The 56,577-nt window shown below is 59.3% G+C and carries 58 protein-coding genes (1 of these 58 only partly in view); 28 read left to right on the top strand and 30 right to left on the bottom strand.

What is annotated here, in order from left to right:
- A protein-coding gene (tyrS, locus tag NZ453_RS05470) for a tyrosine--tRNA ligase (RefSeq protein ID WP_263769419.1) crosses the window boundary here: on the top strand, positions 1 to 660 show its 3' portion. It extends 615 nt beyond the left edge of the window; 660 of the gene's 1,275 nt are visible here — the last part of the coding sequence; its start codon lies off the left edge, out of view; its stop codon occupies positions 658 to 660.
- Between the two features lie 268 nt (positions 661 to 928).
- Here tyrS and NZ453_RS05465 read toward each other — a convergent pair whose 3' ends face one another.
- The 3 genes from NZ453_RS05465 to NZ453_RS05455 form a co-directional block, all read right to left on the bottom strand.
- Entirely contained in the window at positions 929 to 2,644 is a 1,716-nt protein-coding gene (locus NZ453_RS05465; protein ID WP_263769417.1) for a GGDEF domain-containing protein, read from the bottom strand.
- Positions 2,645 to 2,898: 254 nt separating this feature from the next.
- The gene (locus tag NZ453_RS05460) at positions 2,899 to 3,165 is read right to left on the bottom strand and encodes a hypothetical protein (RefSeq protein WP_263769416.1); all 267 of its coding nucleotides are present in this window, start codon (positions 3,163 to 3,165) and stop codon (positions 2,899 to 2,901) included.
- Positions 3,166 to 3,555: 390 nt separating this feature from the next.
- Positions 3,556 to 4,170 (bottom strand): LysE family translocator, encoded by a 615-nt coding sequence (locus tag NZ453_RS05455; RefSeq protein ID WP_263769415.1) that lies wholly within the window; start codon positions 4,168 to 4,170, stop codon positions 3,556 to 3,558.
- A gap of 272 nt (positions 4,171 to 4,442) precedes the next feature.
- Here NZ453_RS05455 and asnS point away from each other — a divergent pair, with 272 nt between their 5' ends.
- From asnS to NZ453_RS05395, 12 genes are all read left to right on the top strand, one after another.
- Positions 4,443 to 5,843 carry an asparagine--tRNA ligase gene (asnS, locus tag NZ453_RS05450; RefSeq protein WP_263769414.1) on the top strand — a complete coding sequence of 467 codons (1,401 nt, stop codon included), beginning with the start codon at positions 4,443 to 4,445 and terminating at the stop codon, positions 5,841 to 5,843.
- Positions 5,844 to 5,892: 49 nt separating this feature from the next.
- Positions 5,893 to 6,414, top strand: a complete 522-nt coding sequence (locus tag NZ453_RS05445; RefSeq protein WP_263769413.1) for an asparaginase — start codon at positions 5,893 to 5,895, stop codon at positions 6,412 to 6,414.
- A 148-nt stretch (positions 6,415 to 6,562) separates the two neighbouring features.
- The gene (locus tag NZ453_RS05440) at positions 6,563 to 7,714 is read left to right on the top strand and encodes an ABC transporter substrate-binding protein (protein WP_263769412.1); all 1,152 of its coding nucleotides are present in this window, start codon (positions 6,563 to 6,565) and stop codon (positions 7,712 to 7,714) included.
- A gap of 201 nt (positions 7,715 to 7,915) precedes the next feature.
- On the top strand, positions 7,916 to 8,809 hold the full coding sequence (locus NZ453_RS05435) for a branched-chain amino acid ABC transporter permease (protein WP_263769411.1): 894 nt from the start codon (positions 7,916 to 7,918) through the stop codon (positions 8,807 to 8,809).
- A complete protein-coding gene (locus NZ453_RS05430) occupies positions 8,809 to 9,891 on the top strand; it encodes a branched-chain amino acid ABC transporter permease (RefSeq protein WP_263769410.1) in 1,083 nt (360 codons plus the stop codon). The genes NZ453_RS05435 and NZ453_RS05430 overlap by 1 nt, the downstream gene beginning before the upstream one ends.
- Positions 9,891 to 10,655 (top strand): ABC transporter ATP-binding protein, encoded by a 765-nt coding sequence (locus tag NZ453_RS05425; protein ID WP_263769408.1) that lies wholly within the window; start codon positions 9,891 to 9,893, stop codon positions 10,653 to 10,655. Before NZ453_RS05430 ends, NZ453_RS05425 begins: the two co-directional genes overlap by 1 nt.
- A 2-nt stretch (positions 10,656 to 10,657) precedes the next feature.
- Positions 10,658 to 11,365: an ABC transporter ATP-binding protein gene (locus NZ453_RS05420; protein WP_263769406.1), complete on the top strand. Its 708-nt coding sequence runs from the start codon at positions 10,658 to 10,660 to the stop codon at positions 11,363 to 11,365.
- Positions 11,366 to 11,646: 281 nt separating this feature from the next.
- The gene (locus NZ453_RS05415) at positions 11,647 to 12,096 is read left to right on the top strand and encodes a hypothetical protein (RefSeq protein WP_263769405.1); all 450 of its coding nucleotides are present in this window, start codon (positions 11,647 to 11,649) and stop codon (positions 12,094 to 12,096) included.
- Between the two features lie 5 nt (positions 12,097 to 12,101).
- Positions 12,102 to 12,602: a GNAT family N-acetyltransferase gene (locus NZ453_RS05410; RefSeq protein WP_263769404.1), complete on the top strand. Its 501-nt coding sequence runs from the start codon at positions 12,102 to 12,104 to the stop codon at positions 12,600 to 12,602.
- A gap of 58 nt (positions 12,603 to 12,660) precedes the next feature.
- On the top strand, positions 12,661 to 13,239 hold the full coding sequence (locus tag NZ453_RS05405; RefSeq protein WP_263769403.1) for a GNAT family N-acetyltransferase: 579 nt from the start codon (positions 12,661 to 12,663) through the stop codon (positions 13,237 to 13,239).
- Positions 13,240 to 13,296: 57 nt separating this feature from the next.
- The gene (gene rsgA / locus NZ453_RS05400) at positions 13,297 to 14,364 is read left to right on the top strand and encodes a ribosome small subunit-dependent GTPase A (protein WP_263769402.1); all 1,068 of its coding nucleotides are present in this window, start codon (positions 13,297 to 13,299) and stop codon (positions 14,362 to 14,364) included.
- Between the two features lie 93 nt (positions 14,365 to 14,457).
- Positions 14,458 to 14,868, top strand: coding sequence for a VOC family protein (locus NZ453_RS05395; RefSeq protein WP_263769400.1), 411 nt, complete (start codon positions 14,458 to 14,460; stop codon positions 14,866 to 14,868).
- Between the two features lie 60 nt (positions 14,869 to 14,928).
- On the opposite strand, the gene NZ453_RS05390 is transcribed toward NZ453_RS05395, so the two are convergent.
- The 3 genes from NZ453_RS05390 to NZ453_RS05380 are packed head-to-tail and all read right to left on the bottom strand — an operon-like array spanning position 14,929 to position 16,253.
- Positions 14,929 to 15,318 (bottom strand): ArsR/SmtB family transcription factor, encoded by a 390-nt coding sequence (locus NZ453_RS05390; protein WP_263769399.1) that lies wholly within the window; start codon positions 15,316 to 15,318, stop codon positions 14,929 to 14,931.
- Positions 15,305 to 15,769, bottom strand: coding sequence for an SRPBCC family protein (locus tag NZ453_RS05385; RefSeq protein ID WP_263769398.1), 465 nt, complete (start codon positions 15,767 to 15,769; stop codon positions 15,305 to 15,307). Before NZ453_RS05385 ends, NZ453_RS05390 begins: the two co-directional genes overlap by 14 nt.
- A 19-nt stretch (positions 15,770 to 15,788) precedes the next feature.
- Positions 15,789 to 16,253: an SRPBCC family protein gene (locus tag NZ453_RS05380; protein WP_263769397.1), complete on the bottom strand. Its 465-nt coding sequence runs from the start codon at positions 16,251 to 16,253 to the stop codon at positions 15,789 to 15,791.
- A 166-nt stretch (positions 16,254 to 16,419) separates the two neighbouring features.
- Between NZ453_RS05380 and NZ453_RS05375 the strand changes: the two genes are divergently transcribed.
- From NZ453_RS05375 to NZ453_RS05365, 3 genes are all read left to right on the top strand, one after another.
- Positions 16,420 to 17,541: a DJ-1/PfpI family protein gene (locus NZ453_RS05375; RefSeq protein WP_263769396.1), complete on the top strand. Its 1,122-nt coding sequence runs from the start codon at positions 16,420 to 16,422 to the stop codon at positions 17,539 to 17,541.
- A 66-nt stretch (positions 17,542 to 17,607) separates the two neighbouring features.
- Positions 17,608 to 17,997, top strand: coding sequence for a DUF488 domain-containing protein (locus NZ453_RS05370; RefSeq protein ID WP_263769395.1), 390 nt, complete (start codon positions 17,608 to 17,610; stop codon positions 17,995 to 17,997).
- Positions 17,998 to 18,220: 223 nt separating this feature from the next.
- Positions 18,221 to 18,667 (top strand): SRPBCC family protein, encoded by a 447-nt coding sequence (locus NZ453_RS05365; protein ID WP_263769394.1) that lies wholly within the window; start codon positions 18,221 to 18,223, stop codon positions 18,665 to 18,667.
- A 352-nt stretch (positions 18,668 to 19,019) separates the two neighbouring features.
- Here the strand turns inward: NZ453_RS05365 and NZ453_RS05360 are convergent, their stop codons facing one another.
- From NZ453_RS05360 to NZ453_RS05335, 6 genes are all read right to left on the bottom strand, one after another.
- Complete coding sequence (locus tag NZ453_RS05360) at positions 19,020 to 19,754, bottom strand: HEPN domain-containing protein (protein WP_263769393.1); 735 nt, start codon at positions 19,752 to 19,754, stop codon at positions 19,020 to 19,022.
- A gap of 3 nt (positions 19,755 to 19,757) precedes the next feature.
- On the bottom strand, positions 19,758 to 20,945 hold the full coding sequence (locus NZ453_RS05355) for a DUF262 domain-containing protein (RefSeq protein WP_263769392.1): 1,188 nt from the start codon (positions 20,943 to 20,945) through the stop codon (positions 19,758 to 19,760).
- A gap of 207 nt (positions 20,946 to 21,152) precedes the next feature.
- On the bottom strand, positions 21,153 to 21,761 hold the full coding sequence (locus NZ453_RS05350; protein WP_263769391.1) for a class I SAM-dependent methyltransferase: 609 nt from the start codon (positions 21,759 to 21,761) through the stop codon (positions 21,153 to 21,155).
- Positions 21,762 to 21,858: 97 nt separating this feature from the next.
- Positions 21,859 to 22,605 (bottom strand): SDR family NAD(P)-dependent oxidoreductase, encoded by a 747-nt coding sequence (locus NZ453_RS05345; RefSeq protein ID WP_263769390.1) that lies wholly within the window; start codon positions 22,603 to 22,605, stop codon positions 21,859 to 21,861.
- A 462-nt stretch (positions 22,606 to 23,067) separates the two neighbouring features.
- Positions 23,068 to 23,997 carry a response regulator transcription factor gene (locus tag NZ453_RS05340; protein ID WP_263769389.1) on the bottom strand — a complete coding sequence of 310 codons (930 nt, stop codon included), beginning with the start codon at positions 23,995 to 23,997 and terminating at the stop codon, positions 23,068 to 23,070.
- Positions 23,990 to 27,430, bottom strand: coding sequence for a hybrid sensor histidine kinase/response regulator (locus NZ453_RS05335; protein ID WP_263769388.1), 3,441 nt, complete (start codon positions 27,428 to 27,430; stop codon positions 23,990 to 23,992). Before NZ453_RS05335 ends, NZ453_RS05340 begins: the two co-directional genes overlap by 8 nt.
- Positions 27,431 to 27,777: 347 nt before the next feature.
- On the opposite strand from NZ453_RS05335, the gene NZ453_RS05330 reads away from it, so the two are divergent.
- The gene (locus NZ453_RS05330; RefSeq protein WP_263769387.1) at positions 27,778 to 28,458 is read left to right on the top strand and encodes a PEP-CTERM sorting domain-containing protein; all 681 of its coding nucleotides are present in this window, start codon (positions 27,778 to 27,780) and stop codon (positions 28,456 to 28,458) included.
- Between the two features lie 125 nt (positions 28,459 to 28,583).
- On the opposite strand, the gene NZ453_RS05325 is transcribed toward NZ453_RS05330, so the two are convergent.
- The 10 genes from NZ453_RS05325 to NZ453_RS05280 form a co-directional block, all read right to left on the bottom strand.
- Positions 28,584 to 29,051, bottom strand: coding sequence for a hypothetical protein (locus NZ453_RS05325; protein ID WP_263769386.1), 468 nt, complete (start codon positions 29,049 to 29,051; stop codon positions 28,584 to 28,586).
- A 174-nt stretch (positions 29,052 to 29,225) separates the two neighbouring features.
- Positions 29,226 to 30,704 (bottom strand): efflux transporter outer membrane subunit, encoded by a 1,479-nt coding sequence (locus NZ453_RS05320; RefSeq protein ID WP_263769384.1) that lies wholly within the window; start codon positions 30,702 to 30,704, stop codon positions 29,226 to 29,228.
- An 8-nt stretch (positions 30,705 to 30,712) separates the two neighbouring features.
- Positions 30,713 to 31,831, bottom strand: a complete 1,119-nt coding sequence (locus NZ453_RS05315; protein ID WP_263769383.1) for an ABC transporter permease — start codon at positions 31,829 to 31,831, stop codon at positions 30,713 to 30,715.
- A 1-nt stretch (position 31,832) separates the two neighbouring features.
- A complete protein-coding gene (locus tag NZ453_RS05310; protein WP_263769382.1) occupies positions 31,833 to 32,969 on the bottom strand; it encodes an ABC transporter permease in 1,137 nt (378 codons plus the stop codon).
- Positions 32,966 to 34,702: an ATP-binding cassette domain-containing protein gene (locus tag NZ453_RS05305; protein ID WP_263769380.1), complete on the bottom strand. Its 1,737-nt coding sequence runs from the start codon at positions 34,700 to 34,702 to the stop codon at positions 32,966 to 32,968. Before NZ453_RS05305 ends, NZ453_RS05310 begins: the two co-directional genes overlap by 4 nt.
- Positions 34,703 to 34,741: 39 nt before the next feature.
- On the bottom strand, positions 34,742 to 35,737 hold the full coding sequence (gene hlyD, locus NZ453_RS05300; RefSeq protein WP_263769379.1) for a secretion protein HlyD: 996 nt from the start codon (positions 35,735 to 35,737) through the stop codon (positions 34,742 to 34,744).
- Positions 35,738 to 35,740: 3 nt separating this feature from the next.
- Positions 35,741 to 36,424, bottom strand: a complete 684-nt coding sequence (locus tag NZ453_RS05295; RefSeq protein ID WP_263769377.1) for a CerR family C-terminal domain-containing protein — start codon at positions 36,422 to 36,424, stop codon at positions 35,741 to 35,743.
- Between the two features lie 112 nt (positions 36,425 to 36,536).
- Positions 36,537 to 37,448, bottom strand: a complete 912-nt coding sequence (locus NZ453_RS05290; protein WP_263769376.1) for a DMT family transporter — start codon at positions 37,446 to 37,448, stop codon at positions 36,537 to 36,539.
- 188 nt (positions 37,449 to 37,636) lie between these two features.
- Positions 37,637 to 38,188 (bottom strand): P-loop nucleotide/nucleoside kinase family protein, encoded by a 552-nt coding sequence (locus NZ453_RS05285; RefSeq protein ID WP_263769374.1) that lies wholly within the window; start codon positions 38,186 to 38,188, stop codon positions 37,637 to 37,639.
- Between the two features lie 112 nt (positions 38,189 to 38,300).
- The gene (locus tag NZ453_RS05280; protein ID WP_263769373.1) at positions 38,301 to 38,885 is read right to left on the bottom strand and encodes a histidine phosphatase family protein; all 585 of its coding nucleotides are present in this window, start codon (positions 38,883 to 38,885) and stop codon (positions 38,301 to 38,303) included.
- Positions 38,886 to 39,862: 977 nt separating this feature from the next.
- Between NZ453_RS05280 and NZ453_RS05275 the strand changes: the two genes are divergently transcribed.
- The 4 genes from NZ453_RS05275 to NZ453_RS05260 all read left to right on the top strand — a co-directional run bounded on the left by NZ453_RS05275 (position 39,863) and on the right by NZ453_RS05260 (position 42,943).
- Entirely contained in the window at positions 39,863 to 40,378 is a 516-nt protein-coding gene (locus NZ453_RS05275; protein WP_263769372.1) for a hypothetical protein, read from the top strand.
- Positions 40,379 to 40,405: 27 nt separating this feature from the next.
- A complete protein-coding gene (locus tag NZ453_RS05270) occupies positions 40,406 to 41,083 on the top strand; it encodes an HD domain-containing protein (protein WP_263769371.1) in 678 nt (225 codons plus the stop codon).
- 108 nt (positions 41,084 to 41,191) lie between these two features.
- Positions 41,192 to 42,376: a sensor domain-containing phosphodiesterase gene (locus NZ453_RS05265; RefSeq protein WP_263769369.1), complete on the top strand. Its 1,185-nt coding sequence runs from the start codon at positions 41,192 to 41,194 to the stop codon at positions 42,374 to 42,376.
- Positions 42,377 to 42,565: 189 nt separating this feature from the next.
- On the top strand, positions 42,566 to 42,943 hold the full coding sequence (locus NZ453_RS05260; RefSeq protein WP_263769368.1) for a hypothetical protein: 378 nt from the start codon (positions 42,566 to 42,568) through the stop codon (positions 42,941 to 42,943).
- Positions 42,944 to 43,030: 87 nt separating this feature from the next.
- Here NZ453_RS05260 and NZ453_RS05255 read toward each other — a convergent pair whose 3' ends face one another.
- The 6 genes from NZ453_RS05255 to NZ453_RS05230 all read right to left on the bottom strand — a co-directional run bounded on the left by NZ453_RS05255 (position 43,031) and on the right by NZ453_RS05230 (position 47,852).
- On the bottom strand, positions 43,031 to 43,495 hold the full coding sequence (locus tag NZ453_RS05255; RefSeq protein ID WP_263769367.1) for a hypothetical protein: 465 nt from the start codon (positions 43,493 to 43,495) through the stop codon (positions 43,031 to 43,033).
- 420 nt (positions 43,496 to 43,915) lie between these two features.
- Positions 43,916 to 44,083 (bottom strand): hypothetical protein, encoded by a 168-nt coding sequence (locus tag NZ453_RS05250; RefSeq protein WP_263769366.1) that lies wholly within the window; start codon positions 44,081 to 44,083, stop codon positions 43,916 to 43,918.
- 204 nt (positions 44,084 to 44,287) lie between these two features.
- Entirely contained in the window at positions 44,288 to 44,803 is a 516-nt protein-coding gene (locus tag NZ453_RS05245; RefSeq protein ID WP_263769365.1) for a hypothetical protein, read from the bottom strand.
- Between the two features lie 278 nt (positions 44,804 to 45,081).
- On the bottom strand, positions 45,082 to 45,666 hold the full coding sequence (locus tag NZ453_RS05240) for a nitroreductase family protein (protein ID WP_263769364.1): 585 nt from the start codon (positions 45,664 to 45,666) through the stop codon (positions 45,082 to 45,084).
- 106 nt (positions 45,667 to 45,772) lie between these two features.
- Positions 45,773 to 46,729, bottom strand: coding sequence for a DMT family transporter (locus tag NZ453_RS05235; RefSeq protein ID WP_263769363.1), 957 nt, complete (start codon positions 46,727 to 46,729; stop codon positions 45,773 to 45,775).
- Positions 46,730 to 47,234: 505 nt separating this feature from the next.
- Positions 47,235 to 47,852: a GNAT family N-acetyltransferase gene (locus tag NZ453_RS05230; protein ID WP_263769362.1), complete on the bottom strand. Its 618-nt coding sequence runs from the start codon at positions 47,850 to 47,852 to the stop codon at positions 47,235 to 47,237.
- A 715-nt stretch (positions 47,853 to 48,567) separates the two neighbouring features.
- Here NZ453_RS05230 and NZ453_RS05225 point away from each other — a divergent pair.
- Positions 48,568 to 48,711 (top strand): hypothetical protein, encoded by a 144-nt coding sequence (locus tag NZ453_RS05225; protein WP_263769361.1) that lies wholly within the window; start codon positions 48,568 to 48,570, stop codon positions 48,709 to 48,711.
- Between the two features lie 41 nt (positions 48,712 to 48,752).
- A protein-coding gene (locus tag NZ453_RS05220; RefSeq protein ID WP_263769360.1) for an IS3 family transposase occupies positions 48,753 to 49,903 on the top strand; the annotation gives its coding sequence in 2 pieces (ribosomal slippage) (positions 48,753 to 48,990 and positions 48,990 to 49,903; 1,152 coding nt in all).
- A gap of 189 nt (positions 49,904 to 50,092) precedes the next feature.
- Here the strand turns inward: NZ453_RS05220 and NZ453_RS05215 are convergent.
- Entirely contained in the window at positions 50,093 to 50,983 is an 891-nt protein-coding gene (locus NZ453_RS05215) for a LysR substrate-binding domain-containing protein (RefSeq protein WP_263769359.1), read from the bottom strand.
- A gap of 184 nt (positions 50,984 to 51,167) precedes the next feature.
- On the opposite strand from NZ453_RS05215, the gene NZ453_RS05210 reads away from it, so the two are divergent.
- Genes NZ453_RS05210 through NZ453_RS05190 form a run of 5 tightly spaced genes read left to right on the top strand, consistent with a single transcriptional unit; the run spans position 51,168 to position 55,404 of the window.
- Positions 51,168 to 51,932, top strand: coding sequence for an ABC transporter permease (locus NZ453_RS05210; protein WP_263769358.1), 765 nt, complete (start codon positions 51,168 to 51,170; stop codon positions 51,930 to 51,932).
- Entirely contained in the window at positions 51,929 to 52,957 is a 1,029-nt protein-coding gene (locus NZ453_RS05205) for an ABC transporter ATP-binding protein (protein WP_263769357.1), read from the top strand. Before NZ453_RS05210 ends, NZ453_RS05205 begins: the two co-directional genes overlap by 4 nt.
- A 22-nt stretch (positions 52,958 to 52,979) precedes the next feature.
- Entirely contained in the window at positions 52,980 to 54,065 is a 1,086-nt protein-coding gene (locus NZ453_RS05200) for an extracellular solute-binding protein (protein WP_263769356.1), read from the top strand.
- 12 nt (positions 54,066 to 54,077) lie between these two features.
- Positions 54,078 to 54,887, top strand: coding sequence for an ABC transporter permease (locus NZ453_RS05195; protein ID WP_263769354.1), 810 nt, complete (start codon positions 54,078 to 54,080; stop codon positions 54,885 to 54,887).
- A complete protein-coding gene (locus NZ453_RS05190; protein ID WP_263769352.1) occupies positions 54,850 to 55,404 on the top strand; it encodes a TIGR00725 family protein in 555 nt (184 codons plus the stop codon). The genes NZ453_RS05195 and NZ453_RS05190 overlap by 38 nt, the downstream gene beginning before the upstream one ends.
- A 262-nt stretch (positions 55,405 to 55,666) precedes the next feature.
- Here NZ453_RS05190 and NZ453_RS05185 read toward each other — a convergent pair.
- Positions 55,667 to 56,577 (bottom strand): methyl-accepting chemotaxis protein (locus NZ453_RS05185; RefSeq protein ID WP_263769351.1); only part of this gene is annotated, 911 nt, incomplete at its 5' end.

Raw genomic sequence — 56,577 nt, 5'->3', positions numbered from 1 at the left:
GCCGGTGCCGACCTCACGCGCCGTCTGCATCAGAAGCATGTATTTGGCATGACGCTGCCGCTGGTGACGAAATCCGACGGCACCAAGTTCGGCAAGACCGAATCGGGCGCCGTGTGGCTCGATGCGACGAAGACCTCTCCGTACGCCTTCTATCAGTTCTGGCTCAACACGGCCGACGCCGATGTCTACAAGTTCTTGCGCTACTTCACCTTCCTGCCAATGGCGCAGATCGAGGAGATCGAAGCCGCCGACAAGGCCAGCGGGCAAAAACCGGAAGCGCAGCGCATTCTCGCCGAGCAGGCCACCGAGCTGGTGCATGGCAAGGCGGCCCTCGAAGCCGCACAACGCATCAGTCAGAGTTTGTTCTCGGGCAATCTCGACGCGCTCAACCAATGGGAATTCGAGCAATTGGCGCAGGATGGCGTGCCGGGCGTGGCGTTGGAGAGAACGCAGACGAGCCTGATCGACGTGTTGGTGGCTGCAAGCCTCGCCAAGTCCAAGAGCGAAGCGCGCACCTTCCTGCAAAGTGGCAGCGTTACCGTCAATGGGATGAAGGTGGATGCGCTTGACTTCCAACTCACCGACAACGAACGCCGCTTCGGCCGCTTTACGCTGCTGCGCCGCGGCAAGAAGAATTACGCGATGGTGAGCTGGCGCTAAGGCGTCATCGGGTTCGTCGAAAGCGCGCGGCTTCCTGCGATCTGTCCTGCGGGATTATGTCCCGGTTCCCGGAGTAGCCTCCGGCGATCGGAGCTGCCGCACTTTCCGCTTCACGCTCGGCGGTTGCGCTTCAGACGCATCGGCTTCCGCGGCGCTCGGTGCCTCTTGCCGATTCAGGCGTAGCAGCAGGCCTTTTCCTTGCTCTCGGCCCCTTCATGCGTCGCGCCTCGCGGGATGCGAATCGCCTCGCGTGTTCCTCCGTTCGGCGTTACTCAGCGGTGAGAGGAACCGGCGTCGTTCGATAGCAATTGCGCCCAGCCGCCTTGGCGGCATAGAGCGCGCCGTCGGCCTGCTGCAACACGGTGTTGAACTCTTCGTCTTTGCCGGCCAGATGGCCGCCGATGCTGGCGCTCAACTCGATCGGCTGCCCGTCTTTTCCGACGACCGACCGGCAACCCGCAACCGCCTGTCGCAGCCGTTCTCCCAGCGCGAGCAGCACGGCTTCGTCGGTCGGGTAGAGCATGATCAGGAACTCGTCACCGCCCCAACGCGCCGCGACGTCATAGGGCCGGATCGTCGCGTCGATGATGCGGGCAATCGCTTCCAGCGCGCGGTCCCCTGCGGCGTGCCCCTGCCAGTCGTTGATCTCCTTGAAGTTGTCGAGATCGAGCCAGAGGATACCGAGTCGGTTGTTTTCGCGCCGTGCTCGCTTGAGCTCGGACTCGACGCGCTCAGTCATCCCGCGTCGGTTGAGAAGCTCGGTCAAAGGGTCAATTTTTGTTAACCGTTCAAGCGCGATCGTACGTTCCTGCACCTTGAACTCGAGGTCGCGCCGCGAGATCGTCACTGACTTCGCCATATGCACGAAGCGCTTCATCAGCCGCCCGATTTCACCCGTACCGAGGTTTTCGAGCTTGGCTGGTACCTCACTGCCGGCTTCGACGGCGGCCATACCGGCATCCAGCTGTTTGAGCGGCTTGAGGATGAAGCGCGTCAACGCGAGGTTGAAGAGCAGCAGGATGCCGAGCAGCGTCAGCGTATAGACGGCCAGGATGCCGGCGAACTGGCTGAAGGGCAGCAGCACGTCGAGGTCGAGCAGGGTGATCTCGTGCCAGTCGATTTCCGGCAGATACGCGATGCCCGCAATGTGGCGCCTTCCGTTCGATTGTACGAACAGCGTGGCCACGTTCTTCTTCCGCACTTCGAGTTCCTTCATGGCGGCGAGAACGGCCTTGCGGTCTTCGGGACGTTCGAACAACAGATCGATCGTGTTTTGCTGCGATTTGTTCTTGCTGATCGAAGCGAAGTCGATCAGCGCCTGATTGCGGTGGATCTGGATTGCGCCGTCATGATCGACGAACAGGCTGGTGACGCCCGGTGAGCCTTCCTCGACCACGTTCTTGATGAATGAAGTGAGGTCGAGTCCCGTCCCAGCGATGCCGAGGATGTCGTTGCCATCGCGAATCAATACGTCAATCCAAAGCTTGGTGATACCGAGGTTAGGGTCAGGATTGACGTTGATATGGATGTCGCGCTTTTGCCGGATCAGGTCGTAGAACCAGGCGTCCTTCTTGTTGCGCTCGTCCATGACGTAACGGAATTCCTGGCCTCCGAACTCGTTCTGAGCGTTGTTGTGGTAATAGTGACCATTCCCGAGCAAAGCAACGAAGTAGCTGTGGTCCTGGAAGTTCTGCCGGAAGTTTTCCATTTCCTTGACCGCACGCTGGGTCAGCGCCTTATCTTCTGGGCGGCGAGCCCACTCGCGTAGCGGTTGTGAAGACGCCATTTGGCGTGACAGCGCCACCTCGCGCAGAATCGGCTGCAGCGTTCGCCCCTTGTCGTAGAGCACCTGCTTTTCCGCGTAGCGTACCGCCCACTGCTCCATGATGCTCTCAGCCAAAGCGCGCACAGCGATCCAAGAGGGAATCGCAAAGACAACAAAGAAGATGATGGTGAGCAGGTGAAAACGCGGCTGCAGATTCATGGTGTTGGTTCTTTTCGGCGGTGAGGCGCTCGAAAACCGTACGCCAGCTCCCCAGCTGCCGACGGCGCGCTTACCGAATATACATCAGCAAGCTCCGAAGGATAGGCAACTGCGTGCAAGGGCTAAGCGAATGAGGCGCGGCCGAGTTGGTGAAGTCTGCGCGCCTAGGCCACGCCCGAGGAAAGGATGCTGCAGAGTCTGATCAGAGAATGGTGGGGAGAGGTAGGATAAAGCCCCACGGTGCCGACCAAGCTTTACTGGGGCTGGCAGCGGTTTTCGTCGGAGTGCTTGCCGGCGCTCTTGATCTTGTAGATGTGGTGCCCAACGTACCCACCGAGGATCGCTACGAAGGGCCAGACGGCGAGAAAAACCATCATCGAGAAGTTGATGTCGGCATCGTTCTGCGCAAAGCAAAGGCAGTAGAGATGCGTGAGCAGCGAGCCTACGAGGAAAGTGACCAGAGCAAAGACGGCGGTACCGATGGTTACGAAAGACAGATGCTTCATTGGGAAGTTTGGCATCGCGTCGTCGAGGACTGAATATTGATTTGAATGCGTTGAATATTGCGACACAACTAACCTTTGTTGTTGTTTGGTTGCTGCAGTGTATGCGATTGAACTGCCTGTGTGAAGCCCTGAATTGTCGAAACGGGTTAAATCGTAGGGGCTTTGCCGCGTTTGTCGCCACTCAGAGATTTGTTTTCTGGTTAGGGCGAGAGGTGGCCAATCATCGGAAGCGAGTTCCAGTTCGGCCCACAGAGAGGCTCGGCATTAGTGAGTTATGCCGGGCAGTAGGGCTCAACAGAGACCATGGTTTGATAGCCAGTCGCACAGCGAACATCGCTAGGACCGTCAAAACGAAGAGCCGCGGGTTTCCGGTGTCGGCGCCCTGCAGTCAATTGACCTTACGACTCAGCGATCCGAGAAGGCGAGGTTGATGCCGAGCGTGGCAAAGACCGCCGCAAATCCTTTCTGCAACCACGTGAGCACGCGCGGCGAGCCGAGGATCGCACGCTGTGCCGCGTGCGCCAGCAGACCGTAGACAAGGAATACGGCGAACGTCATCCCCATGAATACGGCGCTCAGCCACAGCATTTGCGCCAACGGCGCGCCCGCCTCGGGGACGATGAACTGCGGCAGGTAGGCAAGGAAGAAGATCGTGAGCTTCGGATTGAGAATGTTCATCAGCACGGCGCGGATCATGATTCGGCCGGCGTTGCCCGATTCCTTCGGTTTGTCGAGCGAGAAACTGCCGCGCTCGCGCCAAGTGGCCCAAGCGAGGTAGAGCATGTACGCCGCGCCGGCAAGCTTGAGCGTGTGGAAGGCGACGGCGCTTACATGAAGGAGGGCGGCCAAACCGAGAATACACGCCAACAGGTGCGGCACGATCCCCAACGTACAGCCGATCGCCGCATACAAACTCGCGCGCTTGCCGAGGAACAGACCGGTGGAAATCGTAAACAGAACGCCGGTACCGGGGATCAGCACGACGATCAGGGACGTGATCAAAAACTCGACGCTTATCATGGGTCCTCCGTGGCGAAGCTTCAAAGGCTACCCCGATGGGATTGAATTGCAAGCGGGTAAACGATCGTAAGCGTCGACGGACTTGGTCGGGGTGTTGGCCGCGGGCTGGGAAAATGGCATTAGCGCGGCGTCTGTACGGCCACAGTGCCTCATGGAGCGTGAAATGATTGCGGGGTTTGTTGTTGTTTCCGCGAGCACAAGGAGTTGATCATCGCCGGGCACTCCGGGATACTGCCGGTTTTGTCGAACCGCCAATTCTTCTCGAGGACGTCATGACGAAGCTGAGCGTCAAACAAATACTTGGAGCACAAGCGCCCGCGGATACGCCCGTTACCGTCAAAGGCTGGGTGCGTACCCGGCGCGATTCGAAGGCCGGCATGTCCTTCGTTAGCATTTCGGATGGCTCGTGCTTTCAGCCGGTTCAGGTCGTCGCGACCGACGCCCTGAACAATTACGCCGATGAAGTGCGCCACCTTACGGCAGGGTGTTCGGTTGAAGCGACCGGCATCATCGTACCGTCGCCGGCCAAAGGACAACCGTTCGAGATGCAGGCAACGGATATCAAAGTCGTGGGCTGGGTTGACGACCCCGATACTTATCCGATTCAGCCTAAGCCGCACACAATGGAGTACCTGCGCGAAGTTGCGCACCTCCGTGCGCGGACCAACGTGATGGGTGCCGCGACGCGCGTGCGCCATACGATCGCCCAGGCAATCCACCGCTTCTTTCATGAGCAGGGCTTTTTCTGGGTCAATACGCCGATCATCACCGCCTCCGACTGCGAGGGCGCCGGTGAGCTGTTCCGGGTGTCAACACTCGACATGGCTAATCTGCCCCGCACGGAGCAGGGCAAGATCGACTACTCGCAGGACTTTTTCGGACGCGAAGCCTTCCTCACCGTCTCCGGCCAGCTCAACGTCGAGACTTACTGCATGGCCATGTCGAAGGTCTACACCTTCGGCCCGACGTTCCGCGCTGAGAACTCGAACACCAGCCGACACCTTGCCGAATTCTGGATGGTCGAACCGGAGATCGCGTTTGCCGACCTCGCCGACGATGCCACGTTGGCCGAGGCGATGCTCAAGTACGTCTTTCAGGCTGTACTCGACGAGCGCGCCGACGACATGGAATTCTTCGAAGAACGGATCGAGAGGGGCGTGATCGCCAAACTGCGCGGCATGATCGACAGTACCTTCGTGCGCATGGATTACACAGAGGCAATCAAGATCCTTGAGTCGGCCAAGGAAAAATTCGACTACCCCGTCAAGTGGGGCACGGACCTGCAGAGCGAGCACGAGCGCTATCTCGCCGAGAAACACGTCAAGGGTCCGTTGGTATTGATGAACTACCCGAAGGAGATCAAGGCCTTCTACATGCGCCTCAACGACGACGGCAAGACAGTCGCCGCGATGGACGTACTTGCGCCTGGGATCGGCGAAATCATTGGCGGTTCGCAGCGCGAGGAGCGGCTCGACGTACTCGACAAACGCATGCTGGAAGTCGGGCTCGATCCGGCGCACTACGGTTGGTACCGCGACCTACGTCGTTACGGTACCGTTCCGCATGCTGGTTTCGGGCTGGGATTTGAACGAACCATTTCCTATATTACCGGCCTTGCCAACGTGCGCGACGTGATCCCGTTCCCGCGCACACCAGGTAACGCCCGTTATTAGAAAACGCCTCTCGCCCGTAGTGGGTAACCGAAAGGGATTTCTGCAACTCATGACTCTGCGAATCATCATCACCGGTGGCACCTTTGATAAGCGTTACGACGCCATTCGAGGCCAGCTGGACTTCAAGGACACCCATCTTCCAGACATCATTGAGCAGGTGCGTGTTGGCGTCCCGGTGGAACTTGAGCTGAACCAGATGGTGGATAGTCTGGATATGCGCGACGCCGATCGGCAGCGCATCCTGGACGCCTGTCGCAACGCCGACGAGGAACGGATCGTCATTACCCACGGTACGGATACCATGACGGAGACGGCGGGAGTCATCGGTCGAGCGTTCGAGGCCGGAGATCCGGCGCTGACCGGGAAGCGGATCGTCTTGACAGGTGCCATGGTGCCGTACGCTGTGTCGCGGAGCGACGCGCTTTTCAACCTCGGCAGCGCTATTACCGCCTCGCAACTCGTGGCCGCGGGCGTCTATATCGTCATGAACGGTTGTTGTTTTCCCTGGAACAAAGTGCGAAAGAATCGTACGCTGGGCGTTTTTGAAGGCGAAGCGTTGTCGTCCCAGTAGATGCTGTTTAAGGTCGCGCCGAGTTTTCGTCGGTGCTCGCGTTCGCAGTGTTGCTGTTTCACCGTTTTCTCGCGGATCGAGGCGTGTTTTATGTTGACTGCGGAAAACCTGGTCTGTAGCATTTTCCGGTTATCTTAAAGGGGGGTCTATGAACAAAATCGTGTCGTGCCTGACGGTCGCCGCTGCGATGGCAGTCGGTCTTTCCATGGTGTCGTGCTCGAAGCCCGCCACCGACAGCGATGTCATCAAGATCGGCGTGTTCGAGCCGCTGACCGGTGCCAACGGTGCCGGCGGTGCGGATGAATACGACGGTATCAAGCTGGCCAACAAACTCTTCCCGGAAATTCTCGGCAAGAAGGTCCAACTGGTCGCCGTTGATAACAAGTCGGATAAGGTGGAAGCCGCCAACGCCGCTACCGTGCTGGCGCAGAAGGAGAAGGTCAACGCCGTCATCGGCTCCTGGGGTAGCTCGCTGTCGATGTCAGGCGGCCCGATCTTCGCCGAAGCCAAGATCCCCGCCGTTGCCGTTTCTGCTACCAACCCGGCCGTAACCAAGGGTAACGAATACTACTTCCGCGTCTGCTTCCTCGACCCGTTCCAAGGCGTCGTCGGCGCGACCTACGCATTCAACACTCTGAAGGCCAAGAAGGTTGCCATCATCCGCGAGGTCTCCAATGACTACTCGGTCGGTCTGGCCAAGTTCTTCGCCGACGAGTTCGTCAAGTTGACGGGCGATCAAGGCGCGATCGTTGCCACCTCCGACTACAACACGGGTGACCAGGACTTCTCCGCGCAGCTGACCAACATCAAGAAGTTCGAGCCCGATGCCATCTTCGCCCCCGGCAACTACACCGAGTCGGCGTTGATCATCAAGCAGGCCCGCGCCCTCGGCATCAACGCGCAGTTCATCGGCGGCGATACATGGGATATGGCGGCCTTCCTCGAAGTCGGTGGTCCCGCGGTTGAAGGCGCTGTCTTCTCGACCTTCTTTGCCAACGACGTACCGATCAACAAGACCTCCGAATCGTTCCTGAAGTCGTTCCGCGACGAGTACAAGAAGGAACCGTCGGCCGTCTCCGCTCTCGGCTACGACGCCTACCTGGTCATCCTGGACGCCATCAAGCGCGCGAACTCTGCCGAGCCGCAGAAGATCCGCGATGCGCTCACGCAGACCAAGGACTTTGAAGGCTCCGCCGGCGCCATCACGATCAATGCCGAACGCAATGCCGACAAGGCCGCCGTGTTCAAGACGGTGAAGGACGGCAAGTTTGCGTTCTTGACGACGGTCAAGCCGCAATAAGTAAAAAAGAATAAGGGATCGCGGGTACTACGCCCGCACCTGACATTCCGGTGGTAACCGAAAATCCGGATGTGCCGTAGCGAAAGCTGCCGACACATTCGGATTTTCATATGATCGAAAGCTGAGGCGGAGGTTACGTCCGGCTTCCCGGCTTTGCTCCGGCCCGCACCGGCCTTGCCGGCGCGGGCCAGAAGGAACTTCATGGATCTTCAGACTTTTCTTCAACAATTCGTCAACGCACTGTCTCTTGGCAGCCTGTATGCGTTGATCGCCATCGGTTACACGATGGTGTATGGCATCCTGCGCCTGATCAACTTCGCCCATGGCGACGTTTTCATGATTGGCGGGTATCTCGCCTTCTACGGCGTCAGCACGTTCCTGATGCCATGGTGGCTCGCAGTGTGCCTGGCCATTGTCGTTACGACGGTATTCGGCGTCGGCCTCGAACGCGTGGCCTATCGTCCGTTGCGAGACTCGCCGCGCATCTCAATCATGATCAGCGCCATCGGCGCCTCCTTCCTGATCGAAAACCTGGCCATCGTGCTGTTCGACGCACGGCCAAAAGCTTTCCCTGTTTCCAACCTGTTCGCTGGCAACCACGTGATCGGCGGCGTACATATCGCTGCTGTCAGCCTGATCATTCCCGTAGTCACCGCCGTTTTGCTGGCGGTTCTGCTGTGGATCGTGCACCGCACCAAGACCGGCATGGCCATGCGCGCCGTATCCACCGATATCGATGCGGCGCGCCTGATGGCCATCGACGTCAACCGCATCGTGTCCATCACCTTCGCCATCGGTAGCGCGTTGGCGGCGATCGGCGGCATCCTGTGGGCGCTGAAGTATCCGCGCCTTGAACCGCTGATGGGGATCATGCCCGGTCTTAAGTGCTTCATCGCCGCCGTCGTCGGCGGTATCGGCAGCATTGCCGGCGCGGTCCTCGGCGGGCTGCTGCTCGGCCTCATCGAACTGATGACGATCGCGGTCTTGCCCGAGCTCACCGGCTACAAAGATGCCTTTGCCTTCGTCCTGTTGATCATGGTCCTGCTGGTAAAACCGACTGGTTTGCTGGGCAAGAACCAGGGGGAAAAAGTCTGATGAATACGCTCCAGAAAAAGCCCATGAGCCGGGACGCGATGCTGACGCTGGGAGCGGCGGTGATCGGCCTTGTCCTCCTTTTCGTCTTCGATTCGACGTTCGATCGCTTCACCATGCAGATCTTCAAGCTCTGCGCGATCAACATCATCCTCGCGTTATCGCTCAACCTGATCAACGGCTTTACCGGCCTGTTCAGCTTGGGACATGCGGGCTTCATGGCGGTCGGCGCCTATACCTGCGCACTGCTGGCCATGACGCCGGATCAGAAGGCGACCAACTTTGTGCTGCAGCCGATCGCGCCCTGGCTGCTCGATCTGCATCTGCCTTTTCTACCTGCGCTGCTGGTCAGCGGGCTGATTGCGGGATTCATCGGCTGGTTCCTTGGCGTCGTCGCGTTGCGGCTGCGGGACGACTATCTGGCGATCGCCACGCTTGGGTTCTCGGAAATCATCCGCGTCGTTTTGACAAACACGCAATCGATCACTAACGGCTCGCTCGGCCTCAAAGGCATCCCGCGCTATACGACAATGTGGTGGGCGTGGGGCTCGGCTGTCGTCATCACCCTGTTTCTGGTACTGCTCATCAAATCGAGCTACGGTCGCGCATTCAAGTCGATCCGAGATAACGAAATCGCCGCCGAGTCCATGGGCGTCGACGTCTTCGGCATGAAGGTGCTGTCGTTCACCATCTCCAGTTTCCTCGCGGGGATCGCCGGTGGATTGTTGGCTCATTACCTCACCACCATCGACCCGAAACAGTTCATCTTCCTGAAAACCTTCGACATCCTGCTGATTGTCGTGCTTGGCGGAGTCGGGTCGATTACTGGTTCGATCGTCGCGGCCATTGTCGTGACCATCTCGATGGAGGCGCTGCGCTTCCTCGATGGCCCCCTGAATCTCGGGTTCATGGTGACCAACGGCGTTCCCGGCCTGCGCATGGTCTTCTTCTCGGCGCTCCTCATGGTCGTCGTCATCTTCCGTCAGCAGGGTTTGATGGGCACGTCCGAGTTCAGTTGGGATTCGCTCTCCCGAATAGGTCTTCTGCCAAAACGTGGACCGAAGTCCGGGAAGGGGGGTGAGTAATGAGTTCCCTGCTGCAAACCATCGAAGTCAACAAGCAGTTCGGCGGTCTGTCTGCCGTCACGGCACTGAACATGGACGTCCAACCCGGCGAGATCGTCGGCCTGATCGGCCCGAACGGCGCCGGCAAGACCACCTCATTCAATCTCATCACCGGAGTGTACAAGCCGACCAGCGGCAAGGTCATGTTCGACGGCAAGGACATCACCGGCATGAAGCCGCACGCCATCACCCACCTCGGTGTGGCCCGTACGTTCCAGAATATTCGCTTGTTCAAGGAAATGAGCGTGCTCGAGAACGTTCTCGTGGCGCAGCACATGCGCATGGGAACCAACCTGCTCGAAGCCACCCTGCGCTTGCCGTCGTACATGAAGAAGGAACGGCATGTTCACGAACGCGCCCGTGCGCTGCTGGATGAGGTAGGTCTGAGTGCGCACGAAGGAAACAAGGCAACCAGTCTGCCCTACGGCAAACAGCGTCGGCTGGAGATCGCGCGCGCGCTCGCCACGGAGCCAAAGCTGCTATTCCTGGACGAACCGGCCGCGGGCATGAACCCGCAGGAGTCGGTCGAACTGATGGACTTCATCCTGAAGATTCGCGACCAGTTCAAACTCACTATCGTGCTCATCGAACACCACATGCAAGTGGTCATGGGCGTATGCAAACGTATGTATGTGCTGGACTACGGCGTGACCATCGCGCATGGCACGCCCGAGGAAATCCAAAAAAATCCCAAGGTCATTGAGGCCTATCTGGGGGTGGAATAACCATGCTGTCGATCAAGAATCTATCTGTCCACTACGGTGGTATTCACGCCCTGCGCGGCATCAGCCTCGACGTCCCGGCGGGCAAGATCGTCACGCTGGTCGGCGCCAACGGCGCGGGAAAAAGCACCACGCTCAACTCGATCATGGGTCTCGTCAAAGCAGGCGGCGGCTCGGTCTGTTGGAACGGGGAGGAAATTCTCGGCTCGCCGACCAAGGCCATCGTCGAATCGGGCATCGTGCTTGTTCCGGAAGGCCGCCGCATTTTTCCCAATCTCACCGTCGACGAAAACCTCAGCCTCGGTGCCTACGCGCGCACGAATAAGGATGAAGTCGAAGCCGACCGCGAACGCGTGTTCGGCCTCTTCCCGCGCCTGAAGGAACGGCATAAGCAGAAGGCCGGCACGTTTTCCGGCGGCGAGCAGCAGATGTTGGCCGTTGGCCGCGCCCTGATGTCGAAGCCGAAGGTCCTTATGATGGACGAGCCCTCGCTCGGCCTCGCGCCGCTCTTCGTCGGCATGATCTTTGACATCATTCGGCAGATCAATGCCGCCGGCGTGACCGTTCTGCTCGTCGAGCAGAACGCCAAAGCCGCGCTTGAAGTTGCCGACACCGGCTATGTTATGGAGACCGGAACCATAATCTTCTCCGGTAACGGCAAGGACTTGCTGGTCGACGACCGGGTGCGCAAGGCTTACCTCGGGGAAGCCTGAACGTACGGAGCAGGGTGGCCGAATCGGGTGCTAGCTCAGCTGGCCGACCGGTTGCATGCGAGAGTAATTGGGACTAATTGGCGAACGGCCAATGTTTCCGGCTACTTGACGCGATTGAGGGCTTTGATAGAGAGGCGCGGCATGAAAACCGGCCTCTCTTGCCCCTCGGGCAGGACCGTAGGGTATCGGTCACCTCGCTGTCATTAGGCGTGGTAGCCCGCGGAGTGCCCTCCCAAGTAATGCTAGGCTTCAAGGGGTGTCGTCACAGAAGAGGACCGCCAATGACTCCGAAGCGTTTCTGCCTTGCCGCGACATCGATCTTCCTTTTCGCCTTGCTGTGGAATGCCCTGGTTCATCTGGTCATCTTGCGCGAGGCGAATTCGGTGCTGGCGGCGTTCGCTAGACCCGCCGCGGAACGAAGCCTAGTGCTCTCGCTAGTGCAAACCATAGCGCTTTCGGTAGTTTTCCTGTTTACGTATCTGCAGTCCCGATACGCGGGGAGCTTGAGAGGCGGCCTGGTTCACGGCGTGCTCTTCGCCGCGATCGCTGGCTTGCTCGTTGATCTCAATCAGTACATTCTCTATCCCATTCCCGCGTGGCTCGTCGTCGCATGGTTCGCTTTTGGTTTGGTCGAATTCTGCGTATATGGATTGCTTGCTGCGCTACTGTGTCGGGTCGAAACGACGGGCGGTACGACGGGAGCGAATAATGACGATGGGACACCGGGCTGACACCAATGCTGCTGCGCAACCTTGAACCTGCTGACTTCGAAGCAATTACGTCTGTCGTCGACGAATGGTGGGGCGGCCGGCCGGTTCGCGGCTTGTTGCCGCGACTATTTTTTGAGCATTTCTCGGAGACGAGTTTCGTGGTGGTCGACGAGGAAGACGTCTCGGCCTTTTTCATTGGCTTTCGTTCGCAGACTTTTCCGGCAGTGGCCTATGCGCACTTCATTGGTGTTTCGCCGGCCAGCCGTGGCAAGGGTTATGGCCGCCTGCTGTATCAGCGCTTCTTCGAGACGGTGTCTCGTCTTGGCTGCACCGAGGTCCGGTCGATCACGTCGCCAGTCAACGAGAACTCAATCGCTTTTCATCGGCATTTGGGTTTCCAAGTGCTGCCGGGCGACGGCGAGGTCAATGGGTGCACCGTACGCGTCGACTACGCGGGACCGGGCCAGCCTCGGGTCCTTTTCTCCAAACTGCTTGGCGAGAAAACCGAGAACGGCTCTGTTAGCTGAAATGATTCTTTGTTGTCCCGCGGAGTTTCTTCAGCCTCATTAGGTTTACCCGTTAATCATGTTGCCCTTCCCTGAGCTTCAAACAAAACGTTTACGCTTGCGTGAGCTTGATGCCTCTGATGCTCCGGCGATCTTCAAAATCTACAGTAACTCCAGCGCTATGCCATTTTTCGGCACGGACCCGATCAACAGCCTTGCTGAAGCAGAGAAGACCATCGCCAAGTTCTCGGGCTGGCGTTCGTTGCCCAATCCTGGCATACGCTGGGGGCTTGAAGAGAAATCGACGGGCCGACTGATCGGCAGCTGTGGGCTCTTCGCTTGGAACCGCGCTTGGCATCGATGTACGACAGGCTATGAACTGGAGTTCAGCGCGAGAGGCCAAGGGTTCATGAACGAGGCTTTGCGGGTAGCCCTTTGCTGGGGCTTCACTGAGATGCAGTTGAACCGGATTGACGCGCAGATTCATCCCGGGAATCACGCCTCTCTTCGATTGGCAGAGAAATTGGGCTTTCGGCGTGAAGGTTGCCTTCGCCAAGCGGGTTACTGGGGCGGCGAGTTCCGCGACCTTCTGCAGTTCGGCTTACTGCGTACAGACTGGTCAGCGGTCGAGAATGGGACGGGCATTGCAGCAGGCTGATTAAAGAAGGCGCGTATCCCTTCGGCAGAGAAGACGCTTGATTGAGAAAGCACATCAATGCTCCAAATAAGTGATTTGACCCCTCTTGGCTGGACCGACTGGTTCGAAGAGCGCGCCATCTACGGCGCCGACGAAACTGTCGCGCGGGTCGCGGCGGTTGACCGCGATCTATTATGGCTGATGGATCCCACCGGCACCTTCCGCGCGAAATTGGCTGGGCGGTATTTGTATCGGCATCAGGTGTCGGAGGAGAGGCCTTGCGTTGGCGACTGGGTGTGCGTCGAACGACCCGCTGCGGAAGGCGTCGGGCTGGTGCGGGCGCTGTTGGAACGGCGGACGGTGTTGCGACGGAATTCAGCGGGCGCGGCGGGGGAATACCAGATGATCGCCGCCAACGTCGATTACGTGGTGGTCGTGCAGTCGTGTCACTACGACTTCAACCTCAACCGTCTTGAGCGCTATCTGGTGATGGTGCGGGATGGCGGCGCGGAGCCGCTCGTGCTGCTCACCAAGACCGATCTGGTGGCTCCGGAAGTGCTCGCGCGGCAGTTGGCGGAGATCGAGGCGGCGGGCGTTTCGGCCTCGGTGCTGACCGTGAGCAACGTGACACGTGAAGGCGTTGATGATCTCGAACGCAGGCTCCAACCCGGCAAAACCTATTGCTTCGTCGGTTCGTCCGGCGTGGGCAAGAGCACGCTGATCAATGGGTTGATCGGCCGGGATGCGCTGCAGACGGGCGGCGTCAGTGGTACGGGAGAAGGCCGGCATACGACGGTGCGCCGCGAACTCATCGTTCTCAAGAGCGGTGCGCTGGTCATCGACAGCCCGGGGATGCGCGAGTTTGGCGTCATCGGCGCGGAAAGCGGGATCAGCGACAGCTTTGCCAACATCGTCGGACTCGGCTCGTCCTGCCGTTATCGCGACTGCAGCCACTCGGGTGAACCAGGCTGCGCGGTGCTTGAAGCCGTGGAGTCGGGAGCCGTGACCCAGGAGCACTACGAGAACTACCTGAAGCTCCGGGACGAATCGGCGTTCCATGAGATGTCGAGCATCGAAAAGCGCAAAAAGGATCGCGACTTCGGCAAGTTCATCAAGTCGGTGAAGAAGGATCTCAAGAAGCGGTAGTGCCCTCCGAGACGGACGGCCCAGGGGTTGTCCGCCGTCGGCCTCATTCTTGCCGGGCGATCTCCGTGATCGCTACGTGAGACGGAGGACGCCATGCAGTTTCTGATCAATATCGACGTCGACGATTTGCCGAGAGCGATCGACTTTTACACGCGGGCGTTCGGCCTTACGGAGGGCCGCCGATTGTGGGTAGACGGAACGGAGCTGTTGGGCGGACCGGCGCCGATCTATCTGCTGGCCAATGCACCAGGAACCCAGCCGGCCGCAAGTTCGTCCCAGCTTCGTAACTACGCGCGGCACTGGACCCCCGTACATCTGGACATTGTCGTCGACAACATCGACGTCGCCGTGGAACGCGCCGTCGAGGCGGGCGCCAAGCTGGAGCAACCGGTGCAATCGAATACGTGGGGCAAGCTGGCGGTACTCGCCGACCCATTCGGCCACGGCTTCTGCCTGCTGCAGTTTGTTGGCAAGGGGTACGGCGAAATCACCGCGCCCGAGTGAGCGGTATCGGTCGCGAGGTAGCGTGCTCAGAACGTTGAAAGCTCTGACTATCGATTCCAGTCAGAGGGTCGCTTCGGCAAACGCCTTGAGCTTGCTCAACGCCACGTCCCATTCGCGCCCAATGATTTCGAGGGTCCGCTTGGCTTCCTCGATCTGTCCCGGCTCGAGTTGCCACAAACGTTCGCGGCCGCGCTTGACGTCACTTACGAGGCCGGCCTGCGCGAGCACCTGAAGATGCTTCGTCACACCCTGCCGGCTGATATCGGTAGTGGCCGTCAGCTGCGCGATTGAAAACGCGCCGCCGGCACAGAGCACGGCGACAAGTTTCAAGCGCATCGGGTCGCCGAGCGCGGCGAACACGCTGGCGAGTACATCGCTGGAGCGGACGATCGCCGGCAGGCCCGCATTGCGCGGGCCAGTATCGGGCGCCGTTGTGTCACACGCTGGCATGGCGGGCGATGTTGTTCAACTGGACTTCCCAGCCTTGATTATTCATGCGGAAGGCTTCCAGGCGGCGGTGCGGCGGCACCTTGTCAAAACCGGACTCTACCACCGTGAGCAGCGTGCCGTTGCCGGGCGCGTCTTTCAGCGTGAAGGTCACGAGCGTCGGCGGTTCCTGCTCGTAGTCGACCGACGCATCGACGGGGTAGGGGTGCCAGTGGAATGCCAGCACCTCCTGCGGTTCGACGCGCTGGACGACCACATCGAACCAGATGTGTTCGTACTGGCAGATCGTGATCTGGCCGCGCGTACGTTGCCCCGGGACGAACGATTGCCCGTTGAGCTTGGCCCCAAACCAGGTGCCGAACTCCTCGGCGTTGGAGAGCGCCCGCCAGACTCGGGCACGTGGGGCATTGATGACGATGCGGCGTTCGATGCGATCCGTTTCCGATGTGCTCATAATCTGTTCGCTCCTTCTCTCAATTGGCACAGGCGGCTGTGACGCATTGCTCATAGGGCGCACCGCGGCCGGTTTCCACGTATTGCTGCAAGCTGCCCAGGAAATGCCTCCAGCCATTACAGCACAGGTCATAACACTCAAACGCGGGCACCAGCCCTTTGTGCTCGAAATCGAGTCGCGTGCGGCCGCCGTCGAGTGGCGTCAGATGGAAGGCGATCCGCGTGCCCACCCATTCGTCCTTTCGCGCTACCGGGTCGATGTGCGCCTCGGTACACAGCCAGTGCACTTCGCGGTCGGACTCAAGGCATTCGACTCGCATGGCCTTGTGGCTGCTCCCGAATCGGAATCGAACTGTGCCGCCAACGGTGGGGTTCCCGTCGGTTTCTTCGGTCCACCAGGCCCGCAGGCCGTCGATCGTGGTGAGTGCCGCATAGATGGTAGAAGGGAGCGCTTGAAGCTCAAGACTTTGCTGGAAGTGGCTCATGGTCTATCTCCTCAAAAGGCAACCATAAGGTTGCTTGTGGCCACTATAAGACACGCCTTTACTAAATGCAACCGTAAAGTTGCACATTGTCCATAATCGAATACCGCCTGGTCGCGGGAACATTCGCCGTCGGTGCAAATCGCAGTACCAACGATGGAGGAGGCGAATGCGCTCGATGTTCCGGATATTGACCGCGGTTGCCGCACTCGCCCTGGCTGCATGCGGGCCGGGAGTGACGGTTCCTCCGTTTGTCGGCGACCCCGTAGCGCTCGAACGCGACAAGCAGGTGTTCGTCGAGGCAATGAAGCCTCGCAATGCCGGCCGCCCAGTGATCGCTGTGCTGGCGTTGAACGAGGGAACCGAGACGACCGACTTCCTGCTCACGCACGCGGTGCTCAAGCGCGCCGATGTTGCTGATGTGCGGCCGGTTGCCCTGCACCGAGGGCGCGTGCGCCTCTACCCCGCGCTAGAGGTCGAGGTGGCGGAGGACCTGGCCGAGTTCGATCGCAAGAACCCGGCCGGGGCCGACTACGTCATCGTCCCGGCGATGGTGCGTGAAAACGCCCCGGAGATTCTGGCGTGGCTCAGGCAGCAGGCCGATCGTGGAGCCCGGATCATCGGCGTGTGCGTCGGCGGAGTCGTTGTCGGAGAAGCCGGGTTGCTCGACGGACGACGGTTCACCGGTCATTGGTTCTCCCGTAAAGATATGCTCAAGAACCCGGGTGCCACGTACGTTCCTCATCGGCGGTATGTCGCCGACCGCGGCGTTGCCACGACGACCGGCATCACCGCTTCGATACCCACGATGCTTGCCGTGGTCGAAGCGATCGGTGGTCCAGACAAAGCGGCCTCCGTCGCGGCGGAAATGGGCGTGGCATCCTGGGCTCCGGCGCACGACAGCACGCCGTTCGCGTTGACTGCCGGGCGCATGTGGAACTACGTCCTCAACAAGGCGGATTTCTGGAACAAGGAACGTTGGGATATCGAGGTGCCGCCCGGCGGCGACGACACCGTGCTTGCGCTCACCGCCGACGCGTGGGAGCGCACCGGGCGAACGCGGGTCGAAGCGGTCTCGGAATCGAGCCCGGTCAAGCTGCGCAGCGGCCTTGCGCTCGTGACCCAACCGGCGACCGAGGGGAAACGGCGGGTAGCGCTAACGGCGAGTCTCACGCCGATGAAGCAGCTTAACCGCACGCTGTGCGAAATCGGCGAGCGTTACGGGGCATCGCGGCGCGAATGGGTGATGTTGGAGATGGAATACGCGCAGCCCGCTGTGTGTTCGGAATAGCGGCTCTTCGAATCTTCGAAAGCCGGCCGACACCACACCAGAACCATTACTTTTGAGGAGCGCATCATGGCGATCCGCATCATCCAATTAGGCAGTGCGCGCGCAGAGGGCGAGGGATTGCGCATTGGCACCGTCCGCCGTCCCCCGCGCGGCGTGCCGAAATCCGAGTTCAGCAGGCAGAACTGGTACGACGTTTGGTTCCCGAATCTCGCGCCGAGCGTCGAGACGATGAAGCTCGCGCAACAGGCCGAAACGCCGGCCCAGTGGGCGGCATTCACCCGCAAGTTCAAGGCGGAAATGGCCGCACCGGAAAGCGCCCATTCCGTCGCGCTGCTAGCCGCGCTCTCGCAACAGACGAATTTCTCCGTCGGCTGCTACTGCGACGATGAGTCGCATTGTCATCGCTCGATCCTGCGCGAACTCCTCGCCGCCGCCGGGGCAAAAATCGAAGGCTAGATGTCGATGTGCGCCGCGCTCGGGCGTCGACCCTGGAGCGTCGAAAAAGATTGAACACTGAATCTTTCTCGGGCGAACGCAGCCTAATCGGGGCGACGAGAAACGCGGATTTACGAGGTCGAGATAGGCTTCGCCGATTTGCTTACCCGACAGGAAGTGTTCGCCGAGGGCGCCTCATGCGGCGCCCGCGCGTCGCCTTCATTACCAGAAAGGAGAACTCATCATGGCTACCGGCACTGTCAAACTTCATCGCGTCCTACGTACTAAACCCGAAAAGGTCTATCGAGCCTTCGTCGAAGCCGATGCAATGTGCAAATGGATTCCGCCGTACGGCTTTATCTGCTCGGTACAAGAAATGGATGCCCGGGTCGGTGGCAAATTCCGCATGGCCTTCCGCAACTTTTCCACGGGCAACAGCCACTCGTTCGGCGGCGAATACCGCGAACTCATCCCCGGCGAACTGGTTCGTTATACCGACAAGTTCGACGACCCGAACCTGCCGGGCGAAATGCAGGTGACCGTCACGCTGAAAGCCGTGGCTTGCGGAACCGAAATGAGCATCGTGCAAGAAGGCATCCCGGAAGCCATCCCGCCCGAGATGTGCTACCTCGGCTGGCAGGAATCCCTCATCCAACTCGCCAACCTCGTCGAACCGGATATTCCGGGGTGATGCAAAGGAGGCGGTCTCGCCTGGCCGAGATGTGTCTGCGTCAGGCGAGGCCGGTTCGTTCACGAATAATGCGGTTTGCACGCTCGTCGTCGCGTCGACGTGACGGGCAGTTATCGACCCAGAAGAGCCGGTCGATATTGTCGCCGTAATAGCAACATGTAGTAATACCGGCCAGTTGCTTTTGGCCGACGATACTTCTGCACCGCATTATGAACAAACGTGACATCTCTCCATGCAATGGCCAGGTCGAACGGCAAGTAACGTATCGGCCACTAATCTGCTACTCAATCATGGAGGGCCGTCGGCCCCAATCAATGGGTGTCTTTGTTCGGTCACTTGACCTCTAGAAGTGTTATTGCCGTTCGGGAGTTGTCTGCGTCAGTATGTCGAGAGTCTCGCAAAGAGCTCTCCCGAAACTCTCAAGCAAGTTGATGTCGTTCACGATCTGGTCTGGACCACTGGACTGGCCCGGATTCAGGGAATGAGCGATAGCGTTACGACGCTCGAAAAAATCCTCCAACATGTTTATGAGTTTTCCGTGGGCCTTGGCGCCCTCTGTTTCGCCTAAGACGTCTAGTATTGATTGCCGATGTGATAGCTTTCGACAGACGTCACTTAGACCACTCACCTTAAACATGCTGTTCAATTCATTAGGGCGCATGTTGTTCTCGTTGTGGATTAGATCACGGTAAATATCCTGGGTGAGGTCGCCGCTGCAAAAATCATGGATTACAGAGAACCGAACTTGAGCGGCACTGAATGGATTCTCCGTTCCCATCCCAGCCTCATCCTCGTGAAACCTAATCTTCGCAAGTCCTTCCATCGTTCGCTTCCAAGCCGTGGAGGCCAGTTTCGAGGGGAGTTTCGCAAACGACTCAGTGCGGTTGACGACAAATCGAGCGTATTCTCGCGCCATCTCTCGCACAAACTCCTCAAAGGTTGCTGCGACCAAGAGTGTTGATGAATTCGCAGCCGCAATTCGTACCTTGAGATTATTTTGAGGCTCATCAAACGTAACAACTAGGGAGCGAATGGCCTCCATGTCCTCGACGAACTCTTCAGCAATGACTTCAAAGACGGTGGCCACAATCTACTCCGGACGCAATATCTCCCGCAGAAGGGCAATCCGCTCTTTAACTGCTTTTGCAGTATTGCCCTGACCCGTCAGCACGATAATTCTTGCTGGGTCGGCTACAGCTTCTGACATTCGTATTCTGACTTGAGCCGCATCATTGGATATTTCGTCGCGTATGGCCCAAAGGTCGTTTATTGCGACCATCGCGGCATCGTATATTGCTGCCGAAACACGGACGTGCCCTTTATCATCTGGCGGAAGCAGGAAGGGCCTTCCTTCGAAAAGGTCGTGCAGAAACGTGAAACGGTCGATGAAATCCTGCTTAAGTGCTTCACCTTCATTTCCCGTAATCTTGAGTTCCATCGCGCGATCCAGCATCGATTTCATCGAGCCGCGGATGTTGTTCTCGTCCCTCAGAGCAAAATATCGAAGAACGAGTTGGCAATCGCCCATAGTTGAATAGAGGATGTTTTTCTGCCTCTGCGGGTTTTCGTAATACTCGTTTGGGTCGCTTTCGATGTAAGGAGGGATGTCGAAGACCTTCGTGAAGAGCCTGAAGCGAGTTAGGTCGATGATGACCTTGTTGAAGTCTCCGGTATTGAGCGCGTTACGGATTTCCTGCGGATTCAGCTTTATGCCACCGGTGTTCAAGCGGTCGAATATGAACCTACGAATGTCCGTGAGCGTAATTTGCTCTTGTGTTTTTTTGGTCTCACTCTCAAGAAGTAATACTATGGCCGATATGCTTGCACGGTCGAGCGCTCTCTTGATGCGCGGCGGGCATTTAGAGTAGCGGAGCCCATTGAGTGGCTTAAGCACTGGCAATGCCGTTAGAGCAAAGTCACCCGCAATAAACTCACGCACAGCATTTAGCCGCTGCTGACCGTCCATGACCTCATACCGAGCCGCGTCGCTCTCGTAAAGGAATACTGGCGGGACCGGAATGTTCAAGAGAAAAGATTCAATCAACTTGGACTTCTGACTAGTTGTCCAACGTAAGCGTCGCTGGTATTCCGGCCGCAGATTCAGTATTTCACCCTTTTCGATGAGATCTCGAAGTTGGGGTAGGAAAAAGTTGTTCGTCTGGTAGACGATACGAAACGCGTTTTTCGAAAAAAACTCGTCGGGATCCTGCTCTTTGACTCCAGCGGGCGGTACTTCCTGTTCATCTTCTACTTCACCCATTTCGATTTCAATACTCATTCCCTACTCCTGGAATTCAAGATCTAGGCAGACGATCCAAAGCGGTAGTCTGCAGCAAAAGGTACAAGCAGCCAACTAAGACAGAGACAGGAATCGAAGCACTCAAGAACTTGTAAATATCCTAAAGCACTGTGAATGGCGGCTTTAATAGGCAACCTGCCATTCGAGGTTTGATGCCGAAAGGCAGGTCGTGCCGCTGATCGCTACTCATCCAAGTTCAACACTATCCCCTACCTGCCAAACCAGACAGCGGTTATTTGACGGCATCGGCCGGTCCTCAAGCAGCTCCATCCCGGCTCCTTGCGCGAGGGCATGCACCTTTTCGAAATCCCGTATTCCTTGATGTGGCGCATTTTCCTTGAGCCAGCGATCAAAACTAGCGTTGCTGTCGCTGGTGAATCGGCCGCCGTAGTTAAATGGACCGTAGATGGCCAGTTTGGCGTTGCGAGCCATGATGCTGGTCAGACCGGCGAACAGAGACTCGACGGCGGTCCAGGGCATGATGTGCAGGGTGTTGGCCGAGAAAACCGCATCGTAGGATAGGACCGGCCAGGTTTCCTGCACATCGAGTAACAGAGGGGGCGGGGTGTTAGGCAGGGCGGCGTCGTCCAGCCATGCTGTGATACCGGGCAGATTTTCTGCGCGATCCGACGTCTGCCAGGTCAGGTGCGGCAAGTGTTTGGCAAAGAAGATGGCGTGCTGGCCGGTGCCGCTGCCTATTTCCAGCACATGATGACGATCGGCGAAGTGCTGGCGTAGCACGTCAAGAATCGGTTCCCGGTTCTTTTCGCAGGAAGGAGCGTTGGGCTTGTCCATGTAGACCTCGAATCAATCGGCTGCCATGATGGGTCAAGCCGGCGCCGCCTGCAAATCTAGGAGCAGCCGCTGCGGGCCGCTCCGGGCTTTGCGCCGCCTACGACCGCTTGATCGTGAATCCGCCGTAACCCTGACAGGTCGGCATCATTTCAATGTGCGTGATGTTGACGTGCGCCGGTAGCGTGGCGATCCAGTAGGCGGCGTCGGCGATATCGCTTGCGGTCAGCGGCATGGTGCCTTCGTAGACCTTCGCTGCCGCCGCGTCATTGCCGCGGTAGCGTACGTTGGAGAACTCGGTGCCACCGCACAGACCCGGTGCGATGTTGGTGGCGCGGACGCCTGTTCCTGCGAGGTCGGCGCGCAGGTTGCGCGTGAATTGTTCGACGAAGGCTTTGGTCGATCCGTAGACATTGCCGCCGGGGTAGGCCGTATTACCTGCGATCGAGCCGATGTTGATGATCAAGCCTGTATTGCGCTCAATCATCGCCGGCAGCAACTTGTGCGTGATCGTCACCAGCCCCTTGACGTTGGTATCGATCATCGTCGTCCACTCGTCGAGCGAACACTGGTAGGCAGGCTCGGTACCGAGCGCGAGGCCGGCGTTGTTGATGAGCACGTCGATCGGCTTCCACGTGTCGGTCAGTTGCGCGAGGCCGCGATCGATGGACGCAGCGTCGGTGACATCGATGGCGACGGGGAGCAGGGCGTCGCCAAGCTCGCGCTGCAGTTCGGCGAGCCGCTCGGCGCGGCGCGCGGTGGCGATCACCTTGTGGCCTTGGCGAACGAATCGGCGGGCCATTTCTTCGCCGAATCCTGAACTTGCGCCGGTGATGAGAACGATCATTGCTTTTTCCTTTCGTGTTATCCGACCAGAACCTTCGGATTGTATGCCAACCCGGTTTTCAGGACGAAGGCGTACGGATCAGCGTGGCGTCGGACACGCATTGATAGGGCGATTTCGTCAAATAGCCAGGCGATTCTCCGCTCCGTCATCGGCCAGGGGATTAAGAAGCCATAGAGTCGAATCAAGCGATGCAAATCCCGCCCGGCCTCACCTTGTCAGGGGAGGAGTGTTGCGAACTCGACCGCCCCGGCATTCTTTCGATGCCCCACGGGGAGGAAAGTGGGAACCCGCACAGGCACTCAACCCGGGGGTTTGGCGGCTAGATGATATTGACACAGAACATTAATTTAATTTCTTATTATTTTGAATAATAAGGACTCTCTATGAAAAGACCCGCCAAGAAGAGGGCCGCTTCCGGCCTGCGAAAGCGTTGAGTCCGTGGGCGAAAAACCGCCTGCGGCCTCACGCTCCCCGCATCTTGCTCATGGCGAGGTTGGCGGCCGCTGTGCGCGTTTCGACGCCCAACTTCTCGAAAACGTGTTCGAGGTGCTTGTTCACGGTGCGCGGGCTGCTGCCGAGGATGTCGCCGATGTCCTTGTTCGTCTTGCCGAGCGATACCCAGTAGAGGACTTCCGCTTCGCGCTGCGTGAGGCGGAAGGCGGCGATCAGCGATTCGATCGCCGAGGCGTCGTTTTCCTCGCGCAGGACGACGAGCCATTCTTCGTCGCCCGTTTGATCGTGGAAGGTCGCGAGCAGGCGGCGGCTGCCCTCGGCAACGAGCAGCGCATTCGGCTCACGGTTTTCCCTTCGGCAGGCGATGGCTTGCGCAATCCATTCGAGCAGGCGCGGCGGTGTCTCTTTCTCGCCCGTTCCAAAGTAGTCGTGCAGCAGCTTGCGTGCGAGCGCCGTCTGCCACACCAGTTTGCCATCGGCGGCGCGTACCGCGATTGTGGCTTGGCCGAAAGCATCGAGCGCCGTACGCGCCTGGCGCATCTGGCGGGCGTTTTGCACGTGTGCGGAAATCCGTGCCAGCACTTCGGCCGGGCGGATGGGCTTGGTCACGTAATCCGCACCGCCAGCGGCGAAGGCGGCGACCACGTGCTCGGTCTCGGTCAGCCCCGTCATGAACACGATGGGGATGTGGTGAGTGGCGAAATCGGCCTTCAGGCGCCGCGCGACCTCGAAGCCGTCCATGCCCGGCATCACGGCGTCGAGCAGGATCACGTCGGGCAGGCTCTGCCGCGCACGTTGCAAAGCGGATTCGCCGTTGGTGGCCACGAGGACGGTGTACCCGGACTCGTCCAGTGCATCGTGCAGCAGCGATAGGTTCTCGGGAATGTCGTCGACGATCAGAACGATGTCGGAAATGTCGCGTTCGGGCAGATCAGGCATCGCGCGCCTTTCTTAGGATTTCTTTCATGGCGTCGAACTGGAACTGGCGGGCGAGCCCGCGCAGGATGGTTACGAATTCTCCGCTTGCCGGCTCAGTCCGTTCGACTTCGCCGAGCTTGTTGAGGATGCCGCGCACGTAGCCGAGATCGACGAGTTCATCGAGCGCCGCCAAGTAGTGGCGGCTCGGCGGAATGGCCGTGGCCGCGGTGTGGTGCGGCTGCTCCGCGGGGCGGTCGGGCGGCGTGACCTCGGAAGAATCGGCATAGACCCACTGCAGCCCGAGCTTGCGCCCGATCCAGTCGAGAAGTTCGTCGACACGCAACGGCTTGACGATGAAATCCTCGGCGGCGATCCCGACGTCGTTCTCTTGGCCTTTCTCGAAGGCGTTCGCGGAGAGGATGGCGATATGGGCGCCGGTGAGCCCCGCGGTCCGGATGCGGCGGATCGTCTCCCAGCCATCCATGCCGGGCATCGCGAGGTCCATGAAAATCAGATGCGGGGCGAAGGCCGGGATCGCCTGTAGACATTCCTCGCCGCCGCCCGCTTGCTCGACCTGAAAGCCCAGCGGATCAAGGACGTTCTGCAACATCTCGCGATCGACTTTTTCATTATCGACAACGAGGATGCGGCGCCGGATGCCGACGTAACCGATGCGGTTGGAGCGGGGGAGCTCACGCGCGGCTTGCACGGCATGGACGCGCGGCAGGAACAGCCGCACGCGGAACGTGCTGCCTTGCCCAGGAACACTGGTCAACGTCATCTCGCCGCCCATCAGGGTCGTAAGCATGCGCGCGATCGTGAGGCCGACGCCGCTGCCGCCGGCATGCGCACTCCGGCCGCGAACGAAAGGTTCGAAGATACGCTCGATCTCGTCCTCCGGAATGCCTGGTCCGGTATCGCGGATCTCGAACACGGCGAGGTCGTGGCGATACTCGATGCGGAAACCGATCTGCCCGGTCGCCGTAAACTTCACAGCGTTGCCGAGCACGTTGATCAGGATCTGGCGCAAGCGGCGCGGATCGGCTCGGACGACGGCCGGGATCTCGCCGGCCGGTTCGTAGTGGAACGCCAAGCCCTTGTTGCGCGCCTGCAGTTCGAACATGCCGACGATCTGCTGCAGGAAGTCGGGAAAGTCGAAGGGCTTCGCTTCCAACGTCATCTTGCCGCTTTCGATCCGTGCGATATCCAGCGTACCCTCAATGACCGACAGCAGGTGGTCGCCGCTCTTGCGGATCACGTCGACGGCTTGGCGGCGATTAGGCGGAATCGCCTCGTCGTCGCCGAGGATCTGCGCGTAGCCGAGAATGCTGTTGAGCGGCGTGCGCAGCTCGTGGCTGATTGCCGAGATGTAACGGCTTTTCGCGAGATTGGCCTGGTCGGCGGCGAGCTTGGCCTTCTGAAGCTGCTCGTCGGTGCGCTGGTGCGAATCGATTTCCTGCATCAAGAGGCGCGTCTGCCGGTTCGATTCCTCCTGCGCCACCTGCCGGCTCTTGTGCGCCAGCACCATCCACCACGCGCCGATGCCGGTGAACAGCAAAAGCGCGGAGAACGTCTTGACGAACACCTGCTGTAGATGCGGGACGAGCTGCGCCTGCGACGCGCCAAGCGCAAATACCTCGTGTGTATAGAGCAGGCCGAGCAGTCCGGCGAGCACCGGTACGATGCCGGCCATCAGCATCAGGTAGTTCACAAGGCCGGCGTCGAGGTAGGGGATCACCGAGGCCGGCAACAGGCGTTCGAGCAGGCTGCGCCATTGTCCTGCGAGGTTCGAGCCCGGCTTGCAAAGGTCGTCGCAGCGCGCGTCGAGCGAGCAGCATAGCGAGCAGATCGTGCCGTTGTAGGCCGGGCAGTGCGCCGTGTCCTCGGCTTCGTATTCGCGCTCGCAAATGCAGCAGCGATGCCGGCCCCGGACACCGGGGGTGTCGTGGCGCACCAGGTAGTATCGGCCACCCGTCCACCAAGCGAGCAGCGGCGCGGCGACGAAGGCGGCGAGGATGGCGATGAAACTTGCGTAGGGCTGCACGTCCGGTCCGAACGCCCCCGTAAAGGCGGCGACGGAGAGTAGGGAGGCGATACCCATGGCGCCGACGCCGACCGGGTTGATGTCGTAGAGATGGCTGCGCTTGAACTCGATGCCTTTCGGCGACAGGCCAAGGGGCTTGTTGATGACAAGGTCGGCGACCACGGCGGCCATCCACGAAATGGCAATGTTCGAGTAGAGCCCGAGTACCTGGCCGAGGGCCTGGAAGACATCGAGCTCCATCAGTAGCAGGGCGATCAACGTGTTGAAGACGACCCATACCACGCGCCCGGGGTGGCTATGCGTAAGCCGCGCGAAAAAGTTGGACCAGGCGAGTGACCCGGCGTAGGCGTTGGTGACGTTGATCTTGATCTGCGAGATGACGACGAACAACACCGTGGCGCCGATCGCCAACGCCGAATTCGGGAAAACGTGCGAAAAGCCGATCAGGTACATCTGGTTCGGATCGACCGCTTTGTCGACCGGCACGGCATTGCGCAGCGCGAGATAGGCGAGAAGGGCGCCGCCGAGCATCTTGGCAACGCCCGGCACGATCCAACCGGGGCCGCCGAGCATCATCGCTGCCCACCATGTCTTCTTGTTGCGCGATGTGCACTCCGGCATGAAGCGCAAGTAATCGGCCTGTTCCCCCATTTGGGTAACCAGCGCGATGCCGACGGTGAGCGCCGCACCGAAGAGGGGCATGGAGAATGCGCCGCTGTCGCCCTTTGCACCGGAATAGCGCACGAGTTCGCCGAGCACTTCCGGTTCTTCGGTGAGCACGAACAAGAAGGGCAGGACGAGCAGTGCCACCCAGATCGGCTGCGTCCATGCCTGTAATCGGCTGATGGCGGTTACCCCGTGAGTAACGAGCGGGATGATCGCGAGTGCGCAGACGAGGTAGCCCCAGGTGGGCGGGATGTGGAATGCGAGTTCCAAGGCGTACGCCATGATCGCCGCTTCGAGCGCGAAGAAGATGAAGGTGAAGGAGGCGTAGATCAGCGAGGTAATCGTCGAGCCGATGTAGCCGAAGCCCGCCCCGCGGGTGAGCAAATCCATATCGAGGCCGTGCTTGGCGGCGGCGTGGCTGATCGGCAGCCCGATCAGGAAGATGATCAGCCCCGTCGCGAGAATCGCCCAGAAGGCATTCACGAAACCGTTGCCCACGAGCATCGTCGCGCCGACCGCTTCCAGCACCAGAAACGAGGAAGCGCCAAACGCCGTATTCGCCACGCGCATCTCCGACCACTTGCGAAAACTATGTGGCGTGAAACGCAGAGCGTAATCCTCCAGCGTTTCGTTGGCGACCCAGGTGTTGTAGTCGCGTCGGATCTTGATCACCCGCTGCGGAGGCTCGGCCGATGGCTCGACGCTCGATTTGAGGGAGGCGGCCGAGAGTCCCGGAGCGTTCATGAGGTTCTTGGGAAAAGAATGCGACGGGGTGGAACTGTGCGAAAAGTGTGCCCGCTGTTGCCGAGCGGAGGCTTCGATGCACGATGCAAAGACAAAAGGCGCCTCGTGGTGAAGTGGCTTCGGCCGCACTACCCTTTGCCGGGTATTGCGGCCGCGCAAACCGCTTTGTTTATCTCCGCGGTTTCAAAGGAATAAAGCCACAAGTATGTCGTGGTTTTTTACGCAGCTCCTCATCGCGCCATCTTAGTTTTGGAAAAATCTGCGTAAAAACAAATTGTTATGGTTTTTCAATGCCCTCGGCATGAGATATGCGTCCGCGCGCATACCTAGAATAACGGGAGAAAACAATGACAACGAAGCTCGCGAAAGTACTTTCGGCTGCATCGTTCGCTCTGGCTCTCGCGGCTCCGGCTAGCGCCGCGGTGATCGATTTCACGGGAGGCACGCTCTACGGTGGCGGTTCGCCGCTATTTACGACCAACACGGTCATGGGCGGCTACGGCGATTACTACGTCGAAAATGGATTCAAGCTCGGTTTTGTCGGAGGTACCGGATACGTCGGTCCGTACTATGGCGGGGCGAACGACGTCATCCACGCTCACTGGTCCCTAGGGGACTACGGGACGGTGACGGGAATCGAAATCACCAAAGTGGGCGGCGGTACCTTCGATCTCAATTACTTCATCCTCACGTCCAATACGGATAACGGGGGCGGTGCAGCGAGCGGCAACGAGGAAACGTACATCGAAGGATTCTCGGGCGGCATTTCGACTGGCATCGCGCAACTGCTACCGGTTGAAGACTGGGGCTTTCCGGCTACCAAGATCTTCCTGGGAAGCGCCTTCGATAACGTTGACCTGGTTCGATTCTTCATCACCAGCGCGGTCGATTGCTTTGGGATGGATGAGTTCTATATCGACCAGCCGGCACCGCCTCCCGATGGTGTTCCAGAGCCTTCGTCCTTGGCACTCCTTGGCCTTGGTGTGGCGGCTATCGGGGCGTTCAGGCGTAGGAAGAACGCTGCGTAGCGATACCCTGTATAGCCAGAAGCCCTCGATTTATTGAGGGCTTTTTGTTTGGTACGGCTGAACTTCTACAGGAGGTTTTGAACCGGTGACGGTTTGTTCGCGCCACAGATCAGCAAGACGATCGCTCAGGGCGTGTTGCGGACAGCCGCAACGAGCCCAAACCAGCCGGTTAACCACCCGATAAAGGCAGCGACATGGCCAAACTCCCAGCGCGACCGAAGGCGGCTATAGGCGGAAACGAACTCGGAAGAGCTTGAGCCCGCCACTTCTGCCCATGCCGAGTTAACCGGGGAAACGACGAACCCCCAGACGAGCAGCGATGCCAGGAGAGAGGCCGCCGCGACAGCGGCGAGGCGCCCGGCCGGTAAATGTCGGGTTCGATAAGCTAGAAAGACAACCGTGAACAGAGCAGCTACCTGTACGCTCCCCCCGGCGATGCCGTACCACATGTAAAGCGTGCTCGTGACCTGGGCATACATCTCCGGGGGGTAGCCAAGTTTGACCGGCAGTTCCATCACGTGCGCAGCGCCCGGGGCCAAGCCGAGCGCTGTGAGTGTCAATGCCGTGCCATGAAGCGCCTTCTTCGATACCATTCTCGCAATGGGCAATGGTCGTGCCGTGCCGATGTATTCTTGCGAGAGGTTATGAGGCAAAGGCGTAGTTCCTCGGCGGGCGCGAGCCGAAATCTTGTGCTTTCTGGATGAACCTACCCCTGCCTCCGGCACCGGCGGCATGCCGCTTCGAGTGGTCGGCTTCTTTGGATCGCCTCAGTATCTGCTCGCAGAAAGGCCCGGTTTCTCGGACGGTGTCCAGCCGCCGCCAAGCGCCTTGAACAGCGCCACTGCATCGGACGCGGCGTTCGTTTTGAACTGGACGAGCAAGGCCTGCTGATCCGTCAGTTCGCGTTGGGCATCGAGCGTGTCCGTGAGCGTCGTGTCGCCGAGTTCGTAGCGCCGACGCGTGGTTTCAGCCGCGCGGCGCGTGCTGGCAACCGCTGTCTCCTGGGCCGTAATCGATTGCAGGGAGCGATCATATTGATTGAGCGCTCTTTCCGCATCGGAGAGTGCGGTGAGCACGGCCTTTTCATAGCCCACGGCGGCGGCTTCCTGACGAGCCTCGGCCGCACGGATTTCGGCTCGCACGCGGCCACCGTCAAAAACGCGCCAAGTGATCAGCGGTCCGAGCGCACCGCGCCGGCTATCGGAATCGAAGAGGGCGCTACCGCCAAGCGCGCGGAATCCCGCGCTCGCAGACAACGTGAGCTTTGGAAACAACTCGGCGGTTGCAACCCCGGTATCAGCCGTGGCCGCCGCCAGCTTGCGTTCGGCGGACAAGACATCGGGACGTCGGCGCAGGATGTCGGCGCGTTCGCCTACAGGCAAGGGATTGAGAACCAGTTCGGCCCCCGAGGACGTGGTCAGCGAAACAAGCGATTCGGGAAGGCCGCCGGTAAGGAGCCCGAGCGCAATCGCGGCGGCCTGGCGGCGCGCCTCGATGGCGGGGAGAGCGGCGCGGGCTTGATCGAGGCGCGATTGCGCGCGCTCGACTTCCGAGACCGGCAGGTCGCCGGCGCGTTGCCGGTCGCGAACCAGCCCGTGGATGCGCTGCAGCGCGTCGACCGACGCCTTACGAGCGGCGAGTTCGCGTTGCGCGCCACGCAGCGTGAAATACGTACGCGCCGTTTCGGCCGCGATGCTGATACGCAGGCCGGCGGCGTCGGCTTCGCTCATCTGCAGTGACGCCTGCGCAGATTCACGTTGTCTGCGCAGCGATCCGAACAGGTCGATCTCCCAACTTGCATCGAGTCCGGCATCAGAGACGGTTTGGTTCGGCGAGCGTTGCGGGTTGTACTCGGGGCTGTTGACGCTCAGCCGGCGCCGTTGTGCGTTCGCATTTGCGGCAACGACGGGTACCGACAGCGCCTCGGCGCGGACCAGCAGCGCTCGGGCCGCCTCGATGTTGAGATCGGCCTGGCGAAGATCGAGATTGCGCTCCAGCGCGAGGTCAACGACCTTCTCCAGGTCCGGATCGCCAAGCGTGCGCCACCAGGCAGCAAGGGCCGCCAGGTCGACATCTCCGACTGGTTGCGACAACCAGCCCTGACCAGTCGGGACGTCGGGAACGCGATGCTCCGGACCCACCGCGGTGCATCCGGAGAGAAGCGCGAAGAGAGAGATGAGTGCAACCGCCGCCGGGCGTGGCGGAAGAAAGCGGACTGTGCGGAATAGGCTGGCGCTCGATGTCATGGAAAACCTCACTGGAGCTTGCTGCGTACGAACAGAGTGGCCAGCGTCAACGTCACAACGGCGATGACGGCCATCGGCCACGCGTTGGCGAAGACGTCGGCGGGCGGCAGCGCTTTGAGGAAACTGCCTTGCAGAATGATCAGGAAGTGCTTGAGGGGGATGCATTCGGCAATCCATTGCAGGGCGAGAGGCATGTTTTCGACCGGCGTCGCAAAGCCGGACATGATCACGGCCGGGACGACGACGGCGAAGGTGCCAAGGATCGCCTGCTGCTGCGTCGAGCAGATCGACGAGATCATCAGACCGATGCCGACGAGCGACAGGATGAACAGCATCAGACAGACGAACAGCAGTCCGAGCGAGCCGGTGAACGGGATGCCGAAGAGGAACACGGCGGCGCCTATCATCACCGAAGCGAGGACGATACCGACGAGGAAGGCGGGAATCCCTTTGGCCACGATGATCTCAGTTGGTGTACAGGGGGAAACAAGCAACTGATCGAAGGTGCCCAGCTCGCGCTCACGGGCGATCGACAGGGCCGTGACCATGAGCGCGACCAACGTGACGAGAATACCCGCGAGGCTGGGTACAACGTACCAGCGATAGGTCAAGTTCGGATTGAACCAGTGGCGCACGGCAGCCGCATCACCGCCGCCACCACTCATGGTGGTCGGACGCAGCGTTGCGCCGACATGGCCGACGATCGTTTGTAGATAGCCAAGGGCGATCTGCCCGGCATTGGCCTTGCGACCGTCGATGATAATCTGTGCCGTGGCGTTTCGCCCCTGCGCGACGTCGCGTGAGAACGTTTCAGGGATCACAATACCCGCCAGAACGTGTTGCGCATCGATCAATTCGGCCAATTCGCGTTCGCTGCCTGCGACCCGAATGCGGCGCACGAGATCGGAGGACTCGATCTGCTGTACGAGTTCGACGGAAGCGCCACCGACGTCATGGTTAAGCAACGCGACGTCGATATTCTTGACCTCCAACGTGATGGCGAAGGAAAAGACGAACAATTGGATGATCGGCGGACCGATCAGGACGATGCGGCTTCTCGGGTCACGCAGGAGACACAAGAGCTCCTTGATGATCTGGGCACGCAGACGGATCCAGCGAGCGGACACGTTAAACCTCCAGCGTTTTGCGCATCTTGCGTAAAACGACGACAAAAAATACCAGGCCGATCAGCAGCAGGGCGCCCAGTGAAGGCAGGAGCAGCGACCACACGTCGCCGGCGAGGAAGACCGTTTGCAATCCGGCGTTGAAGTAGCGTGCCGGAACAATGATCGTGATGAATTGAATGACCTTCGGCATCGAGCTGATCTCGAACAAAAAGCCCGAGAGCATGAAAGCGGGTAGGAAGCCCGAAAGCAGCGCGAGCTGCGCGGCAACGAACTGGTTGCGGGCGAGTGTCGAGATCAACAGTCCTTGCCCGAGGGCAGGAATCAGAAAGATCGAGGCGAGGAGCAGCAGGGTGAAGACCGACCCGCGCAACGGTACGCCGAACACCCATACTGCGAGCATGGCGCCGACGCCGGTCGCGATCAGGCCGAGACAGAAGTAGGGCAGAAGCTTGCCGAGCAGGATTTCCAGCACGGTAGCCGGCGTGGAGAATATGCCTTCCATCGTGCCGCGCTCCCACTCGCGCGCTACGACGAGCGCGGTAAGTAGCGTACCGATGATCGTCATGACGATCGACAAGGCACCCGGAATCAATGCGCGGCGGCTTTCCATTTCCGGGTTGAACCAGAAGCGCGGCTGCACCGCGATAGCGGCCGGAGTTGCCGCTAGGTTTCGCGTAGCTATCCAGTTCCCGATGACGCCGTTGGCATAGTTGGCAACGAACGTGGCGGTGTTCGGCTGCGTGCCGTCGGTAACGATTTGCACGAGCGCATCGGTGCGCCCGCGTTGCAGGCGATTCGTGAAGTCCTGCGGGATCACCACATAGCCGCGCAGCTTGCCGGCAACTATGGCGGGCTCGATTTCGCGCCGGTCGCGGGCAGGCGTGACGGAAAAGTAACGACTGCCGGAAAATGCGGCCGCCAGCGATTGCGCCGCCTCGCCATCCGATTCCAGAACGACCCCGATGCGTACGTTGCGCGTATCGAGCGACACCGCATAGGCGAAGAGGAACAGCATGACCACCGGCAAAACGAAGGCGACAAGCAGAGTCGAGGGATCGCGGAAGATCTGGTAGGTCTCCTTGCGGGCGATCGCGATGAGCCTGAGAAGGCTGATGTCGGGTATCGAGGGCCGGTTCACCGAACCGCCTCCTCGGCGTCGATGCGTTCGATGAGACCGATGAACGCGTCTTCCATCGTCGGCTCGTGGTCGTCGTGACGCGCGACCTGGCGCTTCAAGGCATCCGGCGTGTCGAGCGCAATCAGTTTGGCGCGATACATGAGCGCTACCCGGTCGCAATACTCGGCCTCATCCATGAAGTGCGTGGTGACCATCACCGTCACGCCCTTGCGCACGAGGCCGTTGATATGGGTCCAGAACTCGCGGCGCGTAATGGGATCGACGCCGGAGGTCGGCTCGTCGAGAAACAGCACCGGCGGCCGATGCATCAGGGAACAGGCGAGCGCGAGGCGTTGCTTGTAGCCAAGCGAGAGATCGTTTGGCGCCGCGTCGAGGAACCGGCCCAGTTCGAACGCGTCGATCATCTCATCGATGCGCCCTTTCTTCTCCGCGCCGGCCAGGCCGTATACGCCGGCCGAGAATTCGAGGTTCTGGCGCACCGACAGAAGGCCGTAAAGCGAAAATTTCTGGGCCATGTAACCCAGTTGGTTCTTGGCTGCGCTGGCGGCCCTGGCGAGATCCAGGCCGACGACGTGCGCCGATCCTTCACTCGGCTTGAGCAGGCCGCAAAGCATCTTGAACGTCGTCGACTTGCCGGCGCCATTCGGTCCCAACAGACCGAAAATCTCACCTTGCCGGACGTCAAATGTCACGCGGTCCGTGGCCGTGAAATCGCCGAAACGGCGCGTGAGGTTCGAACACGACACCGCAGTATCGCTGGCGAGGTCCACCGGCTCCATCAAGTCGGCGATCACCGAAGAACCTCCCGGCCCTCCACCGAGCAGGTCGACAAAGGCATCCTCGAAGCGCGGGGCGACAGGTTCGATGCGCGCATTCACCGCTTCGGCCAACGGCCGTGCCGCGTCGATCGGCTCACCGGCGCGTGCGACAAGCCGTACGGAGCGGCCCTGGATGACGCCATCGCTGATCGACGGCAAATCCAGGGCTTGCGCGAGCAGCCGGCGTCGGTCGCCTTCCGGTTCGACGACGCGAAAACTCCGTCCTTGCAGCCGGTGCGTGAGCTCGGCCGGCTTTCCGGAGAATTCGAGCTTCCCCTCATTGAGCAGGAGTACGGAAGCGCATTGTTCGGCTTCGTCGAGGTAGGCGGTCGACCAGACGACGGCCATGCCTTCACCGGTCAGTTCGCTCACCATGCGCCATAAATCCTGCCGACTGACCGGGTCGACGCCGACACCGGGTTCGTCTAGCAGCAGGACGTCGGGGCGCGCCATCAGGGCGCAGGCGAGGCCCAGTTTCTGTTTCATGCCGCCCGAGAGCTTTCCCGCCAGGCGAGCGGTAAAGGGCCCGAGCTTGGTGAATTCGAGCAGACGACCGAACGTCGCCCTGCGTTGTGCCGGCGGCAGGGCGCGCAAGTCGGCGTAAAGCTGGAGGTTCTCCATCACCGACAGATCTTCGTAGAGGCCGAAGCGCTGCGGCATATAACCGGCAAGATGCGCGATTTCTCCCTGGTTGCGCACGGTATTGCGGCCGAGCACGTCGATCGATCCTTCGTCGGGGCGGAGGAGACCGGTCATCAGGCGCATCAAAGTCGTCTTGCCGGCGCCGTCTGGTCCGACGAGACCCGTCAAGCGGCCAGGGAGAATTTCCGCGCTGATTCCAGCCAACGCCACGACGCCTGGGAAGCGCTTGACTACGCCGTCGATGCGAATGCTCGGAGAGGTTGCGCTATCCATCGCCGACGATTGTTCAGGGGAGCCTTGCATCGCTTCAGGTCACGAGGACCGGCGGTGTTCGTCGACGGTGACCGTGACCGGCATTCCTTGGCGCAGAGCGTTCGCCGCGCCCGGCAGAACGATCCGCACTCGGTACACCAAGTCTGTGCGCAGTTCAGTGGTTTCTACCGATTTGGGCGTAAATTCCGCCTTCGGTGAGATGAAGCCGATGGTGCCCTTGAATAATTCGTTGGTGCCGTCGGCGGTCACCGTTACCGGGCTTCCCGGCCGCACATGGGTGAGCTGCGGCTGGCTGACGTAGGCGCGGACGTACACTGGATCCTGTAGTGAGAGCGTAAAGACGGACGAGTTGCTTGTCACCATGCTCCCCACCTCGCGCACGCGAGCCGAAATGAGCCCATCCGAGGGAGCAACGAGGCGGGTATCGGCAAGTGCAGTCTGCGCCTGAGCCAATTGAGCGTCGGCAGCGGCAAAGCGCGCTTCGGCGGCAGCGATGTCTTCCTTGCGCGAACCTTCCTTGCGCAGCAGCAGCCCCTGTTCGGCGGACGCCAAGGCAGCACGGGCTTGGTCGCGTGCGCTGCGCGCGGCTTCCAATGTCCGCTCGCTGGCCGCTCCGGTCTCTGCAAGCGCGGTCTGCCGCGCGAAGTTGCGTTCGGCCTCGGCGAGGGCCGCGCCCGCCTGCCGCACTGCGGCGTCGGCCTGGGCGATCTCCTGCACGCGCGAGCCGCGGCGGATTTTCTCAAGATCCGCCAGGGCTTGAGCGCGGTTGGCCTTGGCCACGGCCAGTGCGTCTTCGTACGGTTGCGCGTCGAGCTCGGCGAGCAACTGGCCTTGCCGCACGGTGGCCCCTTCGTCGAAGGCGAGCTTGACGATTCGGCCGGGTTGCCGGAAAGCGAGTTCGACTTCACGGATATCGACGTTTCCGTGCAGCACCAGCGCTTTGGGGCCGTCGTTACCCCTTTCCCAAAGGAAATACGTGGCCGAAGCGACGACCAGGACACCGACCGCGATGCGTGCCACCAGCTTCTTGTTCATTTGTCAGTCCTTGGAACGGAGAATTGCGTTGGCATTGGCCTTCACTTGCCTGAGGATCGCGTCGATCTGGGCCGGCCCGATGTCGTCCCATCCAAGATGGCGGAGTAGGGCTGTGCGCGCGGCGCGAAAGACGAGAATCTGGCCGAGGATCGACGCCACGACGATCGACGCCTGTTCCTGAGAATCCTGCGGGCGGATACGTCGCACCGTCCCGGTGACCACGCGTAGCGCACGGCACATGAAGCCCTCGTAGAGAATATCGAAGGCTTTCGTCGGCTCTTGCTGCTCGCGCAGGATGAGCTGCGCCCAGGACTTGGCTTGTGGATCGGCGAACAGCCGGATCATGCCCTCGACCAACCGCTCGACGAGGGCGATGGCTTGTTCGCGGTCCTCCGCTGTCGGCCCTCCATTCGGAACTGGCTGCGAAAGATGCGCTTCGATCAGACCGACAACCGGGCCGACCCGGCCGCGAATCTCCTCGCAAAGGAACTGGAAGACCGCGAGATACAGGCCCTCCTTGCCACCGAAGTGGTAGCCGATGAGCGCCTGGTTGACCTGTGCGCGCTGCGCAATCGCGCGGTTGCTCGCCGCATGGAAGCCGTCGCGAGCGAACTCGGCGATAGCCGCCTCAAGGAGTTGTCGCCGCGTCGTATCGCCGCGGTCGATGGGTTTCGTAGTGTCGTTCATGCCCAGAATATTAATTGATCGATTGATTAAGTCAACCGATCAAATTCGGATCTGGCTACGACAGAGGGGTGAATTCCTGCTCGAGAGGGGCTTGGAGGGCGGCCGAAGAGCGTCAGTCGGCCGGTTGGGCCAAGGCGGGGGAGGCTTTGGGACGGTACTGGCTGAGTCCGACGCCAACGAAAACCAGCATCGCAGCCAGCATCTGTCGCGTATTGAGCGTTTCGTCGAGCAACAGTACGGCGATCAGCAGCGAGAAAAGTGGAATCAAATTGACGAATGCGGATGCTTGGCTCGCCGGCAGCCGACTCACGCCGAAGTTATACAAGCCGTAGGCGCCGACGGTGACGATGACCCCAAGGTAGACCACGGCGACGATCCCCGTGCGACTGACCGCCAAGGGCACGGGCTCGCTCAGAAGCGCCAGCGCCAGGAAAAACGGGACACCGACGAAGGCTTGCATGGCGGTAAGGACGAAAGCCGAATAGCGGGTCGAAAGGTATTTCACGGAGAGCACGTAGCCGGTCGCGCACACCATTGCGAAGAACTCGAAGAAGTTGCCGAGGATCGGTGCCGGTGCATGTTCATCCGCGGAGCCCGACAGGCTGAGCCACACAACACCGCCCACCGCGGTCAGAAAACCGATCAGGCTCGCGCGGCTGATGCGTTCGCCGAGCAGTCCATACGCGGCGACGGCCACCAGCAGAGGCAGCAGGGCCGTTACCATCCCGGCTTGCGCGGCGCTCGTATTCTGCAAGGCAAGGGCTTCAAAAACGAAGTAAAGGCAAGGTTCGCTGACAGCGAGCCCGAGCAGATATTTCCAATCGCCTGTACGGTAGTCAATCCGACCGCGCCAGCGCCAGGCCGCTATGAAAACAAGGCTTCCGAGCGCCATTCGGCCGAAGATGACCCACATCGGGCTGACCTCGGCGAACGCGATCTTGAGGGCGACGAACGAACTTCCCCAGATCGCCATCGCAAGTACCAGACAAACGATGGCTTGCGCCCGCGCCTTCGCTTCCTGCACGACATCTCCTTTCAGAATCTTGGGAGTATAGGCCTCAAAGGCTTGCGAACGGAATGGTGAATGGCGACACGCCGCATAGCTGTGCGCCCGTCGGCGCTTTCATGCTGTGCTCCGGACGTTCTAACGAGGCCGCAAAACGGCCGGCTAAAGCAGCGTTGCGCACTATGCCAGCCGAGTCAGAAACAGAATCAAGCTTCGGCAATGCGCTCCAGCAATCTCGTCAACGCGTCGTCAATCGAGCACCCCTCCGTATCAACAACGAGACGAGGGGAGGACCACGGATGACATTCGCGCGATGCAACGGCATCCCACGTTGGCAAGGCCAAACCCTCGATGTCGCTTGTTCGGCACTCGACGCGGCGTCTGTGCTCCTGCGTGTCGTTACAAACGACTTCGATGTCCAGGAACTCGGCGTCGGCGGCGCGTGCGACGTTTTGCCATTCACGGCGCGTGAGATCGACCGGGTTGCACGAGTCGGCCACGACACTAAATCCAAGGTTCAAGTTGTCCGCCGCTAGGCGATACGCGAGGCGGTAGCCTTCGCCTTGAACGTTTACAGCGCAAAGATCCCGTAGCGCCTGCTCGATGGTGTCGATGCGTAGGTAAAAGGCGCCGAGGCGTTGTGACAGGGCGCGAGCCAGAGTCGTTTTTCCCGTTCCCGGAAGGCCGGAAAAAATGTACAGCATTGGGGGCTTGTTCAAGGCGTTGGCATCCGACATGGCGAACGTATGGTATTCCACGAGGTAGCACGAGGCGAACCCAAACTCCCATGAAGGAGTCTGTGCGAGAACCTAGATCGCTGTATGTCGCCCCACGTTAAATGCAAAAAAATCAATATGTTTAGAACTTAACTTAAAGTTCATCAAAAGGTTTCCACCAACAAAAAGCCCGCGGTGGTTCAAGTTGGAATGCATAGTAGTTGCCGCCGCCATTCGGGGGCTGGTCCCAACGCCGGGAAATCGGTTCGCCGGCGAGATGGCAGTAGAGAAGCGTACCCACGGCACCATGCGAAACGATGGCAATTGCGCCTTGCGTGTGATCCTCGGTCGCAATGCCGCGAGCGGCGTCGATAATACGCCGTTGCGCGTTGCGTGCCGTTTCCCAGCCGCGCACCGAATCTTCTGACTGAGCAAAAAATTGGTCGGCGACCGCTTCGAACTCGTCAGGCGGGAGAAAACCCGTCGCGGAGCGGTCGTTTTCTCCCAAGTCATGAACTTGCGAGAAGTGCAGCCCCGTGTGTGCGGCGAGAATCTCAGCGCCATCAATAGCCTTCTGCTCGGTACTGGAGTAAATCGCGGACAGTTCGCTTATCCATGGTTGCCTCAGGCCGGCCGTCATGCGCCTACGCCCCGTTTCCGACAAAGGCCAGCGCGGTACCGGCACGTCGCGGCTGACGACAACATTCGGATGAGTAATGAAATAGAACATTCGCGGCATCTGTGTTCGTCCGTTTCACATGAATAGATGAAAAGGTGTTCGGTCTCGTGCGGCTCTAGGGCTATCACATGTAGGCAACGTGCGATAAGCCGTCGGCCGACAGGAATTGAGTGGGGCTGTTTCCGGGGAGCAACAACCTTCCTGCCCAACGATGGCGACAATTGCGCCATCAATGCAAATGCAGTTTTAGCAAGGAAGGCGCCACTCTGCGATTTCTGCAGCAACTGACACGGGCTCCCACTCTCCGCCTAACAGATTGCTGTTCTCAAGGATCGATAGCGAGGGGGCGGAGGAAACAAAAACCGTAACCTCCGACCTGCGTTTCGGTCTTATGTTTCAAGCTCGGGGCGTGCTTCCATCAACGCGTATTTCGGGTGAGAGGTCGTGAAGTGCGTGCAGTCAAAGGCACCTTTACTGCCGAGGCCCACTGGATGTCCATCGGAGAATGGGATGTAATGCCCCTCTTATGCAACTTACAAAACCTTGAACTAACTTTAATACTGACACTCAATACATTGAATTAAAATATTTTACTTGGTTCGCCTAGGGGTGCGAAGCATCCTCCGAACTCCGGCAAAATGAATAGGTAAGACATGAACAGACTTTATTCCGAGCTGCAAAGATTGTATTTCCTCGGCGAACCGAGGTACCGAGAACGGGGGACGACGCGAAACAGAGAAAACCATGAGATTGCGGCGTCCGATATCCTGACCGCCGAGATTTTCGAAAGAGGCTTGGCTGGTAACGTGGAAATCGCTGTTGTTCCCACGGCCGCTAACGGTCTGGCGAGGATGCTTGCCATCCGCTTCAACACACAATGCGGTTGGAAGCCGGCGGCCGAGCTTTGCGAAAAGATCCGTAACGATCTTCATTTGCCTGAGCCGGCCGTCTCTGTATCGGGTGAAGGCGGTTTTCTTGTCTGGTTGTCGTTTTTCGAACCCTTGCCCGCAGAGGACATATCGCGTTTTGCGCACGCATTGCTGCGCAGCCTCGAACCGGGTGGGACGCCCGGAAAAGCTCTTCGCGATCCGCACTCCAACAGCACCGGATTGCCGGAGCTTGATTCGGTGCCCTTGGTACCGGCATTCCATTCCGCCACAGCCCGGTGGTCCGCTTTTATCGATTCCTCTCTCGGCAGCCTCTTCGTCGACGAGCCGGGGTTAGGGATGGCCCCCGACCCGGACAAACAAGCCGACCTGCTGAGTGGGTTGGAGAGCATCCGTACCGAGGACTTTCGTCGTGCGATCAAGATGCTCGGCGTTTATCCACTTGGGATGGGAAATGCAGAGACTGAAAACTCGCCCTCATCAGCAAATCTGTCCCAATTCAACAAAACCGAAGCGGAGAATTGCGTTGCGTTGAGCGTTGCTGCGTCCTTCGACGACCCCAAGAGTTTCTTGTTGGCGGTAATGAATGATCCGGCTGCGGATCCAATTCTGCGCGTCGAAGCCGCCAAGGCGTTGCTGCCGTATTTCGAGAAGCGCGGCTCTTGATCGAGGAATGGGTGGAGGATGCCGGGCATGGAAAAGGAAACGAATCTGATCGGTAGAGTGGCCGAAAGCATCAAGGAGCGTTTTGCAAGCGAGAGTTCCGGCCACGATTGGCACCACATCCAACGGGTGTGGCGGCAAGCACGCAAGATTGCCGAGCAGGAGGGCGCCGATCTCGAAGTCGCGGAACTTGGGGCGCTCGTTCATGACATTGCCGACTGGAAGTTCCACGGCGGCGACGAGACAGTCGGGCCGCGCGAAGCAGAACGCTTGCTGAGGCAGGAAGGCGCGTCGGACAGCACTGTCGAGCACGTCGTTGAAATCGTGGCAACGATTTCATTCAAGGGCGCGGGCGTGACGACGCACATGCGCACGCTTGAAGGCCAATGCGTGCAAGACGCCGACCGCCTCGACGCCCTCGGTGCCATCGGCATCGCGCGATGCTTCGCCTACGGCGGCCACGCCGGACGGCAAATCTATGACCCCGATATTCCACCCGTGCTGCATGCGACGGCGGAAGCTTACAAGTCGGCCAGGGGGACGAGCCTCAATCATTTTTACGAAAAGCTCTTCCTGCTGCGCGAACGGATGAACACCCCCACTGGCCGCGCCATCGCGGAAGCACGCCACCGTTATATGGAGGGCTTCGTCGCGCAGTTTCTTCGCGAATGGAACGGCGGAGAAGGTGAGCCGAATTGCCCAAAGTGAGGAGGCAGTAACAAAACGTCGTTGCGCCGGGCACCGATTTCGCCGTGCCTTCAAGCTGAACAAAAAACCCGCCGAGGGTTCCAACGGTTCTTTCTTCGGTGGAAAAAGATGACAACGGCTAAGTCATCACCCAACCAAATCGTCGTCGAGACGCTACGTTCGGTGCGTACGCTACTTGGGATGGAAGTCGCATTCGTCGCCGAGATTCGGGACGGTCGCCGCATATTCCGTTACATCGATTCCGATTGGGAGGGCATTCCGATCACTGTCGGCGGCTCCGACCCCGTCGAAGACAGCTATTGCCAACGCGTGCTGGACGGCCGCCTCCCCGAACTGATACGCGATGCAACGAAAATCCCGGAAGCGCTCAAGCTGCCCGCGACGCTCGCCGTACCCGTTGGTGCCCACCTGAGCGTGCCCATCACGCTCAGTGATGGTCACGTTTACGGCACGTACTGCTGCTTCAGCCGCCAGGCGGACGAAACGCTGAACGAGCGGGACATTCGCGCCATGCGCCTTTTTGCGGACATCACCGGTAAGTTGCTGGAAAAGCTGCTCGAAGAGGAACGTGCTCGCGACGAAGCGGCGGCGCGCATCCGCGCCACGCTGGACAACGATCTTTTCGCGATGGTGTACCAGTCGATTTTCAACGTCGTCGAGCAGCGCATCGTAGGCCACGAGGCGCTGGCCCGGTTTTCGGCCGAGCCTATTCGTACGCCGGATGTCTGGTTCAACGAGGCAGCCATTGTCGGACTCCAGGAAGCGCTTGAGCTTGCAGCCATCCGTAAGGCATTGCCCGCGCTAGAGCATTTTCCTAGCGACACTTACCTGTCGCTGAACGTTTCTCCGGAAACCATCCTCAGAGGCACACTCACATCGGTACTTGATGGGTATCCGAAAGAACGTTTGGTGCTGGAAGTCACTGAGCATGTTTCGGTCAAGGATTACTCGTTGATCGCGGTAGCGCTCCAATCGATGCGCCAGGAGGGGCTGCGCCTCGCGGTGGACGATGCGGGAGCAGGGTTCGCGAGCTTTCGGCATATCCTGAAACTGAAGCCCGACATGATCAAACTCGACAGCAGCCTTATCCGTCAAATCGATTCCAATTCCGGATGCCGAGCGTTGGCGGCGGCAATCGTTCGCTTTGCCGAAGAGACCGGAAGCAAGGTCGTTGCCGAGGGCGTCGAAACGGCCGAAGAACTGGACGCTTTGCGCGAACTGAAAGTGAACAATGTCCAAGGTTTTCTCCTCGGACGACCCGCGCCGCTTTCCGCTGGACGGCTCGGTCGCTGATCCCTGACGGGATCCCAGGCAAGAGCGCGAGGACAATTGATGCGCTCTGCGATCTCCATCAAAAAGTGGTCGTTTTACCGGCCGTCTCGTACCTTTTTACAAACCTTACTCGGTTTGACGCTGCTTAACCCACGATAAAACCGGTTCGCAGGAAAATGCCGCTTCCATAGTCATATCGAGGAAAGCGGTGTGGAAAGCAATCTCAAATCCATCGTGTCGGCATTGCTGCTGATAACTGGCGGGGCGTTCTGCGGCTTTGGCGCCCAAGCGCACGGCAACGAACCCGGCTGCCCACCCGAAGGTCGACCGATGGAAGGACGGCCTCCTGGGCCGCCGCCGGGGGCGATCGAGGCTTGCGTTGGGAAAACTGCCGCGGAGGGGTGTTCGGTGACGATGCCCGATGGCAAGACGCTTTCCGGGACGTGCGAGACACTACCTCCGCCGCCTCCATCACACAGCGGAGCGCAGGGCGCCTCCGCCCAGGCTAAAGCGCCGCTCGCTTGCCGGCCAAGCGATATGCCGCCGCCTCCCGGTGAAAAAAGAAATCCGGAACGCGAAGCCAAGTAATGTCCGGAGAGCTTTCAACCATTGCGGGGTTAAGGCCCTCCGTGTTTCTCGCCGATTTACACAACACGGGGGCCAGTGTGGTGAAACTTACGCCTTCAACATATGGCCTGTCTCGAGGTAATGGTTGAGCTTTCGTTCCAGGATAGCCATCTTTTCGGCAAAGGCTTCCGGCTTGATTGCGATGACGAGCGCGTCGCCTTCGTCGTTCAAACCCGTCAAAGTCTGCCTCCATATCCAAGTGCTTTTGCCTCCTGCTGCGCCCTGAAGCCGTATCGAATAGTGAATCGCGCGCAGTGCATTGATACGAACGAATTCGATGGCTTGCGAAGGTTCATACCGCGAGACAACCCACGTGTCGTCGGGGCCGTCCTGCGGAAACCAGGTCTGGAAAACGCAGCCGAGCTCGGCCTTGCCCGACTCGGAGAAAACGAGACGGCAATCCCAAATGTCGATCCACTCATATTCCCGGACCGGGCATAGCAATGGAAAGACGGCCTCCGGGGTACCCGTGACGTCCATGGTGTATTCGAGCGTGTTTCGAGCGCGATTCATTGGCTGACCTCCTTTATGCAATGTGAAACAGGCCGCAAGCTGCGGAGAACAAACAGCCTAAGGAGTGAAGCCGTAGTCAGGTCAACAACGACTTACTGCAGGGCCCGTCGTTGCCACGCCGCGTGCAAATGCTGGGCGAGTTGCGTTGACTCAGCGCCGACCGAACTCGAGCAAAAGTGAAGAGGAGGGTGCGGCAAAGCGAGTTTCATCGCCTCAAGCCGCGGCCGGCTAGAGGAGCGTCAAGGTGTGGGGCCGCCCGCTGCGCGCTGGAAAGATGTGGCAGCGATTATCGCCATTGGGATCACTGGGCATCACGTTGCCGTTGGCGTTGCTTTAGCGCGAACGCTCCCCCGGCGTCACCGACGGGGCAACGCGGTGTTTATGAAGGGAGAAACTGCGCAGAGTGTCCGCGCGGCGAGGTTATTCGGACCAGTTCTCCTGGTCTGCCACCGCGTCGTCGAGCAGCTTGTCAAAATCGGCGTCGTCGCCGGGCAAGTCCTCGGTGTCGAGTTCGGCCTCATCGAGGTCAAGCGGATCGTCCGGAAGATCGTCGATGTCTTCGGGTGTGCGGGTCTTCGGTTTCGTCATGGAAGCTCTCCCAGTCACACAAGGTTGTGCCAGCGAACCCAGTATAAGCAGGCGCGCGAAAAAGGGCTACATCGGATTTCGTCCGGTTCTAACTTGGCGCTACGAATGGCGAAGCCACTAAGAGCGGGGTTACCAAGACGCAGAATCGAGGGAATTGGCCCCTGTCAGAAAGCCGCTGGATAACCGGGCCTTTTTAGTACTGACTCACTGATTCAGGCACTGTTTGAAGCGTTCCACCTCGGCTTGGCACGTGGATTCGTTGTGGCTCTCATAAAAATCCAGCGCCGTTCCATCAATGAGCCGTACCCGAGCGTAGTAATAAGGGTGGCCGTCCGAATCGAAAGAATCGACGACGCCGACGGCTGCCACGTTGGTTTGAGGGACCATGCGGGTACGCCGCCTGAACGGAAAAATCAAATCGATCTCCAATGTTCCGGGCTCGACCCTTATTTCTGTGACTGACTGCCGACAGGCGAACCGAACGAAGACGAAACAACCGAGCCAGAAGAGCGCCAACAGTATCCGGATGACCTCACTGCTTCCCGCCGCCTCGACGTCCCTCAGAAAATACAACACCGAAATCGCGACGACGGCTGCGGCGAACACGGCGGCAAATCCCCAGACAAATGCGGCTGTGCGGTTGCGAAACCGCCCCTCAGGCGCATTTCCTCGACTATCGAAGGTTGCCTGCCCAGCCGTGTCGACGAGATCTGCCATCATGTGCGTACCAATCCTCAGAGGAATGAAACCGGGAAGCGGAAAGTGCCGAGAGGCTCAGTCCGCATCCTCGAAGGTACGCGCTATGTATGAAGGTTTTATGGCACGGTGGCATCTATAAAAGACTGGCCTGACGCAATCGTGCGAAGGGTGGCTTGATTTCGCAGGCGGCCATGGCGCCGACCATTCCCACTCTCGGCGCAAAAAAAACTCCACGAAGGCGACCTGCACTACCGGGCCAGTTTTCTAGGTGTAAACGGCCGCTTGGCTTGCTCGTTCCCTTAGGCTGGATATCCCACGCTCTGGGCGAGAACGATGCGGTGATGCTTGTCGAAGTCGAGCGCCACCCCAAGAGCTTGCCGGTCGATCGAGCCTCGGGCGACAGTAGCCAAGCCAATGGAGGTGCAGTAGAGATACACGTTTTGCACGCAAAAGCCTGCATCGATGGCGCTGTAGATTAGTTGCTGCTCCAACGTCAGGTCGGGCATCTTATTCAAATCGGCGACGAACACGAGATTCACTGGCGCCGTTGCTACAAAATCCTGCTTACCGGCGAGATGGCGGAGGTCGCCGCGTTTGGTCGTCACCAGGACATGGCCGTCGATGTCGTAGCGATAAACGGCTTCTGCCGTAATCAGGTAGACGTCGATCTCCCGTCGGCTGCGGCCGTTCGGTACGGTGAGCTTGCCGCTTTCCGGCCGATTGACGCCGATCGCCGCCCACAGGAGGTCGGCAAGAATCTGGTCGGACAGGGGCTCAGCGCTGAACTCCCGTCTCGATTCCCTGTCGCGTAAGACTTCCATCAGCGGCTTGCCGCCGAACATTTGCGGCGAGGGGAGGGGAAGATATTCTTGTTTGGAATCCATCGTTGTTTTTCTCGTAGGGAAGGCGATCGGATGACTATCGCTAAATGGGAGAGACTACCTCCGAACTCCGTTATGCCATGAGTGTAGCCGGAAGAAAATCTCGTATTTACTTTAAAAAAGAATCTTTATTATTTGATTTTAAATACCTACGTTGCTTCTCAAACTTGCCTCGGTTGCGCGTTATATACACGCCGGCGAACACGAACACGGCCCCGAGCGTCTGCAAAATACCGAACTCTTCACCGAGCACGAAGTAGGCAGAAACGACAGCGAAAACCGGCGAGACATTGTTGAAAATCGCTACGCGGGAGGTCCCGAGAACACCCGTTCCCCATATCCACAGGAAGTTGCAAATACAAAGCGCCAATATCCCAGAAAACAGCACGCTACCCCAGGCGGCGGCGGGAACTTCGAACCAGCGCACGGAGAGGGTTTCCGGCAGGGCGAAGATGGCCAGCAACAAAGTCGTGAAACCCATCAGGCCGGCAGTGATTTGATAGGTCGAATAGCGCGCCTGGAATTCCTTGGAGAACACGGTGTAGTACGCATATCCAAGCTGCGAGAGCATCACGAAAACCGTGCCGAGGAAATGGTGGCCCGCTAGGCTGAACTCCTTCCCCGTCCCAACGACGATCAGGGCCACGCCAGAAACCGAACAGACGATGCCAAGCACGACGGCTCGGGTAATGGTTTCGAGTCCGAACAGCTTGTTGAGCAACAGGACGCCGACGGGCAGCAGACACATGATAAAAGAGGCGTTGCCCGCAGCCGTACGCTGCAGCCCCTCGGTGAAAAATACCTGGAATGTAAAGAACCCCAATGCGCTAACCCGGAACAGCTTCCACACGTCTGCTCGGCTGGGGCGCCGGTACGTACCCGACAGCCAGAGCGCGATGAGGCCCACAATGGTGGCCACGACCAGACGGCCCAAGTTATAGGCTTGGGGCGGAAGCCACTGCAGCCCGATCTTGATAACCACCGGATTGAAGCCCCACACCATCGCGACGAAGAGCAGGATGAACTCGGCGCTGACGGAGCGGGAAGAGGAGATTGGTGTATTCACTTGTTTTTCTGCTAACTCAGCGGGGAGCCGCATTACGGCCCCTGGGGATCTTGGCATTTACATCCTCGCCTTGGCCGAGCATCCGCCATTATCCGCCATTGGCGCCGGCCCGCCTACAAGCTTCCTGATCGAGACATTGCCGACCAGACCAATCTATTGGCCCTAAACGCCGCTATTGAGGCTGTCCGCGCGCAGAGAGATTTGACACGGTTACTGGCGTCACGCGCGCAAACGAGAAGACCGCCGAAATGGTCTCGCTCGCCAAGAACCGGGCGCTCGATGGGGCAAGTCGTACAAGGGAAAAAAGTGTTCAGCGGTGGCCAAGATAGCCGAATCGTATTGACCGCCCGAGGGATCGAACAAACTATGCGGCGTCTGGAGAATCCGACCGACGGTCGAGACGATTCGGATGGAGTAAAAGGCAAAAACAGACGAAATTTGCAACGCCTTTTAAATTACCCGGTAAGCGCATAATTTGTATTATGTAAAGTCTAGTAGACGAGGCCTAGCCGGCTGGATTAGCGCGCTTCTCCAGATAGGTGATGGATACCGCCGGAGAGAGCGACTTGGTTTGGGCGATTCGGTAGCCAGCCCGTTGATAGAGCCGAAGGTTGCTTTCACTCTTGCTTCCGGTGAAAAGCTCAAATCGGGTAACCGCCGGGAACTGCCCTTCAATGGCCCTTAGTAGTCGTGAGCCGATACCTCGACGTTGAAAGGCAGGGTGCACTATGAGACGACCAACCTCGCAGAGGCCATCGTGACACCTGGCGCGAACAGACCCCACAAGCTGACCTTCGGCAATCGCCTTCAGAATGATGCCGGCGGAAAACTCTTCGAGTAACGCCTCGAGCGTTTGCGTGATCGGCGGAATCGACCAGTCGTTGTAGAGGGCCGCTTCTGATTGAAAGGCGAGCCTCTGGAGAGCCAGGATCGCAGGGGCATCTTGGGGTAAGGCGCGTTCAATCGTTAGCATGTTCAGCCCTGTACCGTAGTTCACTTGAATACTCGCGAAGAAAGGCTTGCTTATCTGGCAAGGGTTCCGTGGTTTGCGGCGGTGGCAGATCCATGAATGAGAAATGACCGGCACCCGCCGTGACGCGAACATCGACGGCTTGCCAATCACGCATGGCCTGCACCAACCATTCCGTTTGAGCTGGCGGTGTGATGTCATCTCCGGAACCGACCCAGGCCAAAATTGGAACGCGCACGGCATCGAGTGCCCCAGGCGCTTTGAAGAATCCGATGGGTGGCGCCAACAGGGCCAGCCGAGTTATTCGACTGTCCGGCGCGATCTTGACGCGCTGGCCAGGCGCTAACCACATCTGCGCTCCCGCTAGAGCAACAAGAGTACTTGCGCCAATAGAGTGCCCTACCCCTACGGCTGGCGTGCCGGGTAGAGCGAATGCGTCGAGTGCGAGAGACAAGCGCCTCGCCCGGAGAGTCATGTTGGCTTCGCTAGGAACGGGCGAAGTGAGTCGGTCGAAATGTGGTGCAACGACCGTGTAACCCGATTCAGCCAGGGCGTCCAAAAGCGTCGCGTGACGTTCCGGCAGGCCCCCTGCGCCCACCGAAAAAAGCACAACTCGGGAAGCTTTCTTGGCTTCGTGTACAGAGACTGTGAATGATTCAGCCCCATCTCGCAGGGTTTGCGTCTGCATTAAGGGCTTGCTCCTTGAGTGAGTCGATGCCGACAGAGAAAGCGTGCAAGCTCAGCTGACAGCAGACCGCGAAGCGGACTGGGGCAGATCGGATGCAACGACGGGTAGCCGGCAGGTTGCTCATACACTGCCCTCGCGCTCCACCACGAGGATCCGTGCCTCACCACGGGGATGAGCGACGTGCTCACACCCGATCTGAGCAAAGAAAATGTCGCCAACGCGAAGCGTGACGATGCTTTCGACACCTGCCTCGCGGTAATGCATATCGACGATGCCATCGAGAACGGCGAAGACCTCTTCACTGAATCGCCCCGGAATCTGTAGACACCGTTGAGCCTTACACTTGAGGCAACCAGGGAGGTGTCATGAGCGGCAAGCGTTACACGGATGAATTCAAGATTGAGGCGGTCAAGCAGGTGACCGATCGAGGGCACGCGGTGGCCGATCTGGCGGAACGGCTGGGTGTATCCCAGCACAGCCTGTACCAGTGGATGAAGCAGTTCGGTGTGCCGGAAGCGCAACGGACTGAAACCCGCAGTCAGCAGGAAGAAATCCGGCGGTTGAAGTCGGAGTTGCGGCGCGTCACCGAAGAGCGCGACATCCTAAAAAAGGCCGCGGCGTACTTTGCCAAGGAGTCCCGGTAAGGTACGCCTTCATTCGTTCCCATGAAGAGCAGCATGCCGTGCGGACGATGTGTCGGGTGATGAAGGTGCATCCGAGCGGCTACTACGCTTGGCGTACATCGCCGATGTCTGCGCGGCAGAGGGAAGATCGGCGCCTAGTCGGACTCATCAAGCAGTTCTGGCTGGAAAGCGGCGGTGTGTATGGCTACCGCAAGATCACCGACGATCTGCGCGAGGTCGGTGAATCCTGCGGCAAGCATCGCGTCTATCGCCTGATGCGCGTGGCGAAGCTGCGCTCGCACACGGGTTATCGTCGGCGTCCCGGCCAGCGCTACGGGCGTCCAGCGGTGATCGCACCGAATCACGTTCAGCAGGAATTCGACGTCGCCGAGCCGAATCAGGTCTGGGTGACGGACATTACTTACATCCGCACCTACGAAGGCTGGCTCTACTTGGGTGTCGTGCTCGACCTCTTCTCGCGGCGGGTCATCGGTTGGTCGATGCACTCTCGCATCGATCGCGAGTTGGCGATCAATGCGCTACTGATGGCGGTGTGCCGCCGGCAACCAAAGCAGGAGGTCATCGTGCATTCAGATCAGGGCAGCCAGTTCAGCAGTCACGACTGGCAGTCCTTCCTGAAGGTCCACAACCTAGTCCCGAGCATGAGCCGGCGCAGCAACTGTTACGACAACGCGGTTGCAGAGAGCTTCTTCCAGCTACTGAAACGGGAGCGGATTCGACGACGAATCTATGCCGACCGCGAAGAAGCGAGGCGGGATGTCTTCGACTACATCGAGATGTTCTACAACCCGAAGCGTCGTCACTCGTATGCAGACGGGCTTTCTCCGGTACAGTTCGAACAGCAGTATTTCAACCGGCTCGAAAGTGTCTAGGGAAGCCGGGGCGATTCAGAGTACTGCCTAAACCATTGGGTTAAGCGGTCGTTCAGTTGGTTCAATCCACCAATGGCAGCAATCCCTGGGAGACTGTCTTTAGGATCAAATACGGCCAAAGTCCTCTTTGGCCAACGCGATGAAATGATCCAGTGAAAATCCAGGAAGGAAAACTCCCCTGGCTATAGATCAACCCCGTCCGAGTCTGCGGATGGCCGCTCGCTCTCCGATATGCCCCTCTGTCAGAATCCATTCTCGGAACGCCGCGAAAACGGAACGCTCACCTTTCTCTGAGGCAAAGCACAGATAGTGGCCTTGATCGCCATCGACCGGATTGCCTATGGCCACCAACCGCCCATCTTGCAGTTCATCTTCGACCAGGATTTTCGGAACCAGGGCCGCACCCAAACCACTTAAGGCCGCCTGAATGATGGCCGCGTATTGGGCAAAGCGCGGGCCGGAAAGCGTCTGCAATGCATCGAGGTCATGGTGGGACGCCCACTTACGCCAGACTGTCGGCGCTTCAACGTGGTGAAGAAGTGTCGCGTCCATCAACATGGTTTGCGGATCGGTAGGAGACGTTCTGTCATGGCCCCCGGGCGCAATGACGCAGACGAACTCCCGCCCCGCGATATAGTCAGCGACGACGTTCGGCCAGTCTCCCGATCCATAGCGAATTGAAGCGTCAATGTCGTGCGGTTGAGTTTCTCCACGATCGAGATGTCGGCGAAAACTGAATGTCACTCCCGGGTAATGTCGGCGAAACTCGCCCAGTCGCGGGATCAGCCATTTGGTCAAGAACGTCGGGACGCTCGCCAGGGTTAGCACACCGCTGCTCAATCCCGCAGCGCGCACCTCGAATGTCGCCGACTCGATGGCACGCAAACTCGGGGAAATCTTGTTCCAATACTCCCTCCCGATGGCCGTGAGCCTCACACCCCGGCCTTGCTTTTCAAACAACGGTTTTCCGACAAAGGTTTCCAACGAGGCAAGCTGTTTGCTAATAGCACCGACCGATACGCACAATGCGCCGGCGGCGCGTGTCAGGCTCTCGAAGCTTGCCACTGCGTCAAAAGCCATTAGTTCCTGGATGGTCGGGCACGAGCGTTTCATGAACGCAGTATGGCTAATACTTTCCAATTACTCAACAAATCAACCGAAGATTTCACGCGTTCACGCAGATTCCTGAAACATTCCCGGCATAGAATCACGCATCGCTCCTAAGTTGGAGCGTCTTGCAGATGTCATCATCCGGAGCAAATGCGTGATTCGCGGAATTTCGATCATTTACGGCATCTATCTATTACTGCCGATCGCCCTCCTGATCGTCGGCAGCTTCGGCAGCACGTGGACGAACACATTGCTGCCTTCCGGCACAACCGCCCGCTGGTATGTTGAACTCTGGGTCGACCCATCGTTCCGCAAGGCGTTCGTCGCAAGCCTCACTGTTGCTGTCAGCGCCTGCGTGATCAACACGATCATCGCTGTGCCACTCGCCTATGCGCTCTACCACCGTGCCGGCCAACGCGGTAGTATCGCGGCCCGATTAGTGAGCGCAATGCCTGTGGCCGTTCCGACGATCACGCTCGGTTTTGGCTACATCATCGTTTTCAATACCGACTACGCGCCGTGGCTTGGAACCCTTCCATTGCTGATCGCGGCCCACGCCGTCCATACGCTCCCCTACCTCACCAACACGTTGCTGACCGATCTGCGGCACCTCGCACTTGATCGGCTTGAAGCGGCCGCGGCGACCCTCGGTGCGTCGCCGTGGCAGCAGTTTATTGGCATCGTCGTTCCGAATTTGCGACAAAGCCTCATCAGTGGATTGGTAATGGTGGCGGCTATCTCGGTCGGCGAGTTCGGCCTATCGAATCTATTGACGAGTTTCCAGAACCGCACCTATCCGGTGGTCCTTTTGCAGGCCTTCTATGGGGCAACCGGGTTCGCGTGTGCGGCGACGGTGATTCTCTTGTTACTGGCCTGCGCTTCCGCCTTCATTTCTTCCTCTGTCATCAAGAAATCATGAGTCTTCTCCTCGATCACATTACGTACACCTATCCGGGCACGACGCATGGCCTGCATGACGTATCCCTGAGAGTCGATACGGGGGAGCTCGTGGCGGTTATCGGTCCGAGCGGATCAGGCAAATCGACGCTGCTCAAACTCGTTGCTGGCCTCGAAACCGGCCACACCGGTTCGATTCTGCTCAATGGCGAGAATGTCGCCGGCAAGCCGATGCATCAGCGCAATATCGGTATGGTCTTCCAGCAATATGCTCTGTTCCCTCATCTGAGCGTGGTCGATAACGTGGCCTATGGTTTGAAGCTGCGCAAGGTGCCGCTCAATGAGAGACAGAATCGTGCACGGGACCTGCTTGCACTGACGGGGCTTGCAGAATATGCCGAGCGTTCGATCTCCAGACTTTCCGGTGGACAACAGCAGCGAGTCGCTTTGGCGCGCGCACTCGCCATCGACCCGCTGGCGCTGTTGCTGGACGAGCCGTTGGCGGCACTTGATGCCAGTATTCGCGGCCATCTGCGCGACCAGATTCGCACGATACAGAAGCGGTTCAACGCTACGACGCTGCTGGTTACACACGACCAGGAAGAAGCGCTGACCATGGCCGACAAGGTCGCTGTGCTCAAGGATGGCCGACTCCTTCAGTTCTCCACCCCCGAGGAAATCTATCGGGCACCAGCGAACAAAGCCGTGGCGGAGTTTGTTGGCCTTTCAACGATCTTGCCGGCCACCGTGATCGCTCGTGATCTGATTGACGCCGGTTTCGCTCGACTTGCCACTGCGACGGGGCACCGCCAGGTGGGCCAGTCCGTCTTCGCGTTGATCCGGCCTGAGAACATTGTGCCGACGCCCTCCAGCGACGCGACTAACCGCATCTCGGGGCATATCGGAACGCAACGATACCTGGGATCAATCTACCGCTACGACTTCTTGGCCGATGGCGCTGCACTACCGCTACTCGTCGAATCTCATCAGATTGCGGGCAACGCCATCGCCCTTCCACCTGAGCACATCACCTTGCTCGACAGCTAACTACTACTCACAAGGAGGTCACATGAAACGCAGAGAACTTATCAAATCGGCTGCCGCGCTGGCGATGGCGACGCTCTCGTTCGCGAGTGGCGTTGCCGTGGCGTTCGACGGCCCGGAGCTTTACGCGGGAGAGAAAGCGCTATACGAAGCGGCACAGAAGGAGGGACTTGTCGTTTCCTTCGACACCGGTCCGGAGTGGGCCAACTGGAAATCCTTGTTCCGCGATTTCAAGAAGCGCTACCCGGATATCGAAATCACCTACAACGACATCGGCTCCGCAGCAACGGTTGTCTCGCTTGAGAAAAGCCGGCGTCGTCCCCAAGCCGACACCGCCTACTATTTCGCAGCGTCCGGTGTTGATGCCGTCAAGAAGGACGTTGTCGAATCGTTCAAGCCCATCAATTTCGACAAGCTACCCACGGTGTTCCGCGAAGAGTCGGGCAAATGGTTCACGATTCATACGCTGAACGTCGCCTTCTTGGTTAACACAAGGCTCGTCAAGAACGTGCCGACGAGTTGGGCTGATCTGCTCAAGCCGGAATACAAAAGTTCGGTCGTTTACCTGGACCCACGTTCGACCGGCATCGGGCAGGTCCTGACCTTCGCCGCGGCGTTCGCCAACGGCGGCAGCATCGATAACGTCAAACCGGGCACGGACTATCTGGGCAAACTGCAAGCTGCCGGCAACGTCTTGCGCGTTGAAGGAACGACCCCCTACGCCAAGTTCCTCAAGGGCGAAATCCCGATCTGGATCAGCTACGAAAACGACGGGCTGAAGGCCAAATACGTTGACGGCATGGGCGACGCGGTCTCGGTAGTCATTCCTAAGGAAGCCAGTGCGGCCGCACCTTATGCCATCAGTCTCGTCAAGAATGCCCCGAATCCTAACTCCGGTAAACTCTGGCTCAACTTCATCATGAGCGAGATCGGCCAGGGCCTTTTTGCACAAGGTTATGTCCGCCCAGCGGTTCCTGGCACCAAACTGTCAGACGACGTCAAGTCGAAGCTGCCGGAAGCGCCACAGATCCGCCCGCTTGACGTGGTCAAGGCCGCCGAACAGAAGGCCGAGGTCGACCGCTTGTGGTCGCAGGCCGTGCTCGGAAAATAGGCTGGGCGCGCAATGAAAAAGCACGGGGCTTGGCTGGCGTGGCTGTTCATGCTGATGTTCTTCACCCTACCGTTGCTGGCGCTGGTGCCGGAAGCGTTCTCGGACGGTGGATCGGCATTCGGGCGCGTGTTCGGGGATTCGCTGTTCGTGGCGGCGACCCGCAACACGGTGATCCTCGGGCTGGTGGCCGGAGCCGTTTCCGCACTCGTCGGAACGGCCATTGCCATCGAGATCGCGCGGCAACCGGCACACCATCGCCAATGGATGCTTACCGTGCTTGGCTTGCCGCTCGCATTCTCCGGACTTGTGATCGCCTATGGATTCATCCTTTGCTTCGGGCGCGCCGGTTTCGTCACGCAGATCGTGGCGTTTGCCGGCGCGGATCCTGCAGAAGTTGGGTCCTGGATCTACAGCGTCGGCGGTCTGGGGTTTGCATACGCGTATTACCTGATTCCACGGGTTGCTTTGTCGCTGTATCCGGTATTCGCCAACTTTGACAATGCCCCCACCCTGGCAGCGCGTACGCTCGGTGCGTCGCGCCTGCGCGCCTTCATCGATACGGTCATTCCGGAGGTGGCGCCCTCAGTCCTTTCGGCAGGGTGCCTCGTTGCGGCACTGGCGATGGGGACCTACGGGACCGCACTGGCGCTTGTCGGTACGCAACTAAACATTCTTCCCCTACTGCTCCTCGCCAAGGTGAGCGATGGCGGTACGGATTTTTCTGCAGCCGCCGCCATGTCGTTAGTTCTCATGGCTATCTGCGTCCTTGTCCTAGGAATCGGCGATGTCATCACCAACCGACGCGAACGTAAAACGCACTGAAAAAATCGCACGCTTGCAGGCGCATCAGTCGGGTCGTCACCGGCTTCAGCAGCCAGTGGGAATTATCGGGCCAGGCGACGGAGGTCCGCATGAAACCGGCGCGGCACACCAAGTTGCCGCCGTTCTGGCGCAGGCGGGATTTGCGGTGATTTGTGGCGGACGCGGCGGCGTTATGGCAGCGGCGGCGCAGGGAGCAACGGAAGCTGGGGGAATAGCCATCGGCGTTCTTCCCGAAGAAGATGCCCGTTCGGCAAATCCGTACCTCTCCGTTGCTATTCCGACGGGCATGGGGGAAATCCGCAACGCCATCATCGCACGCAGCAGCTTGTGCCTCGTGGCCATAGGCGGCAACATGGGCACGATCTCGGAGAAGGCGCTTGGCCTCAAATGGGGAAAAGACGTGTTCGCCATCTTCGAGGACGTCCATTTGCCCGGAGCGAAAGTCGCGAATTGTGTCGATCAACTCGTCGACGATGTCGTGGACTGGCTGGTCGGTCAAATCGAACGGCGGGGTTAAAAGATTGGTTGGCACTGGATGATGGATCCGAGCATGATGAGCATCGGTGATGACTACCAAGGCGCAGCGGGTTGAACGGATCGCAGATGTCCGAAGAGAGTAAGTTGAAATACTAATATCGAGACTCTACGAAACCAGGCCGGCTAAACGGGACCGATAACCCGTGCTTCGCTGACATAGATTTGAAAGCTGTCGGTGGCCAGCTCTAGCCGAACTGCTGACGAATGGCTGGCGAAATGTGGATGGGCATTTTCGCTCCACGCTAGAGTCGGTAAGCGCGGACGATGTGTTGCATTTCTGTCGCGAGGTTGTCGAGATCCTTGGCTACCTGCGCGCTATTGTCGGCGGCCGCGCTGCTCTCTTCGGACATCTGAGCGATCCGTTCGACCTGCTGCGCGATGGTCGTCATCGCCGAAGCTTGTTCGCGAATGGCGGAAGAGATTTCTTGAACCATTTCCACCGCATTCCTGCTTCCGATCCCGATCTGGTTAATCGCTTCGTTCGCTTTGCTGGCAGAGTCGACGCCACGCCCAACTTCGGCAACGACGCTTTCCATCCTCATGGCCACTTCGTCGGCTCCGGTTCGCATGGACTCAATCGTTTTTGATATTTCCTGAGTTGACGCGGACGTTCGTTCAGCGAGTTTACGCACTTCGTCGGCAACAACCGCGAATCCCCGTCCTTGTTCTCCGGCTCGAGCCGCCTCAATGGCCGCATTCAGAGCAAGAAGATTGGTCTGGTCAGCTACCTCTTTGATTACGGCGACAACGCTAGAGATTCGTTGACTGTTTTCGACCAATTCGCGTATGCGATCAGCCGCCTGATGGACTGTGTCGGAAATCTTGTTGATGTCGTCTACCGTCTTGCCAATGATCGACTCCCCTGATGCGGCCAAAGTCCCGGACTGGGTGGACAGGCGGTCTGCCTCGCTCGCGCGATCACCGACGTGGTTGATGCTGACGGTCATTTGTTCGACCGTGGCGGCCATGTTCGCCGCTGACTCACTTTGCTGATGCGACGCGATGGCTACTTGTCCTGAGGTAGCTGCCATCTGGTTCGCAGAATGGGCAACCGAGGCCGAGCGTTCCAGAATCGTCTTGAGGTTGCCCTGCAATTTATCGATAAGGCGGTTCAGCGCTTGCGCCGTCAAACCAATTTCATCTTCTCTCAACA

The sequence above is a fragment of the Propionivibrio soli genome, from assembly GCF_025770765.1.
GTDB lineage: Bacteria > Pseudomonadota > Gammaproteobacteria > Burkholderiales > Rhodocyclaceae > Propionivibrio > Propionivibrio soli.
The sequence above is the reverse complement of the archived record's forward strand: the minus strand, read 5'-3'. Positions and strand labels throughout refer to the sequence as shown.

Bases quoted from the DNA above. Each gene is read 5' to 3' on its own strand.
- NZ453_RS05465 (WP_263769417.1), bottom strand. From the start codon at position 2,644: ATGAATCTGCAGCCGCGTTTTCACCTGCTCACCATCATCTTCTTTGTT.
- NZ453_RS05460 (WP_263769416.1), bottom strand. From the start codon at position 3,165: ATGCCAAACTTCCCAATGAAGCATCTGTCTTTCGTAACCATCGGTACC.
- NZ453_RS05455 (WP_263769415.1), bottom strand. From the start codon at position 4,170: ATGATAAGCGTCGAGTTTTTGATCACGTCCCTGATCGTCGTGCTGATC.
- asnS (WP_263769414.1), top strand. From the start codon at position 4,443: ATGACGAAGCTGAGCGTCAAACAAATACTTGGAGCACAAGCGCCCGCG.
- NZ453_RS05445 (WP_263769413.1), top strand. From the start codon at position 5,893: ATGACTCTGCGAATCATCATCACCGGTGGCACCTTTGATAAGCGTTAC.
- NZ453_RS05440 (WP_263769412.1), top strand. From the start codon at position 6,563: ATGAACAAAATCGTGTCGTGCCTGACGGTCGCCGCTGCGATGGCAGTC.
- NZ453_RS05435 (WP_263769411.1), top strand. From the start codon at position 7,916: ATGGATCTTCAGACTTTTCTTCAACAATTCGTCAACGCACTGTCTCTT.
- NZ453_RS05430 (WP_263769410.1), top strand. From the start codon at position 8,809: ATGAATACGCTCCAGAAAAAGCCCATGAGCCGGGACGCGATGCTGACG.
- NZ453_RS05425 (WP_263769408.1), top strand. From the start codon at position 9,891: ATGAGTTCCCTGCTGCAAACCATCGAAGTCAACAAGCAGTTCGGCGGT.
- NZ453_RS05420 (WP_263769406.1), top strand. From the start codon at position 10,658: ATGCTGTCGATCAAGAATCTATCTGTCCACTACGGTGGTATTCACGCC.
- NZ453_RS05415 (WP_263769405.1), top strand. From the start codon at position 11,647: ATGACTCCGAAGCGTTTCTGCCTTGCCGCGACATCGATCTTCCTTTTC.
- NZ453_RS05410 (WP_263769404.1), top strand. From the start codon at position 12,102: ATGCTGCTGCGCAACCTTGAACCTGCTGACTTCGAAGCAATTACGTCT.
- NZ453_RS05405 (WP_263769403.1), top strand. From the start codon at position 12,661: ATGTTGCCCTTCCCTGAGCTTCAAACAAAACGTTTACGCTTGCGTGAG.
- rsgA (WP_263769402.1), top strand. From the start codon at position 13,297: ATGCTCCAAATAAGTGATTTGACCCCTCTTGGCTGGACCGACTGGTTC.
- NZ453_RS05395 (WP_263769400.1), top strand. From the start codon at position 14,458: ATGCAGTTTCTGATCAATATCGACGTCGACGATTTGCCGAGAGCGATC.
- NZ453_RS05390 (WP_263769399.1), bottom strand. From the start codon at position 15,318: ATGCCAGCGTGTGACACAACGGCGCCCGATACTGGCCCGCGCAATGCG.
- NZ453_RS05385 (WP_263769398.1), bottom strand. From the start codon at position 15,769: ATGAGCACATCGGAAACGGATCGCATCGAACGCCGCATCGTCATCAAT.
- NZ453_RS05380 (WP_263769397.1), bottom strand. From the start codon at position 16,253: ATGAGCCACTTCCAGCAAAGTCTTGAGCTTCAAGCGCTCCCTTCTACC.
- NZ453_RS05375 (WP_263769396.1), top strand. From the start codon at position 16,420: ATGCGCTCGATGTTCCGGATATTGACCGCGGTTGCCGCACTCGCCCTG.
- NZ453_RS05370 (WP_263769395.1), top strand. From the start codon at position 17,608: ATGGCGATCCGCATCATCCAATTAGGCAGTGCGCGCGCAGAGGGCGAG.
- NZ453_RS05365 (WP_263769394.1), top strand. From the start codon at position 18,221: ATGGCTACCGGCACTGTCAAACTTCATCGCGTCCTACGTACTAAACCC.
- NZ453_RS05355 (WP_263769392.1), bottom strand. From the start codon at position 20,945: ATGAGTATTGAAATCGAAATGGGTGAAGTAGAAGATGAACAGGAAGTA.
- NZ453_RS05350 (WP_263769391.1), bottom strand. From the start codon at position 21,761: ATGGACAAGCCCAACGCTCCTTCCTGCGAAAAGAACCGGGAACCGATT.
- NZ453_RS05345 (WP_263769390.1), bottom strand. From the start codon at position 22,605: ATGATCGTTCTCATCACCGGCGCAAGTTCAGGATTCGGCGAAGAAATG.
- NZ453_RS05340 (WP_263769389.1), bottom strand. From the start codon at position 23,997: ATGCCTGATCTGCCCGAACGCGACATTTCCGACATCGTTCTGATCGTC.
- NZ453_RS05335 (WP_263769388.1), bottom strand. From the start codon at position 27,430: ATGAACGCTCCGGGACTCTCGGCCGCCTCCCTCAAATCGAGCGTCGAG.
- NZ453_RS05330 (WP_263769387.1), top strand. From the start codon at position 27,778: ATGACAACGAAGCTCGCGAAAGTACTTTCGGCTGCATCGTTCGCTCTG.
- NZ453_RS05325 (WP_263769386.1), bottom strand. From the start codon at position 29,051: ATGGTATCGAAGAAGGCGCTTCATGGCACGGCATTGACACTCACAGCG.
- NZ453_RS05320 (WP_263769384.1), bottom strand. From the start codon at position 30,704: ATGACATCGAGCGCCAGCCTATTCCGCACAGTCCGCTTTCTTCCGCCA.
- NZ453_RS05305 (WP_263769380.1), bottom strand. From the start codon at position 34,702: ATGGATAGCGCAACCTCTCCGAGCATTCGCATCGACGGCGTAGTCAAG.
- hlyD (WP_263769379.1), bottom strand. From the start codon at position 35,737: ATGAACAAGAAGCTGGTGGCACGCATCGCGGTCGGTGTCCTGGTCGTC.
- NZ453_RS05295 (WP_263769377.1), bottom strand. From the start codon at position 36,424: ATGAACGACACTACGAAACCCATCGACCGCGGCGATACGACGCGGCGA.
- NZ453_RS05280 (WP_263769373.1), bottom strand. From the start codon at position 38,885: ATGCCGCGAATGTTCTATTTCATTACTCATCCGAATGTTGTCGTCAGC.
- NZ453_RS05270 (WP_263769371.1), top strand. From the start codon at position 40,406: ATGGAAAAGGAAACGAATCTGATCGGTAGAGTGGCCGAAAGCATCAAG.
- NZ453_RS05265 (WP_263769369.1), top strand. From the start codon at position 41,192: ATGACAACGGCTAAGTCATCACCCAACCAAATCGTCGTCGAGACGCTA.
- NZ453_RS05255 (WP_263769367.1), bottom strand. From the start codon at position 43,495: ATGAATCGCGCTCGAAACACGCTCGAATACACCATGGACGTCACGGGT.
- NZ453_RS05250 (WP_263769366.1), bottom strand. From the start codon at position 44,083: ATGACGAAACCGAAGACCCGCACACCCGAAGACATCGACGATCTTCCG.
- NZ453_RS05245 (WP_263769365.1), bottom strand. From the start codon at position 44,803: ATGATGGCAGATCTCGTCGACACGGCTGGGCAGGCAACCTTCGATAGT.
- NZ453_RS05240 (WP_263769364.1), bottom strand. From the start codon at position 45,666: ATGGATTCCAAACAAGAATATCTTCCCCTCCCCTCGCCGCAAATGTTC.
- NZ453_RS05215 (WP_263769359.1), bottom strand. From the start codon at position 50,983: ATGGCTTTTGACGCAGTGGCAAGCTTCGAGAGCCTGACACGCGCCGCC.
- NZ453_RS05205 (WP_263769357.1), top strand. From the start codon at position 51,929: ATGAGTCTTCTCCTCGATCACATTACGTACACCTATCCGGGCACGACG.
- NZ453_RS05200 (WP_263769356.1), top strand. From the start codon at position 52,980: ATGAAACGCAGAGAACTTATCAAATCGGCTGCCGCGCTGGCGATGGCG.
- NZ453_RS05195 (WP_263769354.1), top strand. From the start codon at position 54,078: ATGAAAAAGCACGGGGCTTGGCTGGCGTGGCTGTTCATGCTGATGTTC.
- NZ453_RS05190 (WP_263769352.1), top strand. From the start codon at position 54,850: ATGTCATCACCAACCGACGCGAACGTAAAACGCACTGAAAAAATCGCA.